Source organism: Nocardia sp. NPDC050435, assembly GCF_040655395.1.
In the GTDB taxonomy this organism is placed as follows: Bacteria; Actinomycetota; Actinomycetes; order Mycobacteriales; family Mycobacteriaceae; genus Nocardia.
Window position 1 is genome coordinate 57,672 of sequence record NZ_JBFAJW010000018.1, and the last position, 55,961, is coordinate 113,632.

Genomic DNA, 55,961 nt, shown 5'->3' on the forward strand with positions numbered 1-55,961 from the left:
AGCGATAGGTTCCCTCATCGGCGCTCCGCATCACCGCGACGGCTCGACCTCGGACCGCTCACCCCTCGATCACCTCGACGACACCGCGGTCCCCGTCCACCATGAGCAGATCGCCGGTCTTGATCAACCGTGTGGCGTGTTTGGTGTTGACCACGGCGGGAACGCGGAACTCGCGCGAGACGATCGAGCTGTGCGAGAGCATCGAGCCGATGTCGGTGACGATCGCGCCCGCGATCGCGAATAGCGGTGTCCACGAAGAATCCGTGTACTGGGTCACCAGAATGTCGCCGACCTGGAATTCGTCGGCCTGCCACGCCAAGTCCTCGACGATTCGTGCTCGGCCGACCGCGCGGCCCGGGCTGGTGCCGAGTCCGGGCAGCCTGGTCCCTTCTGGCAAGGGGCGAACCGATTTGGTGACGTCCCATTCGCCGATGATGCTCAGCGGTGGTGCTGGCAGGCGCGCGTAGTTCTGGAAGATACGACGGTCTTGCTCCAGCTTTGTGCGTGAGACGATCTCGCGCGGATCGCGATCGTCGGCGAGGTACCGCAAGACGTCGTCGAAATCGAGGTAGGCGACTTCGTCGGCAGAGCGAAGGACACCCGCCTGGATCAGCCGCTGTCCGACCTCGTAGACAGCGGTGCGGACCAACCAGATGGAGGTGATCATCGCCAGCCGCGCGGTCTCGCGCAGAGTACTGCAGGTTTCGTAGAGCGACAGCACTGTGGTCACCGCGCGTCGTTTGGCTGCCGGGAGCCGCTTGACCGCTTTCATCGCATCGGCGCCGTGGGGGTCTTCGGCGGTTCCGAGGATATGCTCGATGGAGAATCCTTCCTCGGCATAGCGGCGAACCATCTGGAACACATAGGCCGTGTCGTCGATCCAGCGCGGATGCGTCAGCTCCATTTCTTGGTGCGCGCGAGTCCCATTGTCCCGGAGAAACGGTTCCATATGCGCGGTCCAAAATGCTTGCCCAGCTTCGCATCCACGCAGTCGCACTCCCACATCGCTCGGCGCACCGGTCTGGATGATCGCCAGGGCTTGCGGGTGGCTGCGTGCGGCTTGGGCGAGCTCCCAGATCTCGCGTGCCGCTTCGACAGTCCGCAGGTTCGACATCTGGGTTTTGAAGTGGTTCTGTACTCGCGGCCCGGCGTCGCCTAGCCAGGCTGCGCACAGTTGTTCCAAGACTCCGTAGCAGCCGAAAGCGTTGAGGAAGTACGGCATGTAGCCCACGTGCATGTCGTGGAAGTAGCCGAGGCGGCGCCGCATTTCGTCGTGCAGTTCGCGGCGTCCGAGATTACTCAGATCGATCCGGCGTGCGCGATCGTATTCGTAGCGGCGTGAGTCGGTCATTCGTTGCGCGCGGCGTTTGGCGTCACGGAGCTCCTGGCCGGCGGTTTTGATCCAGAAGAGGGTGGACCGCAGCCACGGCAATCCGAGCGGGTAGGCCCCGAAGGGATTGCGGTATTCGGCCAGATCGATTTCCTCGCTGGCGAAGCGCTTGTCGAAAGGGCGTTGATCCCGCGTGGCCAGACTCTGGCTGAGGATGTGTGCGGTGTAGGAGACGTTGAGGTAGACGTAGCCTTGGAAATAGCCCATGTGCAGAGGCATCTGGCCGCGGTCGCGCAGGCCCGTACCAGCTACACAGTCCCCGTGGACGTTGTGCTGGTAGTACTTCGCGAACGACACGCCTAGCGGCGTCATGCTGCCGGTGAAGATCTCACCGATGTCCATCCGGGACCAAAACGTGGTCTGCTCGACGGTTGGAGCCTGCGGATCGGTGTACGGGTTCTTCGGTGCGGTTACCGGCGTGCCGGTGGTGATCGGTCGGGTCTGCAACAGGTAGAGCACCTGGTCGCGCACGGCCCATTCGATGTCTTGTTCGGTGCCGTAGTGGTCGCGGACCCGCTCGGCGAGGGCGGCTAGCTCGAGCAGTTGTTCCTTGCTCAAGCAGGGAAGGTTGCGGAGCGCCTCCTCCACCTTCACCAGTTCCGACTGTCCCGATCCGACGGCGGTACAGCGGGTGACCTTGTAGCGGACGTTCTGCTCGATGACCTCACGCCTGAGCGGGTCGACAAGGAAGGAGTCGGAGGTGACTCGCCCGGATACCAGGCCTTCGCCCAGGCCCCAGCAGCCGTCGATGACGAACCGGTCGCCACGACCGCTGATCGGGTCACGGGTGAACAGCACACCGGCGGCCTCGGCGTCGACCATCTGCTGGACGATAACGGCGATTGAGCCGGTGTCGGCTTGGCCACGGTAGGCCACCGCGCGGTCCGACCACAGCGAAGCCCAGCAGATTTGCACGGCTTCCAGCAGGGCTTGTTCGCCGGCGATGTCGAGGATCGTATCGTGCTGTCCGGCAAAAGAATGCGTGTCGGAGTCCTCCTTGCTGGCAGAGGACCGGACCGCGACGCGTGGGCGGCCGAGTTGGGTGTAAGCAGCGGTGATCGCTTCGGCGATTTCCGCGGGAACCTCCGCGGCGAGGATCGTCTCTCGCACTTTCGCTGGTGGGTCGTCAGTGTCGAGATCGATGTCTTGCACGAACCGTTCGAACAGCTCGGTGGTCAAGCAGAACGCTGGGGGCACCGGGAGCCCGGCGCGCATCAGCTCGTCGAGCCGAGCGGCCTTACCTCCGAGCAGCTCCGCGGGTAGCGGGCTCGCGGCGCCCAGGGCGCTGATCAAATCACCGGCGGACTTGGAGTAGGTTTTCATGCGATGTGTTCCCGCGGGCTGCTGGCAACGAAGGCGCAGAACTGCTCTCCGGGGATCAGGCGGCGCACATCCACGGTGCCGAATCCGGCGCGGCGCAATCCATCCGCGAGTTCGATCGCGTCGGGCAGGGGTCCTCCGAAATCAGCGAACTCGAACCACAGGTTCAATACCTCCATGCTCAGATTGCCGCCCCGGCACGAGGTCGTGAGTAGCAGCCGGCCTCCTGGGGCGAGCAACGAGCGCGCCTGCTCCAGGAGCTTGGTTCGTTCCTCGAGCGGGAAATAGTAGATGTTGTTGTGCATTGCGATCAGATCGAACTGGGGTTCCAGCTCCAGTTCGCGTACGTCCGCGTGCCGGACTTCGACACGGTCGCTCAGGCCCCACCGGGCGATGTTCGCGGCCGCCTCTGCGGCCACCTCCGTCTGATAGTCGACGGCGAGCGCGGTGAGTCGTGGATTCAATGTGGCGGCGTGACGGATGTATTCGCCGCTACCACAACCGATTTCCAGCAGCCGCAGAGCGGCGGCGGGGTCAATGACGCGTTCGATCGCTTCCTCCACAAACGCGCTTACCACCCGGCTGGAGCGGGCAATGACGGTGCCGTCTTGGTCTGTCATGCTCAGACGATCGCCGTGGCGAAGCATGGCGGGGCCATTGAGCAGAACCGGCAGGTGAAAGCGGACGACTTCCTCGAGAGCGGCCGCGACGCTATCGTTCTTCGGTCGGGCCAATGCCTTGGCCGTGCGACTCTTGAGGCGGTAGGTTCCGGTATCGATCGAGAGTTCGCCCAGCCGCACGCCCAGGTCGAGCCAGGCACGCAACAGGTGCCGATCCTCGGTGATCGCGAGTGCGTCCGCCAGGGTGTCGAGGTCCATGCCGGTTGCCGAGAGATGTTGCAGCACACCGCTGTTGAGGGCGCCGGTCAAGAATCCCGCACGATAGAGCGGGGTGACGAAGCTGCGTGCTAGAGACAGCAGCAGCGGGAGACTGCTGTCAGTGGCCACCTTGGCCAGGGTCGTGAGCTTCACGGCCGATTCCTTCCTGCCAGAATGCGGTAGTCGACCTTGCCGTTGCTGTTGCGTGGCAGTGCTGGCACGCGGGCAGCGCTGCGCGGCACCATGTAGCGCGGCAGATACCGCGCGCAATGGCTTTTGAGATCGAGCAGTGACGGTGGTGGCGAGTCCTCGCGTGCGGTGTAGAACAAAGCGATCCTGGCCGCGGCGCCCTCGTCGGTGACGATGACCGCCGCCTCTTCGATCAGCGGGTGCCGCAGTACGACCGACTCGATCTCCCCCAGTTCGATGCGGTAGCCGGACACCTTCACCATTCGGTCCTTACGGCCTCGGTATGTCAGCCGACCGTCCACCCAGCCGACCAGGTCGCCGGTGAAGTGGAGGTGACGGGCGTGGTGTGCCGCCGCAGCTTCGGACTCGCGTCGCCAGTAGCCGGGCGTCACACAGTCTCCCTCGATCACCAACTCCCCCTCCTCCAGTGGATCGGCCGGGGTTCGGGTGTCGGGGTCGACGATGTGCACGGTGGCCCCGGTGACCGGCAGGCCGATCGGCAAGGGGCCTTCGTCGTCGCGGTCGGCGGCTGTAAGGCGATGGTAGGTGCAGACGTTGGTCTCGGTCGGGCCGTATAGGTTGTAGACTGCGGTCTTCGGGTCGAGCAGAGCGAGCAGTTCCCTGAGCCGTGGCTTCGGGTACACCTCTCCCGCGAACAGCACATAGCGCAGACTTCGGGCGATCTCGACGGTGAGTGCCCCGCAGCTGGCCATCATCGTGAGGATCGAAGGCACCGAGTACCAGACAGTGACTTCGTATTCACGGATACCTGCTGCCAGCGCGCCGGCATCGCGGGCTTGCTCGTCTTCGACGATCCACACCGCGGCACCGACCGAGAGAGCCACGAATAGGTCGAAAGTGCTCAGATCGAAGTTGAACGACGCATGATTGGCGAACACATCGCCTGGACCCACGTCCATTTCGTCTCGCGCCCAATTGATGAAGGACGCAAGATTCCGATGCGAGACCTGCACGCCCTTGGGCGCGCCGGTCGAACCCGAGGTATATAAAATCGCGGCGAGGTCATCGGCGGTGAGTGTTGCCGGTTCCGGTGCGGGCATGTCACGCTCGGCGCGGGCCCGCAACTCTGTCCAGCTCAGCGCGCGGGCATCCTCGGCGTCGATCACCACCGCTTTCACCGAACTCGGCAGCGGGATGTCAGTGAGCTCGCCGAGATGGTTTAGGTCGGTGAATATCGCGATCGGCTCGGTGTCGTGCACGATCGAGCGCACACGCTCCGGCGGGTGGCTGCCATCGACGGGCACGTACACGCATCCTGCGTTCAACACTCCTATGATCGCCAACGCATATTCCGCACTCTTGGTCATCCAGATCACGACGCGGTCCCCCACCGTGGCGCCGAGAGTTCGGAGTCCGGCGGCCATCCTGTCGGCGGTCTGCACGATCTCGCCATAGGTGATCGTCGTGGAGCCGAGCAAGGCGGGACGGTCTGCGTGCTCGGCCGAGGAAGGACAGGCCACCCGCACAACCGTCATTGTTGGCGGCCTCCCTGGCTGGTCAGTACGCCTGTTTCGTTGCCGGCCTCAATGAAGATCTGGGCTGCGAGGTCGAGATCCTCCGGTGTGTGTTCGGAGGTCACACTGATCCGCAGGCGTGCGTCGCCGAGGGGGACCCCGGGAAAGACGACGGTCTGGCAGAACAGTCCACGCGCCCGCACCGCGCGCCCCATCTCGAGGGCTCGTCGCTCCTCACCGATCACGATGGGAATGATCGCGCTTTCGCTGTGCTCGAGATCGAAGCCTGCGCCGTCGAGGAGTTGGCGTAGGCGGTGAATATTGGCCCACAGGGACGCAATTCTCTCGGGTTCCCGTTCGATGATATCGATGGCGGCGATCAAGCCCGCGGCGACACCGGCGGGGATCGTTGCGGCGAACACATACGAGTTCGAATAGAAGCGCAGGTATTCGATGACCTCTTCGTCGCCCACTACGAAGCCACCCATGCCGGCGAGGGTCTTGCTCATCGTGCCCAGTTCCAGATCGACTTCGCCCTTGAGGCCGTAATGCTCGGAGGTTCCCGAGCCCCGAGCACCGAGGACGCCGGTCGCGTGCGCGTCGTCGACCATCACCCGTGCGCCGTGTGCACGGGCCAGCCGCACGATCTCCGGCAAGTCACAGATGTTGCCGTGCATGCTGAACACGCCGTCGGTGACGATCAGCATGCCTCGGACCTGATCGGCGCTCCGTTCCAGAACGCGTGAGAGATCCGCCATATCGTTGTGGCGGTATATCTTTCGGACCGCACCCGACAGCTTGGCCCCGTCGAGGATGCTCATATGGTTGAGCTTGTCGACGATCACCGCGTCCCGTGGGCCGCTCAGGGCGGAGATACAACCCAGGTTCGCCGCGTAGCCACCTGGATAGACGATGCAGGCCTCTCGGCCCTTGAATGCTGCCAGGCGGCGTTCGAGCTCTTTGTGTAGTTCGTTGGTGCCACCGATGATCCGGCAACCGGTGTTCGTGGCTCCGTAGGCTCGGGTGGCTGTGCAGATGGCGTCGAGGACATCTGGGTGGTTGGCCAGTCCGAGGTAGTTGTTCGAGGCGAACATCAGGTACTCGCGTGTGCCCCCGGTCAGCTCGTCACGAATCAATGCCCTGTTCGTGCACCGCGATTGCAGAGGCATTCCGTACCAGTAGAGTTGCTCGGTCTCACGGTCTCGGCGATGTGCAGCGAACTCCCGCGCATTGGCGTACAGGTCGGACTCCCGACTGTCCATGAAGTCACGCATCGAGCGGCTGTCCCAGTCCACAATCCCTCGTGGTACGGCCGAGTCGCGTTCCCCCACTGCGAGTTTCGGGTCGCTGGCGAGGCGCTCGGCCCCAGGGCCTGTTGGTATGTGACTCTCGAGCTCGCTGATGAGCTCGCGCAGGTTGGCGACCGAAACCGCGGCCGCAAGTTGCCTGGACAGGCCGAGCTCTTTCACCGCATCGTCGATAATCGAAATCAGCACCACCGAATCAATGCCCAAATCACCTTCGAATTCCGCGTCGAGGTCGAGCTGGTCACGCCGGTATTGGGTGTAACGCATCGTCGTCGCGAGAACCACCTCGGACACGGTGCGATCAATCCCTTGCGTCGCGGCGTGACGATCTGTCAATTCGGTCATCTCGGCCTCTAATTCTTCCCGCAGCGTTCGATGAGATCCGCTATCGCGCTTACTGTTTGAAAGTTCTCTGGCCGAATATCGCGCAACGGGATTACGATCCCGAATTTAGCCTGGATGGAATGAACCAAATCGAACACCTCGGCCGAGGAGATGATATTGAGCTCCAGCAACGGCGTATCGGCACTGAGTCCTTCCCCTTCGCCGCGCAGCCACACGTCCGCTATGTGTTCGAGAAGGAAATTCGTAGCCGTCACAACACGTCACCTTGCAGCATCGACCTGACGGGAGCACTGACATGTCCACTGACCCGGCCGCTGAGACCGACGGATGTTCTTCGAGGCCGACTGCTTCACCGCTGCACCTGGACAGCGCGCTCCACTTCACTCACCTGCCCGGGTACCGGCCGCTACCGAGGACCTTGAAATCGGTTCGGGCATACCACTTCCAGTTCTATTCGCGTCCTTAGCACCCGAAATTGCCGGGTGCGGCGAGTCGCGCGTGAGACCGCAGGCCGATGTACACCCGGCCCACCGACGCACGGCCGAAGCTCCTGCCCGCGTAGACGACCTGCTCACCGACACCGCTGTCGGAGTCTGCGCGGCCCGCGACCTGCTCACCGGCTACCTCGACACCGGCGGCACTCGCGCGCACGCAACCCTCGTCGCCGCGGCCTGTGCGGCCCTGGGCCCTGCGGGAAACGCAGTCAGCGTCCATATCGACGACGCCGCGGAACTCTCCGCCCGCCCGCGCCCTGCCCCTGCTGGACGATGCAAGACTGCTGCGCGGCCCACCGAACTGCAACTGCGAGCATCCCTCGACCACACCCACACCGCGAGGGCCATCGCCGCCCGCGTCGACGCCACAGCCGACTTGCCGAGACCGAACTCAGCCTGGACCAGGCCTGCGAGCTCGCCCACCGCCTCGCCTGCACCGACTGCGTCCACCCCGTGGCGCGGCGCTGTTGCTGCGCTGCGAATACGAAGCCGGCGACCTCCCGCAGCTCTACCAAGTGGCTTCATACCAGGGTTGGAAAATGGTAGGTGCGAGCGTTTCCCCATCCGCCGACCGGTCGGCACCGAACTTCCTACTGGAGTCGGTGGTTCAGGTGCCAGCGACTCCTGATCGGATACGGGACCGCCGCCGAGAAGCACTGCTCGCTTCTCGGCGGCACCCAACGCCAGCACCGGCAGCACGCCCCCCGGCGCCGTCGCAAGGAGAACGCGTGGATCGGTTGTGCAGCGAGATCGGCGTTTCCCGGCTCGTAAACGAGATCCTGGCCCGCTACGACAGCGTCGACGCCTTCTGCGCGCACCTGCGCCGGCTCCTCGACGAGCCCACTGTTGAGTTGCCGCCCGTGCCCGCGGTCTCGGTGCCGGGCCCGGGCGGGCGCCACCGCCGAGGCACCGCCTGAGGGCATGCTCGTGGCCCCCGAGGCGGTGAACACTATCAATCCTGGCTGGAGGGGTAGACCCCTGATGCCTGCCAGGGGTTGAGAAAGCAGCCCTTCCGGTCTGCCGCCCGCCACCGTCGGCCGCGACGCCGCCACGATGCGATCGGGAATCCGCAGCGGGCAGGGGATAATCGGCGGGTGCAACTATCGAGCGGCCCTCCCCCGAACCAGCATCCAGAGCTGGGGACCGACGCCGGCCCACCGCAGGCGCTGCACTCCGAAGGCGTCGGCAGTTTCCGGTTCTGGTTCGCCACCGGCCGCTGGGAATGGTCCCCGCAGGTCTACGCGATGCACGGCTACCAGCCAGGCGAAGTCGAACCCACCACCGCGCTGCTGCTCGCCCACAAACACCCCGACGACCGCGACCAAGTCGCCGAAACCATCGCCGTATCCATCCGCGAGGGACGACCACTGTCGAGCCGCCACCGATTCCTCGACACCACCGGCCGCGAGCACCAGGTACTACTGGTCTCCGACGCCATCCTCGACGAGCACGAAACCCCGATCGGCACCGCCGGCTACTACATCGACCTCAGCGACACCATCGCCACCGCCGAACGCGACGCCCTCAACACCGTGATGCCCGAAGTCATCGAAGCCCGCGCGACGATCGAGCAGGCCAAAGGCGTGCTCATGTACATGTACGCGATCAGCGCCGAGCAAGCGTTCAAGATCCTCATCTGGCGTTCCCAGGAAACCAACACCAAACTGCGCCAGCTCGCCGAGGCATTCCTGTCCGCGGTGCCCCAGCTCCCGGCACCACCCACCGCTTCGGTGACCGTGCTGGACCATCTGCTGCTGACCGTGCACGAACAGATCCCTCGAGCCGAGACCGGCACGGCGATTGCTGAGCACTGAGCTGGTGTCGCGCGTGCGGGCGTCGTGGCCCCCGGCGTCGTGGGCGTCGGAACCTGGGTCTGTGGCCTGCCCCGATCCCCCCAATATCGTGATCTTGCCCCTTTCGGAGCCAGTTGGTCAGCCCGAAAAGGCTAGAGCTGGAGGAATTTTCGATGAAACGAGCACTCACCGGCGTGGTAGTCGGCGGGGCACTGATGCTGGCCCCGATGGCCACCGCCCACGCCGCGCCGGAACCGGCCGCAACACCGATCGGCTGCTTCGATCTGAGCACCAGTCCGTGCCCGCTGGCCGACCTGTTCTCCGGCTCGGCCAGCGGCTCAGCCAAACCCAAGCCGACATCGCCGGACGACTCCCACACCGGGCAGTAGCCGAAGACGGGATCGGCGAGAAGCCGGATCGCGAACAGCGGCCCGGCATCGAAGTCCTCGCTCGCAACGTCATCGGGTGCCGAGCTGGCGGCGACGATGTCGCCGAGTCCGCGCGCTCGGCGCGGGAGGCATTAGCCACGGTCGGGGTCTGGGTCGACAAGCGTTAGCCACTGACCAGGTGCCCACCTCAGGCTGATGGGGCCAAATCCCTACCAGCGCTCAGCGATTATCCCAGCTTGTTGCCGCGCACAAGTAGCCACGTCTTAGCTGGAAGCTGGTTCCTTGCCCTTGGGTGACGCACTTGGCACCCCAAGGGCCGGCCGTCACAATCGGGCGATCCCTGAGTGAACCGGAAACGACGCCACGCCAGGCCAAGGGCTTCGCCCATGCAGGACTTCACGGCATTGGCCGACCACCGGAGGGCGTCCGCCAAGGTAGAACCAAGCTGTAGCAGTCAGCGACGAGAGTCCTCATACAGAGCAATCGCTGCATCACGAGACTGCGAAAAGGCATGCCGCAGGCACAGACCTCCATGAACTGCAGCTTGCGACACCTGCAGCGCACCTGCCACTGAGTGCCGGCGCTGGCACATGCTCCTAGGGGCCAGAGCCTTGGCCGCGCTGGCGGTCACGTTCACTACTAGGAAGCCACACGCGGCGAGTGCGCAAAGATCCCTCGTCCCAAAGCAGCGCGTATACGAAGCCACAGACGCTCGGTCCGCGAGGTCTCGATAGAGCTGGTCAGGTGGGTTCCTCCGCTCGCGCCCCCGTCCGGGTGCGCGCCAGAGGAGGCACCAGCCAGTACCGGTTCCCCGGATGGGGGGTCAGAGTCGTCATCTGCAGGGCTGCGTCGGCCGGCAGCCTTCTGCTCTTCTACCCGCGTGCGAACGGCATCCCCGATCTTGCGGTCGAACGCCTGCGGATCCCAGTGCTCGACGAGCTTGTCCACCGCTGCGCGCAGCTTCTCCGGGTGGCGTGCCAACTCGGCTGTACTGGCATGGAACTTCGCGCCAGCGACGGCCATCTCATGGACGTTACCGACCTTGGTGCCTGGCGGCACTGGGGGAACATCGGCAAAGTCACTGGGGATGTAGAGCGCTCCTGCTCGATCCCAGGGATCCGTGGACATGATTCTCCTTGCGACTAGACTTTCATCCACTCCGGTATTCGGAGCAGAACACCAGGTGGACTACCTTGACTTCGGGTGCCTTACTGTCATCGGGTAGTAGCTGTGTTTCGTATCACGAGCACGCCATTGCGAACAATAGCCTGCACCTTCAAGAGTAGTATCAAATCTTCCCGAAAGAAACTAATTCGTTAGTTAAACTACATTGTTTCGAGTGGACAAGCTCGAGTTGTAGTGGATGAGACGGATCAAGAAGGTTCCGACCGACGCCACGGCCAGCACCACGGCGACTGCCAGCGAGAAGTACCAGAACCCCGCACTGAAAGCGTGATGGTCGGTAGCCTGGATGGCGAAGACCGTCATGTTCGTCGCCGCCAAGGTCGCAATCAGGAAGGTAAGCGACATCCCCGCAGGCGAGACGAACAAGCTTCTTTCGATGGCGTCGATAAAGAAGACAGCCATCGCGGCAAGTGTGGCCGGAAGCGCGATGATCGCCACCACGACGTCGGTGTGGACGTCCTCGCTGTGCGACGCGAGGATACGCATCAACACATAGGTCACCAGAAGCAAAGAAACCGATGATATAGCGGAAAACAACTCGGTTCCTACCGGCCGCTCTCTGATCCGAAGCCGGACCGAGAACTCGATAGGCCGAGAGTCGGAGTTCTCGCCATTTTCGGCAGGCATCTTCGGAGCTTCCTTGGCCGTGGCATTGTCACGGCCAGCATCCGCACCGCTCGCGTCAGCCATCGGCGTCGCCCCTCTTGTTCTTTCTATCGACCGCATCTTTGAGATCACCCTCGGAGAACCGGCCGAGGTTCCTCCCATAGATATGCGCAGTCGACCCCGATTTGGTGGGTTTACGGAGATAAGGATTGTCGACCGCCAACAACGGTCGAGGGTTTACGGTTACCGGACCGGCGTGCTCGGGCATCAATTCCATGCCCTCTTTCCGTTCAATCTGGTAGTACGCGTTTTGAATATAGTTCCCCGACTCCTGCAGGCTAATGTCCATGTGGTAGCTCTTGGCATGTCGGGCCCCCGTGAGAGACAGCCTCAGGAAACCGTTGGGCACCCGGGCCAGCTTTCCGATCACGCGATTCATCCGCCGGGTCAGTCCGAACATGTCACCAGGGTCCGGATCGCAGTACAAACTGTCTGTCGGCTGCTGGTAGGTGTAATGGAAATTCAGGTAGTCCGCCAGATTGCACTGCACGACGATGACGTAGTGAGCGATGCCGATGCTGGCAACCCGAAGAAGTTTGTAGTACTGATCCTGATCGGCTATCTTCCGCTCTATGCCGACCTCGCTCGCGTCTTTTCTCTCCGCCAAGCTGTTACGGATTTCCGTGGTCAGCGCCGCGATAACCGTATCGCGGTCGGTGTCATTATTCCTGGCCTTCGCGCTGATCGCCGCGGCCGTCGTGGCAACTGTCTGCGCGACAGACAGAAAGGCAGCTTTCTCGCTGTCGCCCCAGTCGGCGTAGGCGTCTTTGATGTCGAACGCGGTGACGAAGAGGTGCATCAAGGCTGCGACATAGGCCGCCAGCGAACCTCCGCCGTATGAGAGTGACACGGCGTCACGATCGGTAGATGATTCGATGTTCATCCGTTCGTACATCCGCCCCTTCTCCTGCTGCACGAGGGGCACCAGGATCTTCCTTCGAGTCGATTGGGGCGACGAAGGATCTGGCCGGATCTCGCTCGTCGTTGCAGTAGCGATCTGCTCGCCTTCGGCCAGCGGGGGCATCTCCACGTCGACGAGCTCTGTCGTGTCGAGGAACATGAAAAGCTGAACAGATCTCGTGGTCACCCGCCGCCCTACTTCGACGCTCTCGGTCAGCCGATTCACATAGGTTCGAGGTTCCGCCAGAATGTCCGCGAGGAGGGCAATTGTGGCCGCGCCGTAGTTTTCCGTGATTGCTGACGCCTCCGAGACCAGGGCCTTGATCAGATCTTTGCTTTCATCGCCCTCTTGGTCATCGAAGCCGGCAACCAGCGACGTTTCGATGGGTATCTCACGGGGAGCTCCAAGGAGCATTCGCGTCCAGAACCATCCGAGCGCGATAATTCCCAGAATCACGAATGATACAATCCGCGCCCGAGGGTCTTCCCAGAGATTCAAGCGAAAGGGAAGATTCGCCATTTCTTCCAACTCACCCAGCCACCAATGGTTGCCGGAGGACAGCACCAGCAGGGCGATCAGGGACAATCCGAAGAAATTGAGAGTGTTACTGATCCCACGCGCGCGTCTCACATGCCATCGATCCATACCCGAAGGCTTCGGTTCGCGCTTTCGAACGGGCGATCCACGCTTTTTGGTCCGCGCCCGTCGGGCTCGCCTGTCTTGCACTTCGCCAAACTCCCCACTAATTCAGCGTAACCATACGGTTTATGCTCACGCTGTCCAGCCCGCCGATCATGGAAGTCTATTGTTCCCCTCCGGACGGGCGGTTGTCGCCTCAACCGGCAAAAAGACCCAAAAATTCTTGGTTTACACGATACAAGTCGGGCAATTTTTCGGCCCCACTTGGCTTGTGCAGAAAATTATCCGCACAGCATCGGTGTCGAGCTCCCAGAGGGGTTTGTCAATAGGTTTGTACTCGCTTAGCGAGAAATTCCTGTCGACCCGGCTTGACAATTCTGGCACAGGTTACAATTAATGGGTATCACAACCGATCGTCCACTGGCAACATATGGCTTTCCTCTCCCTGTCCGCCCCTTGCGTCACCTCCCGGCGAAAAGCTGCGTTTCGGTTCCTGGCCGTACCGGCTTGACGCCGCGGCCAGTCATGTGCGCTGTCGAACTCTCTGGAATGGTTTCGACGCGGAGGCTCTGGCCGGTCGGCTCGTCGAGGGCGCGATGCAACGCGGCCCAGAAAGGCATCCGGGTCGCCCTAGCGCGCTCGGACCTGGCGCAGGAGCCGCTCGGCGGCCGCGGTAGGCGGAGTGCTCACGTCATTCCCAAAAGTGGTGTCAGCGCTGCGCCCGAACAGCCGGCGCGGCGCCATCCGGGCGGCCCGTCCAGGCTTGCCGGCGGATGCCGAGCGACAGCAGCGGGGTGCGCCATCGCCACCGCGAGGCTGGATTCTCAACCTCCGATGGCGATGGCGCGCGTATCCGAGCGCTGCGCCAGTTGCTGGTCGGCTCACCTTCGAGCAACTCACGCCATCAGGTAGTTCGAAGCCGGCGCGGCTGTGGATCGCCGCCCCTTCACAACCGCCCGAGCGCGAGTCAGCTCCAATGCCAGCGATCCGGGCCACTGCGGTACCGCTGTAGCGCCAGCACGAACGCCGCGATCACCCGCCCCCGCCCCGATTCGATCCACCGGAACCCGCGCCAGCGCACCGAATCTCCCAGCCGCACCGACGCGCTCGCGAGCAGGGTGCGCCGGATCTGACGCATCTCCCACCAGTAACTGGCCGCGACCGTGACATAGGCGGCCGCGACACCCGCGACCGGCAGCACCACCGCGAACAGCACCAGGACCGTCACCGACATCGAGTCCCACACTTTCTCCAGGCTCTCCCGCCCCGCTGCGGCTCTTCCGGCGCATACCCCGCCGTCGAACAGTGGAACGCGACAACACCTGCCGGGATCGTGATCCACCTCACCGCCCGGATCCGGCGGACGCCGGGACGCGTGGTCAGTGCCGGGGCAGGCGCGCGGTCCGGAAGTAGAACTCGTCGACCTTGTCGATCGCCCGCGTGAATTGGGCGAGATCGACCGGTTTGGTGATGTAGGCGTTGGCGTGATGGCGGTAGGTGCGCAGGATGTCCTCCTCGGCCGCGGAGGTAGTCAGCACCACCACCGGGATCGTGCACAGATCGGCATCGGTCTTGATCTGCTCGAGCACGTGGTGGCCGCTGTATTTGGGCAGATTCAGATCCAGCAGAATCAAACCCGGTCGCGGTGCGCTCGCGTGCTCACCCTGACGGAACAAGAAGTCCAGGGCCTGCTGGCCGTCCCGAGCCACATGCACCCTACTGCGGATCGCGTTGTCTTCCAACGCTTCCCGGGTCATCAACTCGTCACCGGGATCGTCTTCGACCAGCAACACATCGATCGGGGCACTCGCGGTCTGCACCACACGCTCCTCACCGCTCATCGGGATCAAACCCCTCGATTATGCCGGGTGCCAAGCTCTCACCGCCTCCCCCGACCCAACGATCACGATCCGGATCGTGCCGCGCGATCACGGCGACGAGGGCCAACCGCGGGCCCACAACACCGCCGCCACCGCAGAATCGGGCGCGCGGCGATCTCCCGGCGCCCGGTGGCACATGATCGAACCGGTTTGGCGCACCGAGGTCAGGGGATCCACACCGCGATGCGCTCGGCGAGGCGCTGCGGCCATCACCGGAATCGAGGCTGTGATGGCAGTTGTGCGAATCCCGCTGACCTCGATCGAGGTCCGCTTCTCCCCGGAGCGGGCACTGTTCGTCGCGACCTGCAACCTCCACCCCAACCCCCGGCCTGGTCTGGAAGGCACCGATCCCGGATCGTCGCTGGCCGCCGTCGACGCTCTGCTCACCGCCCTCGAGCACGACGCGGCGCCGCCGCGGCCCTGCTCGCCGATGACATCGAGCGCGCAGCAGACAACCGTTGCGGCGCTGTGCGAACGCGGTGAGACCGCGCGCGGGGTGTGAGCCGCTGCCGGGCGGAGGGGACGGTCGGGGAGCGCGCAGCGACTTCGCGCTCCCCGACCGTCCTGTCCCGGATCCGGAGCAGGCCCTGCCGGCCGTGGAACCAGCAGGGCCTCACATTCTTCGATGCCGAACCGACCGTGGATGGGCTCGCGGCGGGGCCGCCACGCACCGCGCCTACTCGCCGGCACCACGTCAGCCCGGGCGTACGGGCGGCTGTCGTGGTCCTGTCCGACCAGGGAGCACGGTTACAGGGGTGTCTGCGCCAAGGCCATCGCGCGCCGCGGATACAGCGTTAGCCCGGTCTCACGCGCCGTCAACCGCAACGGCCGCGCGGCCGCGCCGGCGGCGACCACGCTGAAGGTGGTGTGTGGCCAGGCCGCGGTGTTGGCGCGCGCGAGCGCGGCCACCGCGGCCGAGCCCAGGAACGACACCGCCTCCAAATCCACCACCACCCGCACCGGATGCCCACCGAGCGCGGCTTCGAGGGCCTCGCTCAAGCGGGTGACGCTGTGGATGTCGATCTCCCCGGACACGACCAGCACGGGCCCCTCGGGGTCGCGGTCGTCGGTTTCGATGCTGAGCATGCGACTGATATCGAGCATCTGCACTCCTCGGTCGTCGGGAAACCACTGCTCGTGCAACAGCTTTCGCGCTGCGATATGGCCTCCCTCCTCACCGGCTGGTGTCAGACCCTCGCGGCCACCGGAGCCTGTGTCGGCGCGAAGTGGTTCCGAATCGAGGTCGCGATCCACGACAGCGAGCACCGCCCGGGATGGTAGGTGGACTCGATCTCCTTGGACACGATCCCGCGCACGTGCTGCTGCGCGGCGGCGGCGAGCATCGCCTCGGCCTCGACACCGCGCCAGGAAGGCGCCACGCTCACCAAAGCGTGCTCGAGGCCGAGCCCTTCGAGATGGTGCCGACGGGCCAGGTATGGCCAGGAGGTCAGATCCTGCTCCTCGGCGCTGAGCAGATCGAACGCACACAACCGCACCGCCGGCGGAAGCTCCGGGCTGTCGTGCGGCGGCGCGAACGGTTCTGCGCACGTGGCTATTTCGGTGATGACACCGTCGAGGGTCAGCACCCGCCCGTGCGCGGCCGCGGCGACAGCGGCTGCCACCTCGGGATAGGAGCCGGTGAGATCGCTGCCGTCGCCGCCCTGAAGATGACAGGTCGTGCCGTCGCAGGCCGCCAGGACCCGCGCCCCCTCCCACTGCAACTCGATCGCCCAGGCGGGGTTGTCCGGGGGCCGTCCGGTCACGGCCAGCATCGGAGTCCTCGGCACACTCACCCACGCCAGCATACGTTCAGCAAACAAGGGTGGTGGGTTCGGCGGAAACCGTTACCGCTCCGCGTCATGGCGGGGCGCCCACCGCCGCCCGGTCGACCACCACGCCGCGGAACCGGCTGCGTCGATGAGTTGCCCCGAATACCAGCAACCGGCGCGCTGCCGCTCCCACACGCCTGCGCGGCCGGCCCCCTCGGCAGAACTCCGCCCAATCCGAGAAGAATCCGGCACCGGAATTCACCGCCCCTACCAGCGCCGATACATCCATCCGAGGCATTCTGGCCACCTGATCACGGTTTCATCACCGGCCACCCGGGTTATCAACCGAACATGATCAGCCCCACCGCGCGCTACCGCTACGCCCGTTCCCGGACCGATCTGACCACCACCGCCTCCGCCGCGCTCATCTGCGCAGTGCTCTACCTCGGCCTGGCGATACTCACCGGCTCACACACCACCGCCGCCACCGCCACCGCAGGCCTCGGTGTCGCGCTGGTGCTGACCATCAAGATGATGGCGCTCCCGCACAGTCAGCGCCCGGCATACCGGTCCTGAGACCGGCACCGACAGCACACCCGGCCCGCGCCCGCCCGAATCCGTTTCCGTGAGGCTTGAAATTGCTCAACCGTGTACTGAAGGTATGGGCGGGGATCGCCCTGCTCATATTCCTGCTCGCGCTGATACCACTGGTCTTCGCCGTCGGGGGCGCCGGCCCTCAGGGCCTCGACGAAATCGTCCCGCGATGGACCGCCCGACTCCTATCGTGAAATGACCCGGCGGCCCGGCCCGCAGGTACCCCGCCGGGCCAGGGAGGTGGCACCGGTGCCCAGGACCGCATTGCTGATGATCGACATGCAGAACGCCTATCTGCGCCAAGACGTCCGCGACGCCCTCGGGTGGCCCCCGATCTGGCGGCTCGAGGAGATCATCACCGAATGCGCCGCGCTGCTCGACCAGGCGCGTGCGGCCGAGATGCCGGTGGTGTACTCCCAGACCAGACCCAGCGCCGCCGGGCTGCTGGCCGCCAATCCGCGGGCCGCCGGACATTGGCGCCGGCGCGCATCGGGGCTGCCGGAACTCACTGCCGCCGAACGTGAATGGCAGCACCAGATCATGGACGCCCTCGCACCAGGGCCGGGTGATCTCGTGCTCCCCAAGTCCCGGCACAGCTTTTTCGCCTACACCGAACTGGCGCCGATCCTGCGCAGCCTGGAAGTCTCCCGGCTGCTGATCGCGGGTGTGCAGACCAACGTGTGCATCGAAGCCACGGTGCGTGCCGCGCTCGAGCACAACTTCGATGTCGCGGTCGCCCAGGACGCGGTAAGCACCGACGGGCCCGCCCTGCACTTCGCGTCGCTGAACGCGATGCGCGTGATCTATGTCGAGGTCGACCGCTGGCGCGAACTGGTCCGGCCCGGCGCGGCGTGGGACCTGGCCTACCGCACCCCGAACTACGGCCGCGACCCCGCGTACTGGTCGGACCCGGCCTTCGTCGAGCCCTGAACACCACACCGCCCAGTCACCGAGCTCGCGGTGCACGGTCGAATTCCCTATTTTCTCCCGCTCCGCATCAGAGGTTCGGGCAGGCTGGTGACGTGGATTCCGTTGGCCAAGTGCGTGTTCGGCGAAGCGATCAGGGAGGGCACCCATGTGGGAAATCGACCAGTTGAATCAGGCCCAGCTGCGCGAGAAGTTCAACCTCGACCAGCGCTGGTTCGACACCCCCGGCTTTCCCGCCGGCGCACCGGATGCCGACGGGACGCGGCGCTGGCCTGCCGATCAAGTGTGGGCCTGGTTGGCCAGTCGGGATCCGCACGCCGCCGGCGGTGTCGCGCTGCGCTACTGGGCGCGCGGCGCGGCGATATACCAGCACGCACAACCGATCTCGGGTGGAATCGTGCAGGACTGGACCGTGCACGGGGTGGTCCTGCGGGTCCTGTGGCCCACCGTCGCAGCGTCCGCCACCGGCCGCGTCGCCGCGGCCGCCGCACAACTCACCCCGCACGCGCGGCAGCTGATCAGGGTCCGCCACGACGCCGGCCGGCACGGTCCCGGCCTGTCGGCACACGATGAGACCGGCCATCTCCTCGACGGCGACGACAATCCCCTGTGGCCCGAGCTCGCCCTCGTCCTGGGCGGGCGGGCACCCTTCTGGCCCTACGAGCTGCGCGACCCGGACGCGATGCGCCGGTGGCGGCCCGGACACCCACCGATCCAGATCACCGCCGCCGACGGCTCGGTGAACCCCGACTCGCTGCTGCGGCTGGCCTCGATCCTTCCCGCCACCGACACCGCCCACGTCATAGCACTGAATCTGGCGCAGTGGGCTCAATTCGGCGCCAGCAGCAACGCCGCGTTCTCCCTCGGTTTGAGCACCGAGGACGCCCGGCACACCGCCTGGCTGGACGTGGCGGCCACCCCGGTGCCCGTCGCCGAACCTCCCGAGCTCGATGATGTGATCGGCCGTGACGGCTGGCTCAACATCGCCGCCCGCACCGACCCCCTGTCCCACGAGGCGATCAGCCAGGCCCGCCGATCCTCCGGTCACGACCAATGGCTGCCCTACACCAGCGCCGAATACATCGACCCCCGAACCGAACTCGGCGCCGCCTGGGCCGCCCGGCAGCGGCCGTGCGCACCGTACGCCGGGTTCCAGATCGTCTACGACCACCTCGCCGAGCACGAGCAGGGCGCGATCACCGAGCACCTCACCGACCCGGTCACCGACACCCCCGCGGTCCGGCTCGCCTCCGGCAGAGTTCTCGCCGCGGTTCCCCACCGGCTGCCCGTCGAGAGCCCGCTGGCCGAACTCACCCTCGCACAACCGATCTGGATCCGGCTCGCCGACGGCACCGTGCACCTCGCGCCCCGCCGCGACGCTCCCGGCATCAACTGGGGCTACGCCGGCAGCGGCACCAGCACCCTGGCGCTGCTGATCACCCGGCTGCTCGACGACATCACCGCACCCGCCGGCGACACCATCAACGGCGGCGACCACGGCCTGCAGAAGTTCCTCCAGACCGACTGGCCCGCCGGCACCACCGTGCCCCGTGCCGACCTCGACGCGGCGCGCACCGGCCGAACCTGACGCCGATCCGAGGGGGGGTTCGAGGCGCTGAACAGCGGCGATGACATGTCCCTCGGCCGTAACTCACCCACCGGATCGACGAACTGTGGAAGTCGTGCGCGGGGACGCCGCTCTGTGGCCGAGGCGGTAGGGGTGTGGCTGACCGCCCCGGGCACACGGGACGGCCACCTGCCACATCCAGACGAGGGCTGCACCCCAACCCGCCGTCTGCTGGCTCTGTACCCCCGACCTGGATCTGTCACCCATGCCCAGGACCTCCGGATCCGACTGGCCGGCCGATTCCGCGCCAACCGGCCGAGCGCATCACAACGCTGGCCAAGATCAGTTAACAGTCGGAAAACCGACACAACCGAGGCCCGACATTCCCGACAAACCACACGGAAGTTGCGAAAAGGGTTGCCGCCGAACGATTCCTCTCTACTCTGACGCGCGAGCATTTCAGCGCCGAGCCCGGGAAGCAGATCTGAAGAGCCTTACTCCGCTACCGGAATGCGGGTTCGTCTGCGGAGTGTTCCGGGTTTGTCGCGAGTCGACGACCGGATTCCGGCACCGGGCCGGGGCCCCGGTTGTGTGCACGTGACGGTGACACCGGCAGGCCGCGTCGCTGCCTGCCGGTGTCGGCCCGAAGCCGCCCCGCCGCTCATCGTTGCTCGACGACGCCTGGAGGTCGACCTGGACGCCACCCCGCACACCGCTGCCGCTCAACGACTTCTGGCACAGGTCACCGCCCGGCACGGAAACGTGACCGCATTCGTCGACGCCTTGCGCCAGACCCTCGACCCGCCGACCGACCGACTGCCGCAGATCACCACCCAGGAGCCGCCGGCGCGAACTCAGGACCTGCACGAGGCGACCACCTCGCCGCTGACCACCCTCGGCCGCCACGCACTCCGTGAACCGGATCCTGCATGAACCTCACCACATGGAATCAGCGACTACGGCTCTGAACAGCAGAGATGACCCCACGCGGGCCGGGTTGGGCGGTCAGGAATCCATCCATCTCTCGATCGCCTCCAAGCTGCCGACCACTACCTCGGCGCCATCTTCGGCGTCGGCCAGCTCCCAATGATCCGGAATCAGCGGCGAACTCGACATCCGATACCCAGCACGCTGCGCGCGCTCGAGGAGAACACGAACCCGCGCGACCGCAGGATCAGCCGAATCACGCACAACCCGCAGGCCTCGCTCGATCGCCATCACATCGAACGCGGATCGCGCCACGATAGGCCTCGGCTGTCGAGGAGCCCGTGAGCCGCGGCCGCGTCGACGAGCTCCCGCAGCGGAGCCCACCGAACTCCGTCGGCGAGGATCGCCTCGAGCTCGGCATCATTCGGCGGGCGAAGTTCGAGCAGCCATACCAGCAACAACCTGTCGAAATGGTCCATCGTCTCCCTCGCAGTGCAGAGCCTCAGGCCGGCGCCCGCGAGCTCGGCCCGCAAACGCCTCGTACCCGATGTGTCGCCCAACCCGACCTCCGCGCTACACGCGCGACTCTTCCGCCTGCCAGGCGATCAGCGTGCACGAGCGGGGATGATCAGCCCGAACGGACGTCCCTGCGCGCTGCACGAGCCCGCACGCCTCGACGAGACGGCTACGGGGGAGGCCGAGAGTTCGGGGTCGGATGCGAACCTCGCGCCTTCGTGCGGGCCCAGTATTGGCACACTCCGTCGTTGCCGAGAGAAGTCAGCCCGTATGAGGCGAGCAGTCCGGCGAGTTCGCTGTAGGGGCGGCGGTGGTGGAACCGTTGGCGGCCGTGCTGGTGGGTATGGGTGAGGTCTTCGGTGACTACCAACCGCGCGTGCGCGAGCAGTCTCCCGAGTGACCGGCCCACGTCGGGGATGTGGTCGAGGGTGTCGATGATCCAGAGCGCGTCAGTCCCTGGCGCTGTCGGCAGCGCGATGGGCTCCACGACGGTGATAGTCCCGTTGGTGCGGTGGTGCACGAACTGCGTCGAGGGTGAGCGGTAGTCGCATCCGGTCACCGTGAACCCGTTGCGCCGCAGAGCTATAGCATCACTTCCGATTCCGCAGCCGACGTCCAGGACAGTACGGATGCCGTACTGGGTGAGGGTGGGCAGCGCGGTCGCGACGTAGGGCGGCCGGTTGCCGCTGGCCTCCCAGATCACGAGATTGATCAGGTAACTCAGGCTCGAGCGGAAGAACTCGGCGATCTCGGTGTCGGTCTGCGGGTCGGCGGCGTCCCACTCGGCAGCCAGGGCCTTGGAAGAATCCAGGTACGGCCGCAGCCGCGGACCGAGGAAGTCCGCGAGCTCGGTGTAGAGCGGGTGGTGGGCGGCCGCGTCCCAGCGGTGCCGGTTCCAGCGGTGCCAGCATCGCTCGCACCCGTCCAGATGGCGCCGCATCGCGTCCATCGCCGCAGGGTCCATGTGCCGGTGCAGGTAGGCGTGGAGCACGGCGGGTGTGGTGAATTCGCAGGCGGGGTGATCGGGGCCCGGCGCGTCGGGTGCGGTGCCGCTGTGTGGCATGGCGGCCTCTGGCACGATGTCGGGGTCCGACACCGACCGCTCATGGAGTGAATCTCGATGAAAAAAGTGCACGCGACCGCATCTACCTTCGTGTTCTGCCGCTTCGAGGGCCAGGGATGGAAGATCGGTTTGGTGCTCCAGCCGCGGTTGGGCAAGCGGATGGTGGCCGGCGGGCACGTCGAGGACGACGAGACCCCGGCCGAGGCGGCGTTGCGTGAGGTGCTCGAGGAATCCGGGCTGAAGGTCCGGCTGCTGCGCCGCGCGAGTGTCCCTCTGCCGCAAGGGTATCCGCTGGAAGTGGTGACCGAACCGTGGTGGACAACCCTGGTCGATGTGCCGCGAGACAATCACCTCGCCGAGCCGCACAAGCATCTCGATCACCAGTATGTGGCCATCGCCGATTCCCCTGATCCGGTCGCCGAAGCGGTCCACGACTTCGACTGGTACGGGCCCGCAGAGCTGGCGGGCCTGGACATGTTCGAGGACACCCGGCGCCTGGCCGAGTTTCTGTTTCCGCACGTCGATGCCCTGGACCGGAACGAAGGCGTGGTCGGCAGCGCGTCACTGCTGCCCGCCTAGCGCCTGCGGCGCCGGGCGCGGCGGCTGTACCAGCTCGCGCATCGCGGCGGCGATGGCGTCGGTGTCGTGCTGGCGTCGGTCGATCAGCAGGACCCGATCCGGGTAGGCGGCGGCCAGCTGCTCGAACAGCGCCGCCGCGCGCCGGTGCATCACCCATTGCTCGGCGGTGAAGGTCTCCCCGTTGCGGACCTCCGCGCGGCGCACCGCTGCGTCCACGTCATCGGTCAGCAGCACCGTGCGGTCCGGCAGCGGCCGGAAACCCTGCGCGTGGTCCAGGAGCCGCACGGCGAACTCGAACGCCGCGTCGTCGTCGCCGGGGTGGGTGATCAGCGATTGATAGACCGCGATCGTGTGCAGGCTGCGGCCCTCGATCACGGTCTGCCCTGCCTCGAGCAGTCCGGCGACCGATTCGTAGTCGTGGGCCTTGATCGCCAGCAGCAGCAAGGTTTCCGATCCGGGATATCCCGCGCGCAGGAACCGTTCCCCGCCCGATGCCTCTACCAGCGTGCCCAGCAGCCGCCGCCCCAGGTCGGTATCGGTGCCCCGGCGGGAGAACTCCTCGAGCACCACCGGCGGCTGTGCCCCCGCGCGGGTGAGCTGATCGACTACCAGCCCGGTCAGGTAGGTCTTTCCGACTCCATTGATCCCTTCCACACTCAACAACGTTGGCGCGCAATCGTTTCCGGCCATCGGGGCAGCAGTGGACATGATTCCTCGATTCCGCGGGCGCGGGGCCCGCAGGTCAGCCGAACAGCGTAGGTTGCTCCGGAGCCGGGGCCGGCGGGGTGTAGCCGCCGATGGCGCGCACATGATCCAGGTTCAGCCATTGCGCATCGGTCACCATCCGGATGAAGATCTGCGCGGTGACCCGGACATCGGCGAGCGCGCGGTGCCTATCCGGTGGGGAGGGAATGTGTAAGTGGCGCATGAGCGTATCGAGGCTGTGGCGGGGCAGATCCGGATACAGACCGCGCGCCAGGCGCACGGTGTCGAGCATCGGCAACCGGGCCAGGTTCGGGCACGCGTCGCGGTAGGCGGCCAGGATCTTGGCTTCGGCGGGCGCGTGGTGGGCGATGAGCAGGTACGGGCCCGCGGTGAACCGGCGATCCAGCTTCGCCAGCACCTCTGCCGCGGGCGGTGCGTCGGCGATCATCTGCGGGGTGATGCCGGTCTGGCCGGTGTCGAACACCGTCAGCGCGGCGTGCGGCGGGGGCTGCATGAGCGCCTGGAACTCCCGCCCTACCCTCAGGGCGCCGTCCTCGGCGCGCAGCGCCACCACGGCCACTTCGAACGGTTCGGCGGGTGCGCCGGCGGGGGTGGTGTATTCGAAGTCGATCACGGCCAGGGTGACCGCACTCAGGGAGTCGATCAGGTGTTGACCCATCGGTGCGCCTCCTGCTCGATGATGGCCGCGTATTGCTTGATGCGCCCGTGGTCGTCGGTGCGCGCCAGCGCCACCGCCAGTATGGAGTCCAGCAGTGCCGCGGCCGTTGTACAGCGCGGTGTGCTGCGGGCGAACATCGGGCGCGCGTCGAGCGGAATCACGCCGAACGTGCCGGTCGAGTTCGGCACGCCCGCCCCGGCCAGGTGCTCGGCGAAGGCGCGCGGGCGATCCAGCTCCAGACGAAATAGCGGCGCGTAATGGTTCCAGCGCTGGCGTCGCGGAATCAGCGGCACCAGCTGTTCCACGTCGCCCAAGAGCTTCGTCAGCGTGCGCGTTTGCTCTGTGCGCCAATGGATCTGCTCATCCAAGCGTGACAGCTCGGCGCGCCCGAGCGCGGCCAGCGGCTCGGCGAGGCGGAAATTGTGGGCGAGCTGCGACAGTGGCGCGCTGCCGGGCGGCGGGGTCAGCCAGTGCGATCGGTAGGCGCGGGCCCGCGCGGCAAGCTCGGTGTCGTCGGTGGCCAGAAAGCCCCCTTCGCCGGTGGACAGCAATTTGAGCTGGTGGGTGGAATAGCATCCCACCGAGCTGTAGCAACCCACCGTGGTATCGAGGCCGGCGTGGGTGGTTCCGGGAATGGTCACCCGAGGTCTTCCTCATGCACGGCTACCAGCCCGGCGAGGTCGAGCCCACAACCGAGTTGCTGCTATCCCACAAACATCCCGAGGATCGGACCTCGGTGGCCGAAGCGATCACTCGATCACTGAACTCCGGTGCGCCGTTCTCAAGCCGCCACCGTGTCCTCGACATCTCCGGTGGCGAACACCACGTGATGGTGGTCGCCGGTCGCACCCTCGACGACAGCGGCGTCACGGTCGGTACCACCGGCTACTACATCGACCTGAGCGAGACCATCGCCGCGACCGAACGCGAAACCCTCGACACCGTCGTGCCGGAGGTCATCGAGGCCCGCGCGGCGATCGAGCAAGCCAAAGGCGCATTGATGCTCATCTACTCCATCAGCGCCGAGCAAGCGTTCAAGGTTCTGCAATGGCGATCCCAGGAAACCAACACCAAACTGCGCGACCTCGCCCAGGCATTGGTCGCCGCGCTGCCGAGATTCGCGACATCCGGTGACGGTTCGGCCACCGCGTTCGATGATCTGCTGCTCACCATCCACCAGACCGGCGCACCTTCGCAGACCGCTACCCCGCACGAGTGACCGCAGCCGAAACTGTCAGCAGCTGTGCAAAAGTCGGCATTCCGCCGAGTGCGCGAGCGCGCCAGGCTGCCCGCGAGAGAAATCCTGGCTGAGTCAACTGCGTGGCGCCACGTACCCGTTGGCAGGCGGGACCGGCGGTACGTCGAGCACAGCACGACCCAGCGAGGTCTCCAGCCAGCGACGCGCACGCGCGGTCAACGCCCACACCGGTTCCTCGACGCTGTCGCGGGCCTCGATGAGCCCCGAACACGTCAACGCGCTCAATGCTTTGCGGAGCGGTTTGACCTCGAGTTCGGTGACCTCCACGAAACCTTGCAGGCTCAGCGGGGAACTGCGCGCGTGTAACGCCGCCAGCACCCGGCCCTCGTTGATCGTGGTGGTCATCGCCATAACCCCTCGTCAAGGTCCACCCGCTCATCATCTCCCAAACATTGAAATCAGGAACACGTTCGGGTGAGATCGATTCCGGCCGCACCGAAACGATGCCGTCGCAGCGCTAGTGCGGGCGCCCGTAGTCCCCGAAATCGGTGTCCGGGTATATGTCCCGGCTCCCGGCGACCGTGGACCGCGACCGGGAGGGGTGATAGTTCGCCGAGCGCGCCAGCTCGCGCAGCCGACCACATGCGCCGGACACCACGCAGCTCGCCCGCTCGAACACCCCCAACAGTCTCGCCATCACGGCCTTCCCGAGGATCCCACCGAATCGGGGACCCGTACAAGAGCTCAGGCTACGGCGGGCCGACGCCGCATCGCCCACCGCGTCCTCGCTCACATATAGGGTGAGTTCCTGATCGCGCGCCAGCTGAGCAGCTCACACGGCATCGGCGTGAAGCGACTCTCCTACTGGCTGCACCGATCCGGCGACAACGGCAGCGCAGGCTGGGTGCCGAGAGAATCCGAAGCGCCCTGCAACCGCAGGCTAAGCGCAGCTCGAACCGCGCGGATCTGATCCGACGCTGTGGGCGAGTGGCGTTGCGCACCATCTCGACGCGAGAGAATCGCGCTGACGATGCCGGCGACGGTACAACCCCCGAGGATCAGTATGTAGGCGGCTTGCTCCCACACAGGCAACCCAATCCCTCTGACACATGCCGCGAGCAGCGCGGCACCCACCGCCCAGCACAACGCTGAACTCTGAAAGACACCGTCTCTGCCCCGTCTGAGCAGTCGTGAAGCGGCCATCCCGAGGACACCGGGGAAGAACAGCCAGGCACCGATCACGTACAGATGGATCACGCCATCACCTCGATGTGTTGGATACTCGCAATCATTCCGCGATCTTGATACTCGGGATCGTATGTCCACGCGGTCGCCCGAAGCCAGTACGGGTAGGTTCCCATGCTCGACTGCGCCCAGCGTCGACGGGCTAGAGCTACTACGCACTCTCGGCTCAATCCCCGCGAACTATCCCGCGTTGCTGTTCCCGATGTCGCGCCTCGGTACCGGCCTGAGTGCGCAACTGCACGGTCTCGGACGGATCGGCGGTCGAAGACCAGATCTCTTTGTCCTGGCCCAGCGCGAGCAGATGAACCACATCCCGCGGTAGGCGCGCGTGCGCCCGCGCGGCCTCGCGGCGCTGCTCGGCGACCCGGGCCGCCGCCGCTTCGCGCTCGAGCCGTGCGCGCTCGAGCTCCTGACGCTGCGCCTCACCCTTATCCGGTGTCGGCGGCGACGGAGTCGGCTGCGGTGCGGGCGGCGCGAGAAACTTCTCGGCGAACTCCTTCGCGATCACCACCGCGTCCGCCAAGCCCCGATCACGCTGCTGCTGGCGGGCCGCGGCCTCGTCGCGTTCGCGCTGCTTCTGTAGCGTCGGGTCAGCTCGGTCCCGTTCGAGCTTCAGTCGCTCGAGCTGCTGAGCCAGCACCTGAGCCGCTTCGCGGGCTATCGAGCGTTCGAGCGTGCGGGAGGCTTGGAATGCCGAATTACGTTCCTCACGCGTCAACTCCACCGCCTGGAACAGGCCACCGGTGTCGCGTGCGGCGTGCGCGAGCATCCTCGCCACTTCCTTGGGGATCTTCCCGGCCGCGATCTCCCAGGTACAGCGGATCTTTTGTTCGTTGGCCAGTCGCACATCCTTGGCCAACTGCTCGCGCAACTCCCTGGTGTTCTTCAGTTTCCCCTTGGCAACCTTCGTCTCGACCGTCTCGATCACTTGGTTCGAGAGCGAATTGAATTTCGCGTTGTCAGCTACGCGGGTAGTGCCGTCGCCGACGTCGATGACGACCTCTTTGCGCCAGCCGGCCGCCTCGGTGCGACCCATCTGCAACGCGCGGCCGTCACGGAACCTGTTACCGATCTTCCGCGGCTCCGCACCTCCGCGACCACGAGCGCGGTATCTGTCGTCATCCTCGTCCACGCGAGACTCCCGCGCATCAAGAGGGACTCAGCCCTGCAAGGCGCGAGCCGCCTGCGCGAAACGCTCGTAGAACTCGCGGTAGGCCCTGCCGGTGCGCTCCTCGTCTGCGATTGCCACGGACTGGGCGGGAACGATCCCCAGCTCGGAGTAATCCGCGCGGATGATCGGATGCAACGTCCGCAGCCTCGGCACATGCGAGGACCACTGCGCCAAGTTGATCCACTCCCCGCCGAGAGTTCGGCGGTAGGTTTCGCCGATGTACCTGATGAACTGGTCGAGGACTTCTTGGTCAGGCTCTGAACCGTCGGCCGCAGGCCACAACCTCAGCTGCGCCGCTTCTGCCGCGTCGAGACCCTCAACCGTGTAAGGGTCCTCCGGCATGTCCGGAACCGTCTCGGTGAAGAACCGGTTCAACTGTTCTGTGAATCTCTGCGGGGCAACCCATTCCAGCCACTCGACGGAGTGCTGATCGGCTTCGTGCCGCTCCTGTTCAGCCTTGGTCCATTTGCGTACGCTGCCCATGACGCCATCCCATCGTCGCGGTGTGAATCGCATAAGATTGCCAAGGCTAGCCATTGCCACCGACAACCTCCACGCAATTCCCGACCCGGCCCTGGCGGAGTGCCGCATCTCTCGACGAGGCGCACCGCTGTCGGTGCGTCTGCTCATTCCCTCGACGACTCGACCGGGTCCGCGTCGAGGTCGTGCACCACGCATGGTGGGTCCTGGTTGCAGACACCGGTATAGCCGACAACCCGTTACAAGTGGTTACATCAGCGGGTGGCCGACGTTGTGGTATCTCTCGACGAACTTGCTCTACGAGTCCTTGACACTCCCGCAAACGCGTGGTCGCGCTACGTAGTTGGCATCGCGGGTCCCCCAGCAGCAGGCAAGTCGACGCTGTCAGTACACCTGCGTGACGCAATCAATGCCCGCAGGCCCAAGTCAGCGCAGATCGCGCCGATGGACGGGTTCCACCACACCAACAAAACGTTGCGCGTCCGAGGCTCGATTGATCGTAAGGGCCAGCCCGATACCTTCGACGTCGCCGCGTTTCTATCAGCACTCGAGCGACTCCACACCACACCGGTCAGGCAAGCGCTGTCCTGGCCGGCCTACGATCGCGCGCTACACGATCCGATAGACAACGCGATTGACATCACGGACTGTTCGGTGGCCATCGTCGAGGGCAACTACCTGCTTCTCAACGAGCCCGGTTGGGCGAAGGTGCGGTCCTATCTCGACGAAGCCTGGTTCTTGGATGAAGACACCGACGTGATCGAACCCCGTCTGCTGCAACGCCAACTCGACAAAGGAAACTCGCCCGACCAGGCAAAACGCCATGTCACTGACAGTGACTTGACGAACGCGCGCCTGATTGCCGATGGCGTGCACCGTGCCGACCTGATCCTGCGTGTCCACGGCGACGGCTACCTCATGACAACTCGGTGAGGTAGCCGGCCCAGCGCCGCGTACCGAAGGACCGGCACGACAACGTCGCCACTGCCGCCGCGCGCCCCAGTGCGTTGACGAAATCGCCACTGGCGGTGTAGTAGTGCGCGAACGCGCCATGTGCGATGTCCCCGGCACCGAGTGTGTCCACCGCATCTACGGCAGCGACTGCGACCTCGCCGGACTGCGTACCACTCGAATAGACGATGGAGTCGGCGGCCCGCGTGATTGCTGAATGCTGTGCCCCCAGACCGCGAAGATGCGCCAGCATCGCTGTTTCGTCGCCGCTGAACCCGGGCGGCCGGAACACCTGCGAGCAGATCACCACTTCAGACAGCGTGATCAGCTTGTCGTGCACCGGCTTCCACCGTCCGGCATCCAAGATGACGGGGACTCCTGCGTCACGAGCGCACTCGGCGACGCCGACAACGAGCTCGGGATAGTGACCGTCGATCACGACTGCTTCGGCGTCGGTGATGCGGGCTTGCAGCGCAGGGTCGAAGGGTGCGGTGATGCCGGCGGCGTCGAGGCCGATGATGGTGCGCGATTGCGTTTCCCGGGCGACGATGATTGAGGACACGGGCGGCTGCTCGACCCTCATTGGGGTGGCGTCGACGACATCGACTCCGTGCTGTTCGAGATCCCGGCGAACGATTTCTGCCAGATGGTGCTGGCCGAGTGCGGTGATGAGGGTTGGCGTGCGACCCGAGCAGATCGCGTAGGCCACCGCAGCGTTGCAGGCCGGGCCGCCTGCGCCGAGGAATTGGTCGGTCGCTTGGGTTTTGCTGTCTTCGGCCGGGTAGGTGTCGACAGCGTAGGCGATGTCGAGGGTGGACAGTCCGGCGAACAGGACGCTCATCACAGCCTTTCGGAGTCGACCATCAGGTGCACCAGTTCGGCGGTTTCGTCGGAGTAGCTCCGCACACTGCACACCGCGACGAAATCATGCTCCCCGGCCTGCTCGTGCAGGATGCGCCAGTGTTTGGCCAGATACCAGCTCGCGCCCGTGGTGCCCCGCGGGCCCAGGCCAGCGCAGAAGATCCAGAACCGGCCAGGATGCTGGCTCGGATTCGGCTTCACGCGGGCGACGATACCGATGTTGCGTCGATCATCCGACCGGTAGGCATGTCCGTCGGCCAGTTCCAAGTGTTCGAGGTAGTTACCGCCGTCGAGGCTGTCGTGGATGGTGAACATCGGGTGCGCTGCGGATTCGAAGTACATGTGGGTGCAGTCGTTGCTGGATAGCCCGAAGCTTATGAATGGCCGGTCGCAATGGGCGACCACGTCGAGGTCGGTCTCGATGCGGGTCGCGATATCGGTGTCTCGCTGCAGCAGTGTTAGTACGTAGAGCAGCCCTCGGACATCGTTCTCCGCGAGTGCGACCGGTACGTCGATGCGATGCTCGGTGGCGAAGACACTGCCCTGCTTGGTGTAGATGTGCTGGCGCGGCACACCGGCCGTTGCGAGAGCGCGAGTCGAATCCGGCGCCAAGGTGAAGGTCGGATACACCAATGTCGTTCCCTCGGTAACCATTTCATGGCCCAAGAATTTTTCGAGATCGGTCTTGGCCGCCATCGGACGCCGAGATCGCAGAGCGGGGCCGGCTGGCTCGAACAGGGCCTCAACGGTGTAGCTGGGGAACATCGCGGCCAGTACGCGGCAGTGGGCGTCCAGTGGCAGCCCTTTCATCTTCTGCCCTGATAGCCACTCGTAGTACTGAGCCTTTCCCGGGCCATGGCCGGCAGGGATCGGCGGGTCGAGTCGAGCGGCGTATCGGTCGTAGGCGGCGAGGAACGAAGAATGGGCTTTGAGGTGCTGCGCAACCAGCAACTCGTGGAGCACGGTCGGCAATCCGATCCCCTCATTTTCCGATGGCAGAGGCGGGGTATGGGCCGATCCTAACCCTCGACCGGACTTCGCCGGACTTGAACAGACCAAACCGGACCAGATCGGGTGTCGGCGGTAGCGCGATCAGACCTTCTGCAGGTGAACACTTCTCGACATTCCTTATCACCTACGGAGCCAGCGATGATCACTGAACAGGCGCAAGAGGTTCAGTTCCGGAATGCCGGACCGCTAACCACACTTCCCTGCAATCAGAGTTCGAACACCTCCCCCGGGGACCTTTGTGGTGATCGTAATGCCATGTCGCGCAATCTTTTTGAGCGAACTTACTGAGGAGTGGTCACATTGGCCGTCGAGTCGTCCCAACATCTGATCACCAGCGCCCTAACGACCCATGAAGCCCGCAACATTAGCTGTGGGCTGTGGGAGGTCTCCATACTTCCGGGCCGCAAGGTCACCCGCGAGCACGCCAGAACCTTGATAGGTGCGGCCGATCAGCTCACCGTGCTGTTGGAAGAGATCGCACCGTGCGCCGAGGAGCTCGGTCTGACCAGCCGAGAGGTGTTCGGCCTCATCGCACGGGTGAATTGCCGCACGAAGCGGGCGCTGTCCGTCGCCGAACCTCCGCGCAGGCGATGGTGGACTGCGGGATGACCGACGGCGCTGCGATCCCGCAGGGTCTGGCACTCGGCGCCTCGCGCTGCCCATCGTGGCAGCCAAGTGGCCGCGTTCACGTCGAGGCTCACCACGCGCCCGGGGTGCAGTTACGCGGCCAGGAGAGTTCGCGCGCGGTCGTTGAAGTCGATGACCAGTCGATGCTTGCCGAAGGCGTGCATTTTCTGCGCGACGTCGCGGATGGCTTCGATCGAGCGCGAGGACTTGATCGTCGCCGACAGCTTCAGGGTCTTGAGGCCGGCGGCGTGGGCACCTTCGAGATCGCGGTTCTGCAAGTGCGTCACCGCCAGCGCGGCGTGCGACAGCGCGCCACGCCGGGCTCGGTTCTGGCTGCGGGCGTGGGCGATCGAGCGGCGGGCGTGGGGTTCGGCGATATCGGGCTGGCCGAGGTCACGGAAGGAGTTGGCCCACTCGCCGCAGATGTAAGCCTCGTCGATGAACTTGGCCCATTCGGGTTCGCTCTCGGGATCGACTGCGGCGAAAGCGGTTTCGGCCTGGTTCACCGCGTGAGCGGTACCGGTCTTGTCGCCCAGGGCCGCCAATGCGCGGGCTTCGAGTGTCCACAGGTCGGCCAGGCAAGCCGCGGAATCCGCGCGCGCCAGCCCTTGACGTCCGGCTTGGGCCAGGCGCTGGCCTTCCTTCGGGTGTCCGAGCAGGGTCGCCTGGTCGGCCATGCCCGCCAGTACATGCGCGCCGAGGGCGGGGTCGCGGCTTTCCTCGGCGAAGCGCAGGGCCTGGATGAGGTAGCGCTGGGCGGTGCCGTGCTCGCCGTTGTCGTAGGCCATCCAGCCCAGCAGATAGACCTGTTCGGCCGCCGCGCCGCACAGCGCGCGCCGCACCTGCTCGGTGTGGCTGCGGCGCAGCAGCGGGAAAACGTGGGCATTCATGTAGGCGGTGAGCAGCAGTCGGCCGCTCCCGCCGCCTTGGAAGATGTCCATCTCCTGGAAATGGGTGAACATCCGGCGCACGGCTTCGACGTCTTCCAAGTGCACACGCTGGCGGTCGGCGGGCAGCTGGTCGAGGGTGTTGAGCAGCCAGTCCCGCGAGGGCCCTACCGTGGCCGCGAGCGCGAACGGGGCGCGGGTCAGGATGCATCTACGGTCCACGTCGGCTCTCCCCAGGTCGGTGACGGCCTCTATCGTTTGCGGCCACGACGGACTGTAGATCAGCGCGCGATCAGCCGCCGCGCCGTCACCGAGCCCGAGATCGTAAGTCGTCACCCTGTACCCGATCCGCGCCGAGAAAAGGTCCGCCAGGATCTGCGGGACGGGCTGGCGGGGCTGTTCGCCTACCTCGATCCAGCGCCGCACGCTCGAGGTGTCGGGGCGGACCTGCGGTTGGCCCCATTCGATGGCCGCCGCACTCACCCGGCGCGCCAATTCTGTTCGGCTCCAACCCGATCGGGCCAGCCAGTCCGACAGCTGCGAGTTTGGGGCTTTCATCACACCATCCGTCCGAATCGTTGGCCGCTGCGAATTCAACACCTTTCAACACCCCCTAAGACCGTACCCGCCGTGGGCTGCGGCTTCCAGACTGAAACCAACCCTGCGGTGGGCTTTCAATCCCCCGCACAATCCTGAAGGGCGAGCATCCATGAGCGGAAAACCGTCCGCGATCGGCTACCTCCGAACAGACATCAGCCGCGACAACCAGCGCTGGGACGAGGCCCGGATGCGCAGCGCCGCCGCGGACTGCGGCTACAACCTGCGCAAGACCATGGCGGTCTCCAGTGAGTCCGAGGCGTCGCTGCAGGCCCTGGTCGGCATGGTGGAACGCGTCGGCGCCAGCGCCGTCGTCACCCCGGCCCTGAACCACTTCGCCCGCCGAGAGTTCCCCGCGGACCTGACCGTCGGCATTCTCGCCGCCGACTCCGGCCAGATCTACGACCCGACAACCGGTAGCGTGCTCCGCCGAAGCGCAGGCGATCACCGATGACCCCGACATCGGCGCGCCGGCACCCTAACCCGCGACTGCCCCAACGCTTCCCCTGCCATCTACGTGTCGATCTCGCCGGTGGCCGACCCCGCTCACGCGGGCACCGACCCGTCGCGGGCCATCAGCTGGAGCGTCTTCTCGCCGCTCTCAGGCAGTGGTGATCGTCGTGACCCAATCAGCCTCCCCACCAACACATCCGACCGGCGGAAATCCCGGAAGTACCGACGGCAAACCGACCGACACTCGCTTCTTGAGCTTGAGGGGTCTGTGCAGGCGGGTCGGGATCGATTACTACAGCCTGTGCCAGCGCAAGTACACCAAGACGCTGTGGGTGCCCGGATCCGACATCAGGATCGGCAAACGCCAGGGCTTCTCCAAACATGTTTCCCAGCTGTGGATTCCGGGCGAGCCGCCTTTCGAACGGCCTCCCACCGTCGACTACCTCGGCGCCCAACAGATGGCGCGCCTGCGCGATATCTCGGCGGCCCGCTGGTGGGCGCTGGTCCACGCCGGCGACGTCGACAGACCCGCCGTGGGAATCGTCGACGACCTCGACGATCCCGAAGCCACCGAAATCTCCGGCTGGGAACCGCCCTCAACCCAGCCCAGCACCGGGAGCCTGCCGTGAACCACAGAACTGAGCACTACGACCTCGACCAGCAGGCCCCGCAGTGGCTGGCCTGGCGAGCACGCATCGAAAGCGAGGTAACCGATTTCGTGCGCCGGGAGCTGGCGGCCTACGCGTCGAATCCGTGGTGCCGCGAGGGCCTGCTGCGCGCGGAAGAGATCGCACTGCAACATTTCCCGACACCGCAGTCGCTGTGGCTCCCGCAGCGCCGGGAGATCACCGATCAGCTGAGTATGTACCTCGGACAGGCACTGCGCCGCAGCTTCTGTGGCGAGTGGTCCAACCGCTCCCACTGGGCGCGGTGGCACGACGACCTCGGCCCGACTATCGGGTTCCCGTTCACCACCCTGTTCTGCGACATCCGCGACGACCTCGAGGTAGCCGTCCAAGACCGAACCGGCCACCACTGGACAGCGGTGTGGGACGGATACCTCGGCTACGCCCGCGAATGGCGCAAATACGGCTCTCCTCCCCCGGAGCAATGGGAGCTGGCGGGGTGGGAGCCACCCGAGAACAAGGAATCGCGTCGCGAGAGCGACGACCAGCAGACACCCGGTGACTGAACTCCCCCAACGCCTCTACTACGTCGACGCTCCCCTGACCCCGCGCGCGCATTGATGCCCGTCGCCGGGTGCTCGCCGGACAGGCCGCCATTCGCGCGCCCCGACAGCGCTCACACCGACGATCCGCAACCCACCAGGACCGAAACATGACACACATCAGCACCTACACCAGCTGCGCGGGCGGCTTGGCGCCCTTGCAGGCCAGCCTGCTCGACCTCGAAGCCACCAGCTTGCTGCAGCGCAGCTACAGCCCGCATCTGGTGACCGGGTTGCTGCAAACCCGCGCCTACGCCACCGCGGTCTTCTCGACCTGCATCGACGTGCTCGAAGTCCCCGATGACATCGAGCAGGCCGTCGACACCCGCCTGGCACGCCAACACCTCCTGGGAAACCCCGATCACCAGTTCTGCTTTCTCCTCAGCGAAGCGGCTCTGCTGCGCACCGTCGGGAGCCCTGAGGTCATGGCCGAGCAACTCACCCATCTCACAGCCTTGATCGGGCTGGCCTTGCCCAACGTCGAGATCGGGATCGTAGGGCTGAAAGCTCCGCTCGTCGCGCCGGGCGCGAATTTCGTCGTGCGCGACCGCAGCGTGGATATCGAGACCGTCATCGGCATCACCAGCTCCATCGACGCTGTGGAAGTCGCGCTGGCGACCCGGACCTTCGACCGGCTCTCCCAACTCGCCGTCTACGGCGACGAAGCGTTCACCATCCTGCAGCGCGCCCTCCACAGCCACATCAGCAAGCCGCAGACCCCCAAGAGCTGACCCGGCAGCAGCAGACCTGAAACCGATTCCGCACCAGGAAGAACAGATACTTGCTTGCAGACACCATCGCGACACCGGCAGCGACCGGCAGTACCGGTGATCAGCGTGTGACGATCGTCGACACCGACATCTTCCACGACCCCGATGACGCGATCATGCTCATCACCGCGGCCCGCACCGTCGAGTCCCTGATCGTGGTCACCGCCGACGAAGTCCCCGCCCCCGACAGCGGCGACGGTTTACGTGCCCGCGCCGCCCGCCTCCTTCTCGACGGCCTCGGCCGCCACGATGTCCCGGTCATCACCGGTGCAAGTCTCGGTGGGCACCGGATCTCACTGGACCACGCATTGCTCGCCGAGTTGCCGCGTGCTCCGCGTTTCGACCTCGACGACTTGCGCGATCGGCTGCGCGCGCGGATCGAGCAGACGACCCAGCCGGTGCGCTGGCTCGGCTGTGGGCCGATGACCAATCTGGCCGAATTGCTTTTGGCCGCACCGGATCTGGCCGAACAGATCGAGCTGGTGCAGATGGGCGGCTGGCTCGACCCGGCCCGCTACCGCCATCCCGATCGAGCAAGCCACAATCTCCACGCCGATCCGACCTCGGCCGGGACCGTGCTGCGGATGCTGCCCAACGTGCGGCTGGTACTCAGCGAGCACACCGCTGCCGAGCAGATCCGGGTCGGCCCGCAGTGGCCGCTCTACCAGCGCCTGACCGGACCGAACGCACCGGCCTGGGCGCAGCTGCCGGGTGCGAACTTCGCGATCTGGTGCCTGACACGATCCGGCTCCTGGATGCACGACCCCTTGACCCTGAGCGCCGCACTGGATCTGGGATTCGTGAGGTTCCGGCCCGAGCGGATACGCATCGCCTGCGACGCGCGCCTGTCCCGCGACCCGGCCGGGCGAGCAGTCCAGGTCAGCGACTCGGTCGACTACGACAGCTTCCTGGCCTGGCTGGAAACGGCGACCGCGACCACACCGGCCACGGCGGGCACCGGAGGCCGGCGATGACCGACTCCCCCACCGCAGCACCCACCACGACCACTCCGGGGTCGCCCGCCGATACCGAGGAGCCGCGGATCGCGCTGTATTCCGAGGAATACGCCGCCGACCCGCGCCGCGCCCACGCTGAGATGCGCGCCCGATACGGGGCGCTGGCACCGGTCGAACTCGCCCCCGGGGTGGTGGCGACCTTGGTCCTGGACTACGAGGTGGCGCGGACGATCCTGCACGACCCGCAGCGTTTCCCGGCCGACCCGCGCCGCTGGCAGGCCACGATCGCGCCGGACTGCCCGATCCGGCCGATGCTGGAATGGCGCCCGAATGCCCTGCGCAGCGACGGATACGAGCACAGTCGCTATCGGCAGCCGACGACCGCCGCCCTGGCCGCGATCGACATGTACGCCCTGCACGCGACGGTGGAAACGCTCGCGGCCCACCAGATCGAGTGCTTCGGCTACCAGGGCCGCGCGGATCTGATCAGCGACTACGCGCACCCGTTGGCCTTCGCGGTCCTGAACTCGATGCTGGGCTGCCCGCCCCGGATCGGGCAGCACGTCGCGACCGGTGTCCGCGCGATGTTCAACTCCGGACCCGACGCCGCGGCGGGCTCGAGGCTGTTCGAAGGCGCGTTGCGCGACCTGGTCGATCTCAAGCGCGCGACCCCCGGCGGAGACGTCACCTCCCGGATGCTGGCCCACCCCCACCAGCTCGACGACACCGAGATGGTGCACCAGCTGGTGACCATCTACGCGGCCGGGATCGAACCGCTGGTGTATTTGATCGTCAACACGCTGCTGTTGATGCTCACCGACGACCGTTTCGGCGGGCACCTGCTGGCCGGCAGCCTGTCCACCCGCGAGGCCCTCGACGAGGTCCTGTCCAACAACCCACCGCTGGCCAACTACTGCATCTCCTATCCCCGCCACCCGATCATGATCGAGGGCCAATGGCTACCGGCCGACCAGCCGGTGATCATCGGCATGGCCGCCTGCAACACCGACCCCAAGGTCAACCAAGGCAGCCGCTACAACGCCTCCCACCTCGCCTTCAGCGCCGGCCCCCACTCCTGCCCCGCCGCCAGCGTGTCCCACCTGATCGCCATCGAAGCCATCGATCAGCTCCTGGACAAACTTCCCGAGATGCGCCTGACCCGCCCAGTCGGCGAGTTGGTTTGGCGCCCAGGCCCTTTCCACCGCGCGCTGACCGAACTGCCCGTCACCTTCCCCACGCTCACACCCGTTCGACAGAAATAACAGGAGTACCTGATGGACACCACGATCACGCCCTACGTACTCAACCCCGAGGGCGTCGACATCACCGGCGAAGCCGCGAAACTGCGGGCCCGGGGAGACCTCACCGTCGTCGAGCTACCCGGCGCAGTCACGGCCTGGTCGATCACCCACCCCGACCTGGCGAGACTGCTGCTGAACCACCCGATGGTCTCCAAGAACCCCCGGCACTGGCCGGCGTTCGTCAACGGGGAGATCGGGCCGGACTGGCCGCTGTGGCTGTGGGTCGCGGTGAACAACATGTTCACCGCCGACGGCGCCGAGCACCGCAGGCTGCGCAAGCTGCTCTCCCCGGCCTTCACCCGTGAACGCATCGCCGCCCTGCGCCCACGGATCGAGGCCATCACCGCAGACCTGCTGGACGACCTCGCCACCACACCCACAGGTGAGCCGGCCGATGTGCGGGAACGTTTCGCCTACCCGCTGCCGATCCGGGTCATCGCCGAGTTGATGGGCGTGCCCGAACACCTCGGCAAGGATCTGCGCGCCGCCGTCGACGGGTTGTTCGCCACCGACCTGACTGCCGAAGACGCCGCGACCAGCCACACCCTGATGTACACCGTGCTCAGCGAGCTCGTCGCCTACCGGCGCCGCCATCCCGGTGCCGAGGACCTGACCCGGCTGCTGATCGGCTACACCGACCCCGACGACCAGCAGCTCGACGAACAGCAACTCCTCGACACCCTGCTGATGGTGATCAGCGCCGGCCACGAAACCACCGTCAACCTCCTCGACCAAGCCATCCTCGCCCTGCTGCACAACCCCGAGCAATACGCGGCCGTACGCACAGGCCAAGCCGACTGGTCAGACGTTATCGAGGAAGCCCTGCGATTCCGGCCGCCGGTCGCCCACGTGCCGCTGCGTTACGCCGTCGACGACATCCACCTCGACGGAACCACCATCGAACGGGGTGACCCGATCCTGATCTCCTACGCCGCCCTCGCCCTGGACCCGGTCTACGGCGAGAACCCCGACCAATTCGATCTCACCCGAAAAAACCTGGCGCACTTGTCGTTCGGGTACGGCCCGCACCTGTGCCTCGGGGTGGGTTTGGCCCGCCTCGAGGCCGCTGTCGCCTTGCCCGCCCTGTTCCAGCGCTTCCCCACCATGCGACTAGCCGTGACACCTCAGGAGCTGGGCACCATCCCCAGCTTCATCTCCAACGGACACCGCGCACTGCCCCTCCACCTGACCTAACCAGAGACGGCCGGCGGCCCAAAACCATGGCGGTGCGACGTAGCCCGCGCGCTGTGCGGGCAACAGCTTCCCCCGATCACGAACGGAGAACGACGATGACCCCCATCCCGGCCGCCGACGCGGGCCTTGCCGAGCGCACCCCTGTGCGCGCGGCCAGACCGCTGGGCCGGCTGCCGACCATCGTGTGCACCGACGCCGGACACGACCCCGACGCCCTGCTCGCGCTGGTGGTCGCGGCCATCACCATGCCGTTGCGGCTCGTGGTCACCTGCGACGAATTCGGTGGCGGGCAACGCGCCCGCCTGGTCCGCCACGTGCTGAACCTGTGCGGGCGCACCGGCGTGATCGTGCTCGCCGGCCCGGACACGCCGGGCGCGGGCGCGCGGTGGGTGTGCGACGGGCTCGTACCCGACGCGATACCCACCGAGGCGGGGTTGTCGACGCGCTCGCTCGCCGCGGAAGTCCATGCGGTCCTGGGCGCGACCTCGCGGGCGGTGTGGATCGGGCACGGACCGATGACCAACCTCGCGCACCTGCTCGCCGTCGCACCGCCCCTGGCTGAACGGCTGGTGATCACCCAAACCGGCGGCACCATGACCGACCGCGAACCCGGCCGCTGCACCCGCCACCTGCGGCTGGACCCCCACAGCGCCACCGCGGCCCTACAGGCGGGCCTGGATGTGTCGCTGGTCGCCTCGGAAATGGTCTTAGCGCCGGAGATGGAAGTGCACGCCGACAGCGAGGTCTACCAACTACTCGCCGCGCCACACGTACCTCGATGGGCGCGCGCCGTCGCCGAGAACTACGCACGCTTTTTCACCCGCCACCACACCTCCCAGGCCGCCGGCGTGCTGGCCGTCGCTATCGCCGCGGGCCTCGATTTCGCCGAGACTGGCGACAAGCGCCTCGACGTCAGTCCTGAAGCGCGAATACGGCTGGCAGCCCGAGGGATTCGGCTCGCTGTCACGACCTCGGTCGACTATCCGGTGTTCTGGTCGTGGGTGGCCACGGTGCTGGGACATGGGCTGAGCGCGGGAGCGGGCTACGAACCGTCGCTGACGACCCGCCGGGCCGGTCTCGACCGGACGCCGGGGATCGGGGCGGGCCGGTGAGTGGCTCCTATTTCGATCGCCGAAGCCATCGGCACATGCTGGCTTCGGCTGAGTTGTGGGATTGCCACACCGATCCCGGCCCGCTGACCGCCGAACAGCGAGCGCGTGCCCGCACGCTACACCCCGATTGCGGAACCGGCTGCCGCGTGCGACCGCACTGGGACACTCCGACCGCGCCGCCATCTGAGCGCGGTGGTGCCGGGTGAACAAGCAACCCGACCAGACCGCTATCGCGGCGGCCCTGCCTGACCCGAGCCGCCCACACAGCGGACGCATCCACGACTACCTACTCGGCCGGGAGTTCACATGCCGATCACTGTTCATTCCGAAGCCGACGCCAATGCCGTCGCCTCGGCAGCCGCACGATTTCTTGCCGAGGCCATCGGCAGCCGGATCGCGGCCGCCGGCATTTGCACGATCGCGCTCGCCGGCGGGGCCAGCCCGCTGCCGCTCTATCACCGGCTGCGCGGCGAGGAGCACGGGATCGATTGGGGGCGTGTGCGTATCGTGCAAACCGACGACGTTCTGACCAAGGACATCGAGGCTCGTTCCACGTCCCGGATAGCGGCGGCGTTGAATCTGGCGGAGCTGTACGGCGAGGCGCTTGCCGACCACTGGTACCCGATCCCTCACGACGTCATCGACCCCGCCACCAGCTATCAAGACACACTAGCGAGATTGACAGCGACCGGCGGGCCCGATATCGCTGTTCTGGGCCTGGGCATTGACGGGCACACCGCCGGCGTTTTTGCCCACCATCTCACCGACCCACCCACATCCACGGTCGCCCTCACCTCCTACCACGGGCAGGCCCGCATCACCCTGACTGCCACCTACCTGCGAAGCGCCCCAGTGCGGATGCTACTGGCGCTGGGCGTGAGCAAAAACGACGCCCTCCGCGCGCTACTGCAACCGGATCCGGCGACGCCGATCCCCGCAACCGTCGTCCTCGGGGCCGACGGGCACGTGTTCGCCGACTCCGCGGCCCTCGAGAAGGGGTTTTGAGATGTCTTTGACTGCCGATCCTTTGATCGTTGCCGATCTCGGCGGAACATGGTGGCGCACAGCTATTCTGACCGATTCGGATGAGCTCGTCGAGATCAGGCGTGAACGCGCGGTGACACGCAACTCGACCCGCAGCCACCCCAGCACGCTGCGGGCGTTAATGGTGAGGTTTTTGCTGGATCGGGTACATGCACTGCGCGCTATCTGCCCGGAGGCCCGCCAGGTCGGCATCTCGATCGGCGCAGCGGTCGATGCCCGCAGCAACCTCGTCCTGGCAAGCGCCCCGTTGTGGGGCGACTACACCGAGCCCTGGAATCTGCTCGCCGAACTCAGGTCAGCAGAACCAGATCTCGAATGGACGCTGCTGCAGGACCTGACAGCCCTGGCGCTTGCCGCACGAGCTGATACCGACGCTAAGGCAGGGTGGCGCTGCGTCAGCGTCGTAACCGTCAGCAGCGGCATCGGCGCACGGACAATCGACCTCGCGACGGGTGAGTTCGATTGGGACAGCCGCGGTCTGCAAGGAGAAATCGGGCACCTGCCGGTTCCGACGCGGACGCCGCCGGCGGTCTGCGACTGCGGCACCATCGGACATCTCGCCGCCTATGCCTCCGGGCGAGCACTCGAACGAGACCTCGCCGCGAGCGCGGCCGCCCTCGGCGTGGCTCCCCGGACCACCTGGCTGTCGTCCTTGCGGGCCGCTCTCGACTCCGAGAACGAGGCCGCCACAGCCTTTCTCGATGCTCACACCGCTCCCCTGGCGGCAACGCTGCTGGCGATGGCGGTCATCGATCCGCGAGTGGACCACATCTACTTGTCCGGCGGCGTCGTGGACACCCTCGACAGCCACTATTCGGCGAGCATCTCGCGCGGACTCGACGAAGGCGGGGGCCTCTATCTGGCCTCCAACCACCCTCAGGGCCGCCTCGACTCGATGATCGATCGCCTTCCGGGCGACGACGGCACCCTCCCTCTGCGCGGCGCCGGGCTCGCCGCACGCGCGGACCGCAATGAGAGGCGCTGACATGGCAACCTCGACGTGGGATGTCACAGCGACATTGCCTGTGTCGTACCGGATCATCAGCACCAGAGACTGCCTGCATCCGGACAACCCGGATCTGAGTTCAGCGATCGGCGACGGACGCCGCAACGCGCTGGTCATCTGCGATTCGACGGTGCTGGCACGATTCGGTCCAGCGATCCGCGCCTACTTCCGCGACTGCGCGCACCATTTCGCAATGCTGGGACTCCACATGGGTGAGTCACGTAAGAGTGCGGAGACCGTCGACAGGATCATCAGCGAGATCGATCGCTTCGGGCTCTCGCGCCGCCGCGACGCCGTCGTGGCGATCGGTGGGGGCACCTTGACCGATGTCGTGGGCTACGCCTGCTCGATTTACCGTCGCGGAGTCCCCTACCTGAGGGTTCCGACCACCTTGCTGGGGATGGTCGACGCCGCCGTCGGCGTGAAGACCGGCATCAACGTCGGTGACCGCAAGAACCGCGTGGGCTCCTATCACCCCGCCGACACCCTCATCGATCCGGTCTTCCTCGACACTCTGCCGACGCGGCACGTACGCAACGGGATGGCCGAAATCATCAAAATCGGCCTGGTCAAGGACGCTGCACTCGTTGAGCGGATTAGCCGAACCTGGACGGAACCAAAGGTTTTCGTCAGCGATCCAGACATTCACGAGCCCATCATCAGCGCGGCGATCACCGCCCTTCTCGGCGAGTTGGAACCCAACCTGTGGGAGCACAACCTTCAGCGTTTGGCGGACTTCGGGCACACCTTCAGCCCCGCCTTCGAGCTCGCGGCCAACCGGCCTCGGCTGCTCCACGGGGAAGCCGTCACCATCGACATCGCGCTGTCGTGTGTCTTGGCGCGGGATCGCGGCATGCTCAACGACCGGACCTGCGCCCGAATTCTGGGCCTTCTACTCCGTGTCGGATTGCCGCTGTGGCACAGCGGAATCGACGACTCGATCCTTGCCGCGGGCCTCGACGATTCGATTCGCCATCGCGACGGCGCACAGAACATCCCTTTGCTCACCGACATCGGTGCGGCGGTGTTCGCCCAAGACATCCGTCCGAAGGAACTGGCGGTGGCTGCCGAAGAGCTCGCTCGCACATCGACACCGGAAGGGCGGTGACCACCATGGCCAGCGTCGAAATGATCTCTCTCGTTCGCGATGGTGCCGGACTGATCGCCCGACGCAGCCACTCACGATTCCATCCCGCCGACGAGCATCTGTATCGCGTGCTGCGAGTGGGCGTGTGTGGCACCGACTTACAGATCCTGCGAGGCGCGAGGCAGGACCCCGCCAGCGTTCTCGGCCACGAGGCGTTGCTGCTGAAGACCTCGAGCGAGTTCAGCACGCCCGCTCGTGCCGTCGTGGTCAATCCGGTCCACCCCGATGATCAGGACTCCATCATCGGGCACAGTGTCGAAGGGCTGTGGCGCAACTATCTACTCGCCGACCCCGCAGTCTTCGACCGGCTCACCATCGACGCGTGTGCGAGCCTGCCGGTCGACCTGGGGCCATTGGTGGAACCGCTGGGCACCGCGTTGTACGCCTGGGAGCAGCTGCGCGCTCACGTGCCGCGCTCGGGGCGAGTTGCGATCATCGGGGCCGGCACCGCGGCCACCCTGGTGGCGATGCTCGGGGAAGAGGGCGGCTACCACACCCAGCTCGTGCACCCGCGCCCTGACCGCCTGGACTATATCGACCAGCTCAACGTTCTTTCCACCACCACCCGGACGTCGTCGCCCTCCAGCGACCATTTCGACGGCGTGGTCACCTGCGTGCCCCGCGAAGCCGCCCACGCCGCTCTGACGCAGGCCCTGGTGGCGGTCACCGACGGCGGGATCATCGACCTGTTCGGCGGCCTGCCAGCCCACCGACACCATCCGGACTTGCCGACACTGGACCTGGCAGCGATCCGCCGACGCAACGCTTGCGGGCGAACCGCAACGAGCGCCGCCTCGATCAAGGTGGCGGACAAGACAGTGCATGTGACCGGACACCGTGGCACCGCCCCACATCATCTCCGCCTGGCCCAGCGCCTCCTCTGCGACCAACCTGCCAGATACCAGCGCCTGATCACCGCCGTACTCTCGCTCACTCACGCACAGACCCGAATTCCTTTAATGGCCTGCGGAATTCGCAGTAGCGGCGAACACATGAAACTGATCATCGACCCGAGTCTGGACAACACAGCGACAGCATGGCGGCCCGTCGACACCGGCCTGCTGATCGGCGATCTCCCCGGCGGCCGAGGATGATCATCCCTTCAGACACCGGTCGACACATCGAACACCACAACGGCATCGCCGCGCTGAGCCACACCCGCCTCGCACTACCTGACCTTGAAAACCAGAGCGCGGCCTTGCTGAAGCCCATCGTGGCCGGCGTGTGCCGATCGGATCTCCGTGAGATCGCGGCAACCCGCTACGGACGGACCGATTTCGGGCACGAGATCGTAGCCACGGTCGCCGCGACCACGCCGGAGCTGGCCGACCGGCGCGGCTCCACGGTCGTGTTCGACCCGCACCCGCCATTGGCAGCGCGCAGCTCGGGATTTGCGGACGTGGTCAGCCTGTGCGGCACACCGGACAACGTCCGCGCCGCCCTGGTGCCCGCACCACCCGGCGTCGCGGCCGATGTCGCGGTCTTCACCGAACCGCTGGCGTGTGCCGTGCACTGCGCTCGCCGGGCGAGCGAGCTCACCCGCGACCCCGCAGCATCGATCGCGATCTTCGGCGCGGGCATGACAGGGACATTGATCGCTGCCGCCCTGACCGCCACCGGCCGCTCATGCCGCCTGACCAACCGCTCATCCCAACGACTGCAATTCCTGCGGCACCGCAGAGCGCTGCCCGCACGCGTACTCGACCCCGACCCCATCGGCGATGCGGCCACCGTCATCCTCGCCACAGCGGCCTTGACCGCCAGCGACCTCGACACCGCCTTGTCCATGCTCGCCGAGGGCGGCACTGTCATCTTGTTCTCCGGTACCACTCCCGCGCAGGAAATAGCCGGCATCGACGTGGACGCCGTACGGCGCCACCAGCGCCACGCCCGCGTCACCGTACCCGGCTACCAGCCTGCCTTCTTCGCCGGCAGCTACGGGGCGACCCGCGCGGATTTCGAGACGGCCGGCGAGCTGCTCGCGGCCCCGCCCACCCTCGACGGCTGGTCACCGGCGCGCTGCACACGGCGACTGATCACTCAGCAGCTCGGTCTCGACGACGCCGCTGACCACCTCAACGCCGCGCTCACCCACCCCCACTTCGGCAAGACGCTGATCTGGATCAACCCCGCGGAGCACCGATGAAGATTCCTCGCTACCACTACCCCGCCCAGTTCCCCGATCTGCCCACGGTATCGACCGCGATGACCACCGCACTGCGCGAGGGTGACTACATCCTGGGCGCCACCGTCGAGCATTTCGAGAACCGCTTCGCCGCCTACATCGGCACCCGCTACGCCGTGGGTGTCAACTCCGGCACCGACGCACTCGTCTTGGCCCTGAGCGCCCTCGGCATCGGGCCTGGCGACGAGGTGATCACCGTCGCGAACACCTTCCACGCCACCGTTCTGGCTATCCACACCGTCGGTGCGACACCGGTTCTCGTCGATTGCGTCCACGGTAGCTACCTGATGGATCTCGATGCCTGCCGCAGCGCCTGCGGGCCACGTACCGCAGCCATCCTCGCAGTACACCTCTTCGGTCAAGCGCTGAACATGCAGCAACTCGGCGAGATCGCCGACCGAGCGTCCGTGCCGATCATCGAGGACTGCGCGCAATCGGTCGGCGGCACATGGGCCGGTCGCCGTCTCGGGAGTTTCGGGGTGGCCTCAGCGGTCAGCTTCCATCCGAGCAAAAACCTTGCTGCCGCCGGCGACGCGGGCGCGGTTATCACCGACAATCCCACACTCGCAGAACGGATTCGGATCCTGCGGAACCTGGGCCAAGACGGCCAGAACCACCACGTCCTACACGGCTACAACAGCAAACTCGACGCGTTACAGGCACTGATCCTGGACGCCAAACTCGACCACCTCGATACCTGGAACCACCAAAGACGCAGCGCCGCAGACGATTACCGCCGCCAGCTGGCAGACCTCGACACGGTCTTGGTTCATAGTCACCCTGAACCGCCCGGCGATCACATCTACCACCTGCTTCAGATGACCGTCCCCGAACCCGGCCGACGCGACGCCGTCCTGGACCGGCTGCGTCAAGACGGCGTGGACGCAGTAGTGCGCTACCCCACCCCTATACACCAACAACCCAGCTTCACCACTCATAGCGACGAAAGGTTTCCCGTCGCGGAATACCAAGCAGGACAGACACTTTGCCTGCCGATCCGCCCAGATCTGCGTGCAGAAGAGATCAGTTACGTCACCGAATGCGTCCGCGCCGCGACCTGCGAATAGAGGAGACAACAATGACTACCCGCATCTATCCCGCTCTCATCGGCGCCGATCCGCTGAACCTCGCTGATGCACTCCAAGCCGTGGAGGCCAGCTCCGCGCACTGGCTGCACCTCGACATCATGGACGGCAACTACACCGCCTCCATCACCTTCGGCCTGTCCACAGTACGCGCGGTTCGCAATTCCACCCCGATGCCACTGGACGTGCACCTGCAAACCCTCAACCCGGACCGGTTGATACCGGAACTCGTGGAGATCGGCGTCGACCAGGTCTCGATCCACCTCGATGCCACCAAGGACGCACACGCCGCGCTGACCGCGGTCAAGGCAGCCGGGCTGCGCGCAGCTCTGGTGCTCAATCCAGACCAGGCCACCGACGGCATCGCCGACTACTTCGACCAGCTCGACGCGATCGTCCTGATGACCTCACAGCCAGGCACCAGTGTGTTCGTGCCCGCTGTCCTGGACAAGATACGGGGCCTGCGCCAAGAACTCGACGACAGCGGCCGCCACATTTCGATCGTCGCCGACGGCGGAGTCACCGCTGTGACTGCACCACAGATCGCCACCGCCGGCGCAGACGCTCTCGTCGCCGCCTCCGCGGTGTTCAGCACACCCACCGGCGATATCGCCACGGCGATCACCGAATTGGCCAGCGCCGCGACACGCTGACGATCGCCTCCCTTCCGCTACTGCCGCTAGGCTGGCCGCCGACCTCACCGCGCCGGCCGGAGAGAAAGGATTTGCCATGACGGGCTCGCAACTACCCCGTGGCGACATCCTGATCGCGCGAGTGGAGCACGACAGTGGCGATTTCTGCCAGGCGCTGACGAAGTTGCTGCCGCAGTTGTCGAACACCGCGGCACCGCTGACGCCGACAGCGTTTGCGGCGATCGTCGCCGCGCCCGACACCTACCTCTATATCGCTCGCACCAACACCGGGGCCGTCGTCGGCATGCTGACCCTGGTGATGTATCGCATCCCCACGGGCCTGCGCGCCCGCATCGAGGATGTGATCGTCGACCAGGACTACCGCGGCCTCGGGATTGCCGAAGCCTTGACGACCACCGCGCTCCACCAAGCAGGGCACTCGGGTGCGCGCACGGTCGATCTCACCTCCAGTCCGAGCCGCGAATCTGCACGCCTCCTTTACGAACGGCTTGGATTCACAGCTAGAGACACCACCACCTATCGTCACAGCCCGAACCACTGACCAGCGACTCCGCACACACTCCTGGAGGCCACACACTTATGGGCGACACCCGCGCTTCGGTGGAAGCCGATCTCCTGCGTATCGGTCAGCGCCTGGCCGATACCGCTCAGAACGGCTTGACCTACGGCAAGGACGCTTTCGATCTCCAGCGCTACGGCGACATTCAGAAGCTCTCGGCGGAACTCCTGGCCTGCATCAGCGGCCAGTCACCTACCCACCTCACGGAGATTCTCGCCGCCGAAGCCGGCTACAGCACCCCCAAGGTCGACGTCCGTGCCGGTGTTTTCGACGCCGAGGGACGCATCCTTCTGATCCAAGACCCAGGGAGCGAGCTCTGGGCACCCCCGGGCGGATGGTGCGATGCCGGGGAAACCACAGCTCAGGCCGTGGCCAAGGAGGTTCAGGAAGAGGCCGGGCTCACGGTCAAACCACGAAAGCTGGTGGCCGCCTTGGATCGTGACACCCAGGGCCATCAACCGCCGCTGCTCTTCTCGTGCCTGAAGGTTTACTACCTGTGCGATGTGATCGCCGAAGGCGGTACGCCGGATCCACTCGAAACGTTGGCTATCGGCTGGTTCGCCATCGATGAACTTCCACCGCTGTCCACGACACGGATTCTCGAACACCAGATCCAGCTGCTTCACAAGCACTGGCTTCAGCCGGATTTGCCTGCGCTTTTCGATTGAGAGGACCTTCTCGGCGCTCACTCTGACACGATCGCCAGTAGGTCCCGATCAACTCACCAGGTGGGCGATGCGAGCGGCCACTGCCGGATCGCCCAGATACCTGGCGATGGTGTGCCGGTTACTGGTGAAATTTACGACATCCGCGCAGTTTTCGACAGTCGGGTCGGTGGGAAAGTGGGTGCTGTCCAGCGGCCGCAACGCGACGATGTCGGCAGGATCGAAGGCATTGAACCACCCTGCGAGATCGCGGGGGGTAGGCGGGCGGGGAAGGCGGTCGCTGGCGGATCGAGGGAATGCCCAGCGGAGAGCCGAGAGTGATGAAGTCGCGGCAGTGGCCGCCGCGTTCGGCCGCGCGAAGGACGTTGACGTAGGCGCGGCACGCGTCAGAGGCGAGCACAACGTGGGGTATCGCCGCGTCGGGCATATTCAGCGGTGGGCAGCGCGTTGACGGCTTCGGTGTGGTCTGCGGCGGCGTCGCTGAGCTGCCACATTTCTGCTCCCCGGCAAGCGCCGTAGTCCGTGTCCAGCGAAGTAGATGATCAACTGGTCGTAGATCTGTCGTTCCACAAGGCCGAACGGATTTGAGGATCGCGGGTCGCGTGACGGCCAGTCCGTCATGATCGGGGTGCAGGGTGACGTCGCATCCTTGCCGGATGCCCCACCGGCGATCGTTGCGGCTCCTGTACTGCCGGAGCTCAGGTAGCGGGGAGGCCCGGTCCACCCCGATGGCTACCGTTGCGCGTCTGTACCCGCTCGATGCACTGGCCAACGTCATAGTCTGGTCGAAGAAGGCGATCGTTGCCCGCCGATTACGACCACGACCTCTGGAGTGCGTCCCTCCTCCAGCGCCCGGACGAGCAACAGGTCGACGACGTATCAGCCAGATTAGACCTGAGCCCGCGCGGCCGACCGGAACCCTGGGGCAGGCCTGCGTCGATGTCGCGAATCGAGAGCGGTGTCGCCCCTCAATCTCTGCCAGGAGCCGGGGCGACAACCAATCTTTCGTCGAATAGGAAAGATGCAGCTTGCGCTGCGCCGCCAGTCTAGCAAGCCCTCCGTCCTCCAGCCACCCTCCAGCTGCACCCTTCCTGGTCGCTCGCTGAGCTTGCCAGCCTGGTCGCCAACTCCGCTCGGGTACTGATGGCGATCGCACCGATCACCCCTGAGTTGTCAGCCCGGTTACCGTACGTCGGGTCCCGCGCGATGGCATGCGCTTCGGCGATCAACGTACGTGACTACCGGGTGAAAGGATTCGGCGACCGGGTGGCGCAGGAACCGTTCGAATTGGCGAACCGATCCCGGCCAGGGGTTTGTCACCGCGCCGGACACGTGCCGGTACCAACTCCTGCGCACGGTGCCGAAAACCGTGTGCGCGAGCGCTTGCTGGATCCGCCAGTCGTATTCTTGTGCGATGTCGGTGTCGACTTCGATTGCGGTCGCGTCGGTTTCGTCGCGCCAGCGCAGGCAGGCCGTGATGTAGGCGATCTGGGCTTCCTTCATTTCCGGGTTGCTGCCCGCGGGGTTGAAAGTGTTGGGGCCGGCGATCAAGTAGAGGTTGGGAAAGCCCGGCACCGCCAAGCCAGCGAAGGCCGAGGCGCCATCTCGCCATTGCTCAGCCAGAAGGACTCCATCACGACCGCGAACAGATAGTCCAGATAAGAACTCGCTGGCGCGGAATCCGGTCGCCCACACCACGACTTCGGCGCGGTGATGTTCGCCGTCGACGGTCCGGATGCCCTCGCGGGTCATCTCCTGGATCGGTGCGGTGACGAGCGAGACGTGCGGCTTACTCAAGGCCGGGTAGAAGTCGTTGTCGAGGATGATGCGTTTCGCGCCGATCGGATAACCGGGGGTCAGGCGCGCGCGCAGCTGCGGGTCCGGCACCTGGCGGCGCAGGTGGGAGCGCGCGATCCATTCGGCGGGGCGCGCGGACCAGCCACGGTGCATGATCGGCGACAGCGCCAGATCCGCCCCGTGATGCAGGCCGGCCCGGTAGACGCGGTGGGCTCCGGGTAGTCCCAGCGCGCCGCTGGTGACGGGCCCGAATCGCAGGGCTGGCTTGGGCAGCACCCAGTGCGGGGTGCGCTGGAAGACCTCGACGTGGCGGGCAATCGCGGCCAGGTGCGGCAGGATCTGGGCGGCGCTCGAGCCGGTGCCGATGACCGCTACGGCGCGGTCGGTGAGGTCTTGGGTGTGGTCCCAGCGTGCGGTGTGGAACGCCGCGCCCTCGAAGACGTGGCGGCCACGGACCTCGGGGATGCGGGGCCGGTGCAGTTGGCCGACCGCGAACACGACGGAGTCGGCCATGATCCGGTGACCGGTGTCGGTCATTAGGGACCACCGTCCGTCCTCGTCGAGGTAGGTGGCTTCCCGGATGCCGGTGCCCAGGCGCAGGTGCGGTTCGAGTCCTTCGTCGGCGGCGACCCGGCGCAGGTATTCCAGGATCGCCTGCTGTCCTGGGTATCTGGTGTGGCGGTCGCGGTAGGGGGCGAAGGAGAAAGAATAGAGATGGGCGGGGACATCGCAATTGCAACCGGGATAGGTGTTGTCACGCCACACCCCGCCCAGGTCGCTGGCTTTCTCGAAGATCGCGAAGTTGTTCATCCCGGCGCGCCGTAACGCGACGCCCATACCGATTCCGCCGAACCCGGCGCCGATGACCGCCACCTCGAGGTCGACAGGGGTACGGTGTGGCGGTAGTCGACTGCGTAGCTTGTGACTGTATTGGGTTGTATAGGAGTCTGTTTCGGTCATATTGGGGCTCCGTTTCGTGTCTGGTGTGGTGACTGCTGGTCCGGTGATCCGGTGGTGGTCTGATGGCGGTATCTGCTGATCAGTGCCCGGTATCGGCGACGGTTGCGCGACAGTGGCGCGTCGGTGACCGCGGCCGGCAGCAGGCGAAACGAGCACCGCAGTACGAGGATCAGGACCTCAGCGCTGACCTGGTGGTAGCGGGTCCAGGTCATCGGCACGAGCGCCCGCACCTGCGGGTGCATGATCGACAGACCCAGCGTGGCCGCCAGCTGACCCACGACCGGCCGGAGCAACCGCCATGCCGGTTCGGCGGCGGCGGGCAGCAACGGTGGGCGCGGCGCCGCGCGCAGCAGGGTGTCGGTGGCGGTATCGAGTGTCGGTGTCCGCGCCAGCGACTCACCGATCATGCGCTCGTAATGGGCGGCGATTTCCTCGTAGCGGTCGGCGAGTGCGGCTCGGCCGGGCAGGTCCAGCCCCGCGGTCTTGACGCGGTAGTGCTGCCAGAGTGCTTGTTCTTCACGGGCGTCGGGGTGGTGGCCGGTCAGCGCGGTGTAGGCGGCCAGCTGCATACGGAAGGTGGAGATCAGCACCCAGTGCCACGCCTGGGGCGCGAACGCCGAGTAGCGGAAGCCGGTCGGGCCGACGCCGCGGATGTCGCGATGCAGACGCAGTAGTCGCTGTGATTCGAGCAGCCGGTCTCCGGGGTGGCCGGCGGTCATGATCTGCGCGGAGGCGGCGGTGGCGATCGCGCGCTGCCAGGGTGCGTGCGCGAGCCTGCCGGTGTCTTCCAGGGCCGCGCTGATGGCGGGCAGCATCGCCTGATCGAGCAGGGCGGGCGCGAACAGTTTGATCAGCCGCGACCCGGTCACCCGTTCGAACCGCGCCACGAGCACGGTGTACTCGGTGGGTGACATGGCCGACGAACGATGGTGCCCCAACGCTTTCTCGCGCCACACGGAGAATGGCGGCCGGTGGTATCGCTGTGCTGACATCTTCACCGCCGCCAGCGGGTTCGCGCGGACTGGAGTGCACGGCGTGTCCGGTAGTCGAGTTCGGCGCGCACGAGATGGGCGATCAACCACGCCGCGGCGCGCCACGTCGGGAGGTCGGTGACCACGCCGGGGAGGCCGATCGGGTGCCGGTGGATTCTGCCGGCACTAGTTGGTATCGCCCTGTTCGGTTGGATTCCTGGGACGCCAATTCGGCGGGTGACGCGTTCGGGGCGGTCGAACCCGTGGGGTCGAGGTGGGTGCATGTCTTCTCCTGACGTGGTGGGGCTGTTGGGGCGACGCCGAGGGCGGAGCGCGGTTATGGCGGTTCGGCGGTAAGCGTTTTGGCGCCGATCGCACGCCGGTTCTCGACGGTCGCGGCGGCGGTTTCGCCGGTGTCGGTAGCGGGCTCCCAGGCCAGGGCCGCAGATTCGCTGAGACCGGCCGAGATCGCGGCCTCGATCGCCGCGCCACCGCCGGCATCGGGGCCGGTTGTGATAGCCGCGGCGAGTGCTAGGTGTGCTTGCTCGAGCAGGTCCTCACTGGCCGGGATCAACGCGTGGTTGCGGTCGGTGTTGCCCTCGGCAGCGGCAGCGCGCAGGTTCTTGATCGACTTGCGCAGGTCAGACCCCATAGCTCGGCTGGTCAGAGGCCACCACAGCGCCTCGAGATCGGCGAGAGAGTAGGTCAGGTATTGACCGATCTCACCCTCGAGCAGAGCGTTGACTCCAGCGAAGGCGTGGAGGACTTTCGAGGCCGACACCGCAGGTGAAGCCGCGATCGCTGCGGCACGATTGCGCAAAGCATCGAGATTGCGTGTGAAGCGTTGCACAGCAGCGGGATCGGCTTCGACAGTCAGCCCAGCGTTCGCGCGCAGATGGTTGCGCACCGTGTGCACCGCAGCCATGTAGACCATCCGTTCGGCGTCGGAGGCGAGCCGATGCGGGGTCCGCCATCCAGGTGCCCGGCTTGTCGGTGGCAGGAGCTGATCTCCGGTCAGGTCCTTGCCCTCGATGCCGCGCATTCGTGCCAGTTCGATCCATTGCGGCGCGAGGCCGTGCTCGCGTGCGGTGATTTCGGTGAGCTCGCGCTGGCGGTGGATTTTGTCCAGGCGTTCGTGCAGGTGGACCCAGTCGGTGACCTGTCGTTCGGTGACCGGTATCTCTCGCCGCAGACGTGCAGATTCGGCTGCCAGGGCGTGGATCTCGTGCAGCATCCGTGCCTTTTCGGGCTCGATGTCGCCCAGCCGGACGGGCCGCGTCGCGGGTGAGGTCACCGCTCTGGTCCGATCTCGGGGGCGGCCTGGGGGACGGCGTTATCGAGTCCGTTGCCGTCGGTGCTGGGTTCCCAGTCCAGGGCTGCCGGATCCCAGAGTGCTGCCGAGATCGCTGTCTCGATCGCCGCGCCGGACCCGAATTCGGGGGTATCGACCGCGACCAGCGCGTGGCGGGCGTGATCGAGCAGAGCTTTGGCGCTGGGGACCCCGTTCGCGCCGGGGCTGTTTGCGGTGGCCGACGGTGAGGCGCGCGTGTGCTTGATCGATCTGGCGACCTCGGTCAGGATGGCGCTGTCGGTGAGCGGTAGGTAGAGCGCATCCAGAGCTGTGAGGTCGTAGGTCAGGTATTGGTCGATGTGGAAGTTGAGGTGGCGATTGGCGGCGGCGAAGGCGATGGCTGTTTCCCACCGGCCCATCCCGGTCGAGGCGGCGATGACTTCGACGCCCCGCCGGACGGCTTCGAAGTTTCGTCGGAAGCGTTGCGCGCCAGCACGCTCCGCATCGGTGCTCGCCAAGCCCGCAGCGGTGCGGAGATGTTTGCGGACAACGCCTATTGCCGCCATGTGGGCCAGGCGTTGCGCTTCGGCTGCGACCTTTCGGGTGGTCCGCAAACCTCCTGTCCTTGCCGGGGCCAGCAGCTGATTTGCTGTCCAGGTTTGGCCTTCGGCGCCGTGGGTGCGAGCGGCTTTGATCCAGGGCTCGGGGACGCCTTGGGCGCGCGCGGAGGCTTCGACCGTGCGGCGCTCGCGGTGGATCAAGTCCAGACGCTCGCCCAGCCGTTTCCACTGTGCGACCTCACGTCCAGAGCTCGGGGCCGCCAGTCGCATCCGGGTGGATTCGGCGGCGAGTTCATGGACTCTGCGCAGCAGCGCCGCGTGCTCGGGCGCGATGTCTCCGACGCGGACCTGCCGCCTCGCTGGCTCGGTCATAGGTCCACCTCGCGCGCGGCGGCGCGGAATTCCGGGGCCGCCACGGTATCCGCCTCGTAGACGAGGGCTGACTCGGGTGGGTCGACGGCGCTGAAAACTGGTTCGACGCAGGTGAGGTCTGCTTCGGCGGCCTGGACTGCGGCGCTGATGTCGGCACCGTTACGCGGGTGGAGGAACAAGGACGGTTGCCCCAGCGTGAGCACACCCAAGCGCGCGGTCAGCAGGTCGTGGTCCGGTAGCGCCACCGAGGTGAGGATTTTGATGCGTGCCTGAGCCAAGGTTGTCGCTTGCCACGCCAGCGATTCCGTGTCCACGCGCCCGGCGGTTTCCCAGCGCTGGAAAATCGATTCGGCCGGGTGGTCGGCCAGCAATTGGTGGCCGGTTTCGACCCAGTCGCCGATGGTTCCCCAGAGTTGTTCGCCGTCGCCGGGATTGAGGTCGAGCAGGTTCACCACCCCGGTGAGCCGGGACCGCAGCGCGGTGAGGTTGCGGTCGAATGCCTCGCCGGTTTTGGCCGGTACCGGCCCGAGTTGCCGGCGGGCGGTATCGAGGGCGGTCCATTCGCAGAGCTGTCGGGCCTGCGCGGTGAGGTCGCCGAAGACTCGATCCCAGTCGGGCACGGCGGGTTTCATGAACTCGACCTCGGCCCAGGCGATGCCGCGTTCACCGGCGTCGCGGGCGTGGCCGATCCATTGCGGAGGTACTGCTGCGGCGTGGGCGGCCGAGGTCAGGGCTTCGTGCAGGATGGCGTACTGGTGGTAGCGGTCGAACCATTCTCGGCCTGGAGTCGATCCTGTGGTTTCGCGTTGCTGCTGGGCTTCGCGTGTCAGCTGGCCGAGCTCGGTGGCGTAGGCGTGCAAGCCTTGCAGGACCCGGGTTTGTGCGCGGGTGGGTTTTTTCATGACCGGTCACCGCCCAGTGCCGTGCCCAGGGCGCGGAAGTCGGGTCCGAAGCCCAGCCGCTCGATCGGTGTCTTCTCCCCGGGCGGGCCGAACCAGGCCAGCGGCACCGGTGTCGCGGGCAGGCCCGTCAGGTCGACGTGCTGGCTGGTCGAGCAGCGGTGCAGTGGGCCGTTGGCGGCGTCGAGGATGGCGCGCAGGTGCGGGTCGATGTGGCGGACGAACAGTGTGCTCATCGCCGACTTGTCCTCGGCGCGGCCGGCGGCTTCGAACACCGCGTGCACCGCGGCCAAACGGACGCAGACCTCGTGATGGGTCCACCACTGCCGGCACCAGCTGTAGGTGCCTTCGCGGGCGTTCGAGGTGATCTGGACCGCGGTGACCGGGAGCAGCCATTGCTCGACCCAGTCGTACCAGCGCTCGAACACCGGCTGCGGCTTCTCCTTCTCGCCTTCCTCGGGTGCGGGGGCGGGTTTGGCCGGTGCCGGGAACCAGCCCGGCGGCACCGGGTCCGCGGTCAGCGCGGCCAGGGCGGTGTGATGGGTGCG

Annotated in this window: 62 protein-coding genes (2 of these 62 cut by a window edge); 29 read left to right on the plus strand and 33 right to left on the minus strand. The window is 66.1% G+C overall.

The genetic code is table 11. From position 1 onward, the window contains the following. From AB0I43_RS38545 to AB0I43_RS38575, 7 genes are all read right to left on the minus strand, one after another. Positions 1 to 18: the 5' portion of a polyketide synthase gene (locus AB0I43_RS38545; RefSeq protein WP_357433737.1), read on the minus strand. Its footprint begins 2,751 nt before the window's first position; only the first 18 of its 2,769 coding nucleotides appear in the window; the start codon lies at positions 16 to 18; its stop codon lies beyond the left edge, outside the window. Between the two features lie 40 nt (positions 19 to 58). Continuing rightward, the gene (locus tag AB0I43_RS38550; protein WP_357433739.1) at positions 59 to 2,713 is read right to left on the minus strand and encodes a PEP/pyruvate-binding domain-containing protein; all 2,655 of its coding nucleotides are present in this window, start codon (positions 2,711 to 2,713) and stop codon (positions 59 to 61) included. Beyond that, entirely contained in the window at positions 2,710 to 3,741 is a 1,032-nt protein-coding gene (locus AB0I43_RS38555) for a class I SAM-dependent methyltransferase (RefSeq protein ID WP_357433741.1), read from the minus strand. The genes AB0I43_RS38550 and AB0I43_RS38555 overlap by 4 nt, the downstream gene beginning before the upstream one ends. Beyond that, positions 3,738 to 5,273 (minus strand): amino acid adenylation domain-containing protein, encoded by a 1,536-nt coding sequence (locus tag AB0I43_RS38560; RefSeq protein ID WP_357433743.1) that lies wholly within the window; start codon positions 5,271 to 5,273, stop codon positions 3,738 to 3,740. Before AB0I43_RS38560 ends, AB0I43_RS38555 begins: the two co-directional genes overlap by 4 nt. Next, positions 5,270 to 6,904 (minus strand): aminotransferase class I/II-fold pyridoxal phosphate-dependent enzyme, encoded by a 1,635-nt coding sequence (locus AB0I43_RS38565; protein ID WP_357433745.1) that lies wholly within the window; start codon positions 6,902 to 6,904, stop codon positions 5,270 to 5,272. Before AB0I43_RS38565 ends, AB0I43_RS38560 begins: the two co-directional genes overlap by 4 nt. An 8-nt stretch (positions 6,905 to 6,912) precedes the next feature. Then, positions 6,913 to 7,158 (minus strand): acyl carrier protein, encoded by a 246-nt coding sequence (locus tag AB0I43_RS38570; protein WP_357433747.1) that lies wholly within the window; start codon positions 7,156 to 7,158, stop codon positions 6,913 to 6,915. Positions 7,159 to 7,366: 208 nt separating this feature from the next. Further along, positions 7,367 to 7,555: a hypothetical protein gene (locus tag AB0I43_RS38575; protein WP_357433749.1), complete on the minus strand. Its 189-nt coding sequence runs from the start codon at positions 7,553 to 7,555 to the stop codon at positions 7,367 to 7,369. A gap of 571 nt (positions 7,556 to 8,126) precedes the next feature. On the opposite strand from AB0I43_RS38575, the gene AB0I43_RS38580 reads away from it, so the two are divergent. The 3 genes from AB0I43_RS38580 (at position 8,127) to AB0I43_RS38590 (ending at position 9,580) form a co-directional block, all read left to right on the plus strand. Further along, complete coding sequence (locus AB0I43_RS38580) at positions 8,127 to 8,315, plus strand: hypothetical protein (RefSeq protein WP_357433751.1); 189 nt, start codon at positions 8,127 to 8,129, stop codon at positions 8,313 to 8,315. Between the two features lie 177 nt (positions 8,316 to 8,492). Further along, positions 8,493 to 9,212: a PAS and ANTAR domain-containing protein gene (locus AB0I43_RS38585; protein ID WP_357433753.1), complete on the plus strand. Its 720-nt coding sequence runs from the start codon at positions 8,493 to 8,495 to the stop codon at positions 9,210 to 9,212. 152 nt (positions 9,213 to 9,364) lie between these two features. After that, a complete protein-coding gene (locus AB0I43_RS38590) occupies positions 9,365 to 9,580 on the plus strand; it encodes a hypothetical protein (protein WP_357433755.1) in 216 nt (71 codons plus the stop codon). Positions 9,581 to 10,219: 639 nt separating this feature from the next. Here the strand turns inward: AB0I43_RS38590 and AB0I43_RS38595 are convergent. The 5 genes from AB0I43_RS38595 to AB0I43_RS38615 form a co-directional block, all read right to left on the minus strand. Then, complete coding sequence (locus tag AB0I43_RS38595; protein ID WP_357433756.1) at positions 10,220 to 10,708, minus strand: hypothetical protein; 489 nt, start codon at positions 10,706 to 10,708, stop codon at positions 10,220 to 10,222. 192 nt (positions 10,709 to 10,900) lie between these two features. After that, complete coding sequence (locus tag AB0I43_RS38600) at positions 10,901 to 11,455, minus strand: hypothetical protein (protein ID WP_357433758.1); 555 nt, start codon at positions 11,453 to 11,455, stop codon at positions 10,901 to 10,903. Continuing rightward, positions 11,448 to 12,917, minus strand: a complete 1,470-nt coding sequence (locus AB0I43_RS38605; protein WP_357433760.1) for a hypothetical protein — start codon at positions 12,915 to 12,917, stop codon at positions 11,448 to 11,450. Before AB0I43_RS38605 ends, AB0I43_RS38600 begins: the two co-directional genes overlap by 8 nt. A gap of 1,021 nt (positions 12,918 to 13,938) precedes the next feature. Beyond that, positions 13,939 to 14,205, minus strand: a complete 267-nt coding sequence (locus tag AB0I43_RS38610) for a hypothetical protein (RefSeq protein ID WP_357433762.1) — start codon at positions 14,203 to 14,205, stop codon at positions 13,939 to 13,941. Positions 14,206 to 14,350: 145 nt separating this feature from the next. After that, positions 14,351 to 14,791 (minus strand): response regulator, encoded by a 441-nt coding sequence (locus AB0I43_RS38615; protein ID WP_357433764.1) that lies wholly within the window; start codon positions 14,789 to 14,791, stop codon positions 14,351 to 14,353. Positions 14,792 to 15,080: 289 nt separating this feature from the next. Here AB0I43_RS38615 and AB0I43_RS38620 point away from each other — a divergent pair, with 289 nt between their 5' ends. Beyond that, a complete protein-coding gene (locus AB0I43_RS38620) occupies positions 15,081 to 15,353 on the plus strand; it encodes a hypothetical protein (RefSeq protein ID WP_357433765.1) in 273 nt (90 codons plus the stop codon). 245 nt (positions 15,354 to 15,598) lie between these two features. Here AB0I43_RS38620 and AB0I43_RS38625 read toward each other — a convergent pair whose 3' ends face one another. Together AB0I43_RS38625 and AB0I43_RS38630 are read right to left on the minus strand one after the other, a co-directional pair. Next, a complete protein-coding gene (locus AB0I43_RS38625) occupies positions 15,599 to 15,955 on the minus strand; it encodes an STAS domain-containing protein (protein WP_357433767.1) in 357 nt (118 codons plus the stop codon). Positions 15,956 to 16,038: 83 nt separating this feature from the next. After that, on the minus strand, positions 16,039 to 16,644 hold the full coding sequence (locus tag AB0I43_RS38630) for a hypothetical protein (protein ID WP_357433769.1): 606 nt from the start codon (positions 16,642 to 16,644) through the stop codon (positions 16,039 to 16,041). 327 nt (positions 16,645 to 16,971) lie between these two features. Here AB0I43_RS38630 and AB0I43_RS38635 point away from each other — a divergent pair, with 327 nt between their 5' ends. From AB0I43_RS38635 to AB0I43_RS38650, 4 genes are all read left to right on the plus strand, one after another. Next, positions 16,972 to 17,196: a hypothetical protein gene (locus tag AB0I43_RS38635; protein WP_357433770.1), complete on the plus strand. Its 225-nt coding sequence runs from the start codon at positions 16,972 to 16,974 to the stop codon at positions 17,194 to 17,196. Between the two features lie 267 nt (positions 17,197 to 17,463). After that, the gene (locus AB0I43_RS38640; protein WP_357433772.1) at positions 17,464 to 18,144 is read left to right on the plus strand and encodes a cysteine hydrolase; all 681 of its coding nucleotides are present in this window, start codon (positions 17,464 to 17,466) and stop codon (positions 18,142 to 18,144) included. 145 nt (positions 18,145 to 18,289) lie between these two features. Beyond that, entirely contained in the window at positions 18,290 to 19,729 is a 1,440-nt protein-coding gene (locus AB0I43_RS38645; RefSeq protein ID WP_357433774.1) for a hypothetical protein, read from the plus strand. Positions 19,730 to 20,305: 576 nt separating this feature from the next. After that, positions 20,306 to 20,641 carry a hypothetical protein gene (locus AB0I43_RS38650; RefSeq protein ID WP_357433776.1) on the plus strand — a complete coding sequence of 112 codons (336 nt, stop codon included), beginning with the start codon at positions 20,306 to 20,308 and terminating at the stop codon, positions 20,639 to 20,641. A 72-nt stretch (positions 20,642 to 20,713) separates the two neighbouring features. On the opposite strand, the gene AB0I43_RS38655 is transcribed toward AB0I43_RS38650, so the two are convergent. From AB0I43_RS38655 to AB0I43_RS38665, 3 genes are all read right to left on the minus strand, one after another. Beyond that, positions 20,714 to 20,950 (minus strand): hypothetical protein, encoded by a 237-nt coding sequence (locus tag AB0I43_RS38655; RefSeq protein ID WP_357433778.1) that lies wholly within the window; start codon positions 20,948 to 20,950, stop codon positions 20,714 to 20,716. Further along, the gene (locus AB0I43_RS38660) at positions 20,926 to 21,114 is read right to left on the minus strand and encodes a hypothetical protein (protein ID WP_357433779.1); all 189 of its coding nucleotides are present in this window, start codon (positions 21,112 to 21,114) and stop codon (positions 20,926 to 20,928) included. Before AB0I43_RS38660 ends, AB0I43_RS38655 begins: the two co-directional genes overlap by 25 nt. Before the next feature lie 206 nt (positions 21,115 to 21,320). After that, on the minus strand, positions 21,321 to 22,247 hold the full coding sequence (locus tag AB0I43_RS38665; protein WP_357433781.1) for a methyltransferase domain-containing protein: 927 nt from the start codon (positions 22,245 to 22,247) through the stop codon (positions 21,321 to 21,323). A 24-nt stretch (positions 22,248 to 22,271) separates the two neighbouring features. On the opposite strand from AB0I43_RS38665, the gene AB0I43_RS38670 reads away from it, so the two are divergent. After that, positions 22,272 to 22,793, plus strand: a complete 522-nt coding sequence (locus tag AB0I43_RS38670; protein WP_357433783.1) for an NUDIX domain-containing protein — start codon at positions 22,272 to 22,274, stop codon at positions 22,791 to 22,793. On the opposite strand, the gene AB0I43_RS38675 is transcribed toward AB0I43_RS38670, so the two are convergent. The 3 genes from AB0I43_RS38675 to AB0I43_RS38685 form a co-directional block, all read right to left on the minus strand. Further along, a complete protein-coding gene (locus AB0I43_RS38675) occupies positions 22,776 to 23,447 on the minus strand; it encodes a hypothetical protein (protein WP_357433785.1) in 672 nt (223 codons plus the stop codon). The genes AB0I43_RS38670 and AB0I43_RS38675 overlap by 18 nt on opposite strands. Before the next feature lie 88 nt (positions 23,448 to 23,535). Then, on the minus strand, positions 23,536 to 24,177 hold the full coding sequence (locus AB0I43_RS38680) for a 3'-5' exonuclease (protein WP_357433787.1): 642 nt from the start codon (positions 24,175 to 24,177) through the stop codon (positions 23,536 to 23,538). Then, positions 24,162 to 24,818, minus strand: a complete 657-nt coding sequence (locus AB0I43_RS38685) for a DegT/DnrJ/EryC1/StrS family aminotransferase (RefSeq protein ID WP_357433789.1) — start codon at positions 24,816 to 24,818, stop codon at positions 24,162 to 24,164. The genes AB0I43_RS38680 and AB0I43_RS38685 overlap by 16 nt, the downstream gene beginning before the upstream one ends. A gap of 14 nt (positions 24,819 to 24,832) precedes the next feature. Here AB0I43_RS38685 and AB0I43_RS38690 point away from each other — a divergent pair, with 14 nt between their 5' ends. Then, positions 24,833 to 25,396, plus strand: coding sequence for a PAS and ANTAR domain-containing protein (locus AB0I43_RS38690; protein ID WP_357433791.1), 564 nt, complete (start codon positions 24,833 to 24,835; stop codon positions 25,394 to 25,396). Between the two features lie 93 nt (positions 25,397 to 25,489). Here AB0I43_RS38690 and AB0I43_RS38695 read toward each other — a convergent pair whose 3' ends face one another. The 4 genes from AB0I43_RS38695 to AB0I43_RS38710 form a co-directional block, all read right to left on the minus strand. After that, entirely contained in the window at positions 25,490 to 25,780 is a 291-nt protein-coding gene (locus tag AB0I43_RS38695; protein WP_357433793.1) for a hypothetical protein, read from the minus strand. 112 nt (positions 25,781 to 25,892) lie between these two features. Then, positions 25,893 to 26,072, minus strand: coding sequence for a hypothetical protein (locus tag AB0I43_RS38700; protein ID WP_357433795.1), 180 nt, complete (start codon positions 26,070 to 26,072; stop codon positions 25,893 to 25,895). Positions 26,073 to 26,786: 714 nt separating this feature from the next. Continuing rightward, on the minus strand, positions 26,787 to 27,752 hold the full coding sequence (locus AB0I43_RS38705) for a hypothetical protein (protein ID WP_357433797.1): 966 nt from the start codon (positions 27,750 to 27,752) through the stop codon (positions 26,787 to 26,789). 27 nt (positions 27,753 to 27,779) lie between these two features. Beyond that, positions 27,780 to 28,274 carry a hypothetical protein gene (locus AB0I43_RS38710; protein ID WP_357433799.1) on the minus strand — a complete coding sequence of 165 codons (495 nt, stop codon included), beginning with the start codon at positions 28,272 to 28,274 and terminating at the stop codon, positions 27,780 to 27,782. Positions 28,275 to 28,532: 258 nt separating this feature from the next. Here AB0I43_RS38710 and AB0I43_RS38715 point away from each other — a divergent pair, with 258 nt between their 5' ends. Continuing rightward, positions 28,533 to 29,204, plus strand: a complete 672-nt coding sequence (locus AB0I43_RS38715) for a nucleoside triphosphate hydrolase (RefSeq protein WP_357433801.1) — start codon at positions 28,533 to 28,535, stop codon at positions 29,202 to 29,204. Here the strand turns inward: AB0I43_RS38715 and AB0I43_RS38720 are convergent. Both AB0I43_RS38720 and AB0I43_RS38725 read right to left on the minus strand, forming a co-directional pair. Continuing rightward, entirely contained in the window at positions 29,188 to 30,063 is an 876-nt protein-coding gene (locus AB0I43_RS38720; RefSeq protein WP_357433803.1) for a PfkB family carbohydrate kinase, read from the minus strand. The two genes, AB0I43_RS38715 and AB0I43_RS38720, sit on opposite strands and share 17 nt — an antisense overlap. After that, on the minus strand, positions 30,063 to 31,055 hold the full coding sequence (locus AB0I43_RS38725; protein ID WP_357433805.1) for a hypothetical protein: 993 nt from the start codon (positions 31,053 to 31,055) through the stop codon (positions 30,063 to 30,065). The genes AB0I43_RS38720 and AB0I43_RS38725 overlap by 1 nt, the downstream gene beginning before the upstream one ends. A 339-nt stretch (positions 31,056 to 31,394) precedes the next feature. Here AB0I43_RS38725 and AB0I43_RS38730 point away from each other — a divergent pair, with 339 nt between their 5' ends. Continuing rightward, a complete protein-coding gene (locus tag AB0I43_RS38730) occupies positions 31,395 to 31,703 on the plus strand; it encodes a hypothetical protein (RefSeq protein WP_357433807.1) in 309 nt (102 codons plus the stop codon). 110 nt (positions 31,704 to 31,813) lie between these two features. On the opposite strand, the gene AB0I43_RS38735 is transcribed toward AB0I43_RS38730, so the two are convergent. Further along, complete coding sequence (locus AB0I43_RS38735) at positions 31,814 to 33,091, minus strand: hypothetical protein (RefSeq protein ID WP_357433809.1); 1,278 nt, start codon at positions 33,089 to 33,091, stop codon at positions 31,814 to 31,816. 226 nt (positions 33,092 to 33,317) lie between these two features. Here AB0I43_RS38735 and AB0I43_RS38740 point away from each other — a divergent pair, with 226 nt between their 5' ends. The 17 genes from AB0I43_RS38740 (at position 33,318) to AB0I43_RS38820 (ending at position 48,566) form a co-directional block, all read left to right on the plus strand. Next, complete coding sequence (locus AB0I43_RS38740) at positions 33,318 to 33,659, plus strand: hypothetical protein (protein WP_357433811.1); 342 nt, start codon at positions 33,318 to 33,320, stop codon at positions 33,657 to 33,659. 250 nt (positions 33,660 to 33,909) lie between these two features. After that, a complete protein-coding gene (locus AB0I43_RS38745) occupies positions 33,910 to 34,287 on the plus strand; it encodes a hypothetical protein (protein ID WP_357433813.1) in 378 nt (125 codons plus the stop codon). Next, the gene (locus tag AB0I43_RS38750; RefSeq protein ID WP_357433815.1) at positions 34,284 to 34,850 is read left to right on the plus strand and encodes a hypothetical protein; all 567 of its coding nucleotides are present in this window, start codon (positions 34,284 to 34,286) and stop codon (positions 34,848 to 34,850) included. Before AB0I43_RS38745 ends, AB0I43_RS38750 begins: the two co-directional genes overlap by 4 nt. A gap of 146 nt (positions 34,851 to 34,996) precedes the next feature. Next, complete coding sequence (locus AB0I43_RS38755) at positions 34,997 to 35,617, plus strand: DUF5753 domain-containing protein (protein ID WP_357433817.1); 621 nt, start codon at positions 34,997 to 34,999, stop codon at positions 35,615 to 35,617. A gap of 107 nt (positions 35,618 to 35,724) precedes the next feature. Further along, positions 35,725 to 36,630, plus strand: coding sequence for a nucleoside hydrolase (locus tag AB0I43_RS38760; protein ID WP_357433819.1), 906 nt, complete (start codon positions 35,725 to 35,727; stop codon positions 36,628 to 36,630). After that, the gene (locus AB0I43_RS38765) at positions 36,627 to 37,874 is read left to right on the plus strand and encodes a cytochrome P450 (protein WP_357433821.1); all 1,248 of its coding nucleotides are present in this window, start codon (positions 36,627 to 36,629) and stop codon (positions 37,872 to 37,874) included. The genes AB0I43_RS38760 and AB0I43_RS38765 overlap by 4 nt, the downstream gene beginning before the upstream one ends. Positions 37,875 to 37,886: 12 nt before the next feature. Beyond that, positions 37,887 to 39,107, plus strand: coding sequence for a cytochrome P450 (locus tag AB0I43_RS38770; RefSeq protein WP_357433823.1), 1,221 nt, complete (start codon positions 37,887 to 37,889; stop codon positions 39,105 to 39,107). A gap of 95 nt (positions 39,108 to 39,202) precedes the next feature. After that, entirely contained in the window at positions 39,203 to 40,219 is a 1,017-nt protein-coding gene (locus AB0I43_RS38775) for a nucleoside hydrolase (protein WP_357433825.1), read from the plus strand. A gap of 306 nt (positions 40,220 to 40,525) precedes the next feature. Next, positions 40,526 to 41,224, plus strand: a complete 699-nt coding sequence (locus AB0I43_RS38780; protein WP_357433827.1) for a 6-phosphogluconolactonase — start codon at positions 40,526 to 40,528, stop codon at positions 41,222 to 41,224. Between the two features lies 1 nt (position 41,225). After that, on the plus strand, positions 41,226 to 42,248 hold the full coding sequence (locus tag AB0I43_RS38785; RefSeq protein ID WP_357433829.1) for an ROK family protein: 1,023 nt from the start codon (positions 41,226 to 41,228) through the stop codon (positions 42,246 to 42,248). A gap of 1 nt (position 42,249) precedes the next feature. After that, positions 42,250 to 43,377, plus strand: coding sequence for a sedoheptulose 7-phosphate cyclase (locus AB0I43_RS38790; protein WP_357433831.1), 1,128 nt, complete (start codon positions 42,250 to 42,252; stop codon positions 43,375 to 43,377). Next, positions 43,374 to 44,510 (plus strand): hypothetical protein, encoded by a 1,137-nt coding sequence (locus tag AB0I43_RS38795; RefSeq protein ID WP_357433833.1) that lies wholly within the window; start codon positions 43,374 to 43,376, stop codon positions 44,508 to 44,510. The genes AB0I43_RS38790 and AB0I43_RS38795 overlap by 4 nt, the downstream gene beginning before the upstream one ends. Then, the gene (locus AB0I43_RS38800) at positions 44,507 to 45,562 is read left to right on the plus strand and encodes a medium chain dehydrogenase/reductase family protein (RefSeq protein ID WP_357433835.1); all 1,056 of its coding nucleotides are present in this window, start codon (positions 44,507 to 44,509) and stop codon (positions 45,560 to 45,562) included. The genes AB0I43_RS38795 and AB0I43_RS38800 overlap by 4 nt, the downstream gene beginning before the upstream one ends. Then, positions 45,559 to 46,668, plus strand: a complete 1,110-nt coding sequence (locus tag AB0I43_RS38805; protein WP_357433837.1) for a DegT/DnrJ/EryC1/StrS family aminotransferase — start codon at positions 45,559 to 45,561, stop codon at positions 46,666 to 46,668. The genes AB0I43_RS38800 and AB0I43_RS38805 overlap by 4 nt, the downstream gene beginning before the upstream one ends. A gap of 11 nt (positions 46,669 to 46,679) precedes the next feature. Then, positions 46,680 to 47,339, plus strand: coding sequence for a ribulose-phosphate 3-epimerase (locus tag AB0I43_RS38810; RefSeq protein ID WP_357433839.1), 660 nt, complete (start codon positions 46,680 to 46,682; stop codon positions 47,337 to 47,339). Between the two features lie 76 nt (positions 47,340 to 47,415). Continuing rightward, entirely contained in the window at positions 47,416 to 47,880 is a 465-nt protein-coding gene (locus tag AB0I43_RS38815) for a GNAT family N-acetyltransferase (protein ID WP_357433841.1), read from the plus strand. Between the two features lie 38 nt (positions 47,881 to 47,918). Further along, positions 47,919 to 48,566, plus strand: a complete 648-nt coding sequence (locus AB0I43_RS38820; RefSeq protein ID WP_357433843.1) for an NUDIX hydrolase N-terminal domain-containing protein — start codon at positions 47,919 to 47,921, stop codon at positions 48,564 to 48,566. Positions 48,567 to 49,745: 1,179 nt separating this feature from the next. Here the strand turns inward: AB0I43_RS38820 and AB0I43_RS38825 are convergent. From AB0I43_RS38825 to AB0I43_RS38850, 6 genes are all read right to left on the minus strand, one after another. Then, positions 49,746 to 51,233, minus strand: coding sequence for an NAD(P)/FAD-dependent oxidoreductase (locus AB0I43_RS38825; protein WP_357433885.1), 1,488 nt, complete (start codon positions 51,231 to 51,233; stop codon positions 49,746 to 49,748). Between the two features lie 83 nt (positions 51,234 to 51,316). Beyond that, complete coding sequence (locus tag AB0I43_RS38830) at positions 51,317 to 52,234, minus strand: oxygenase MpaB family protein (protein ID WP_357433845.1); 918 nt, start codon at positions 52,232 to 52,234, stop codon at positions 51,317 to 51,319. Between the two features lie 394 nt (positions 52,235 to 52,628). Beyond that, positions 52,629 to 53,585: a hypothetical protein gene (locus tag AB0I43_RS38835; RefSeq protein WP_357433847.1), complete on the minus strand. Its 957-nt coding sequence runs from the start codon at positions 53,583 to 53,585 to the stop codon at positions 52,629 to 52,631. Continuing rightward, complete coding sequence (locus tag AB0I43_RS38840; RefSeq protein ID WP_357433849.1) at positions 53,582 to 54,514, minus strand: hypothetical protein; 933 nt, start codon at positions 54,512 to 54,514, stop codon at positions 53,582 to 53,584. Before AB0I43_RS38840 ends, AB0I43_RS38835 begins: the two co-directional genes overlap by 4 nt. Further along, positions 54,511 to 55,416 carry a hypothetical protein gene (locus AB0I43_RS38845; RefSeq protein WP_357433851.1) on the minus strand — a complete coding sequence of 302 codons (906 nt, stop codon included), beginning with the start codon at positions 55,414 to 55,416 and terminating at the stop codon, positions 54,511 to 54,513. The genes AB0I43_RS38840 and AB0I43_RS38845 overlap by 4 nt, the downstream gene beginning before the upstream one ends. Continuing rightward, a protein-coding gene (locus AB0I43_RS38850; RefSeq protein ID WP_357433853.1) for a DUF4913 domain-containing protein crosses the window boundary here: on the minus strand, positions 55,413 to 55,961 show its 3' portion. It continues 342 nt past the right edge of the window; 549 of the gene's 891 nt are visible here — the last part of the coding sequence; its start codon lies off the right edge, out of view — the gene reads right to left on this strand; its stop codon occupies positions 55,413 to 55,415. Before AB0I43_RS38850 ends, AB0I43_RS38845 begins: the two co-directional genes overlap by 4 nt.

Excerpts from the sequence above, each read along its gene's own strand:
- AB0I43_RS38755 (WP_357433817.1), top strand. The coding sequence starts at position 34,997 with ATGACACACATCAGCACCTACACCAGCTGCGCGGGCGGCTTGGCGCCC.
- AB0I43_RS38610 (WP_357433762.1), bottom strand. The coding sequence starts at position 14,205 with ATGTCGGTGACGGTCCTGGTGCTGTTCGCGGTGGTGCTGCCGGTCGCG.
- AB0I43_RS38815 (WP_357433841.1), top strand. The coding sequence starts at position 47,416 with ATGACGGGCTCGCAACTACCCCGTGGCGACATCCTGATCGCGCGAGTG.
- AB0I43_RS38765 (WP_357433821.1), top strand. The coding sequence starts at position 36,627 with ATGACCGACTCCCCCACCGCAGCACCCACCACGACCACTCCGGGGTCG.
- AB0I43_RS38830 (WP_357433845.1), bottom strand. The coding sequence starts at position 52,234 with ATGTCACCCACCGAGTACACCGTGCTCGTGGCGCGGTTCGAACGGGTG.
- AB0I43_RS38810 (WP_357433839.1), top strand. The coding sequence starts at position 46,680 with ATGACTACCCGCATCTATCCCGCTCTCATCGGCGCCGATCCGCTGAAC.
- AB0I43_RS38785 (WP_357433829.1), top strand. The coding sequence starts at position 41,226 with ATGTCTTTGACTGCCGATCCTTTGATCGTTGCCGATCTCGGCGGAACA.
- AB0I43_RS38595 (WP_357433756.1), bottom strand. The coding sequence starts at position 10,708 with ATGTCCACGGATCCCTGGGATCGAGCAGGAGCGCTCTACATCCCCAGT.
- AB0I43_RS38770 (WP_357433823.1), top strand. The coding sequence starts at position 37,887 with ATGGACACCACGATCACGCCCTACGTACTCAACCCCGAGGGCGTCGAC.
- AB0I43_RS38625 (WP_357433767.1), bottom strand. The coding sequence starts at position 15,955 with ATGCTCGATATCAGTCGCATGCTCAGCATCGAAACCGACGACCGCGAC.
- AB0I43_RS38740 (WP_357433811.1), top strand. The coding sequence starts at position 33,318 with ATGAGCGGAAAACCGTCCGCGATCGGCTACCTCCGAACAGACATCAGC.
- AB0I43_RS38820 (WP_357433843.1), top strand. The coding sequence starts at position 47,919 with ATGGGCGACACCCGCGCTTCGGTGGAAGCCGATCTCCTGCGTATCGGT.
- AB0I43_RS38620 (WP_357433765.1), top strand. The coding sequence starts at position 15,081 with ATGGCAGTTGTGCGAATCCCGCTGACCTCGATCGAGGTCCGCTTCTCC.
- AB0I43_RS38670 (WP_357433783.1), top strand. The coding sequence starts at position 22,272 with ATGAAAAAAGTGCACGCGACCGCATCTACCTTCGTGTTCTGCCGCTTC.
- AB0I43_RS38775 (WP_357433825.1), top strand. The coding sequence starts at position 39,203 with ATGACCCCCATCCCGGCCGCCGACGCGGGCCTTGCCGAGCGCACCCCT.
- AB0I43_RS38805 (WP_357433837.1), top strand. The coding sequence starts at position 45,559 with ATGAAGATTCCTCGCTACCACTACCCCGCCCAGTTCCCCGATCTGCCC.
- AB0I43_RS38680 (WP_357433787.1), bottom strand. The coding sequence starts at position 24,177 with ATGGGTCAACACCTGATCGACTCCCTGAGTGCGGTCACCCTGGCCGTG.
- AB0I43_RS38550 (WP_357433739.1), bottom strand. The coding sequence starts at position 2,713 with ATGAAAACCTACTCCAAGTCCGCCGGTGATTTGATCAGCGCCCTGGGC.
- AB0I43_RS38590 (WP_357433755.1), top strand. The coding sequence starts at position 9,365 with ATGAAACGAGCACTCACCGGCGTGGTAGTCGGCGGGGCACTGATGCTG.
- AB0I43_RS38720 (WP_357433803.1), bottom strand. The coding sequence starts at position 30,063 with ATGAGCGTCCTGTTCGCCGGACTGTCCACCCTCGACATCGCCTACGCT.
- AB0I43_RS38780 (WP_357433827.1), top strand. The coding sequence starts at position 40,526 with ATGCCGATCACTGTTCATTCCGAAGCCGACGCCAATGCCGTCGCCTCG.
- AB0I43_RS38790 (WP_357433831.1), top strand. The coding sequence starts at position 42,250 with ATGGCAACCTCGACGTGGGATGTCACAGCGACATTGCCTGTGTCGTAC.
- AB0I43_RS38845 (WP_357433851.1), bottom strand. The coding sequence starts at position 55,416 with ATGAAAAAACCCACCCGCGCACAAACCCGGGTCCTGCAAGGCTTGCAC.
- AB0I43_RS38695 (WP_357433793.1), bottom strand. The coding sequence starts at position 25,780 with ATGACCACCACGATCAACGAGGGCCGGGTGCTGGCGGCGTTACACGCG.
- AB0I43_RS38600 (WP_357433758.1), bottom strand. The coding sequence starts at position 11,455 with ATGGCTGACGCGAGCGGTGCGGATGCTGGCCGTGACAATGCCACGGCC.
- AB0I43_RS38710 (WP_357433799.1), bottom strand. The coding sequence starts at position 28,274 with ATGGGCAGCGTACGCAAATGGACCAAGGCTGAACAGGAGCGGCACGAA.
- AB0I43_RS38635 (WP_357433770.1), top strand. The coding sequence starts at position 16,972 with ATGATCAGCCCCACCGCGCGCTACCGCTACGCCCGTTCCCGGACCGAT.
- AB0I43_RS38690 (WP_357433791.1), top strand. The coding sequence starts at position 24,833 with ATGCACGGCTACCAGCCCGGCGAGGTCGAGCCCACAACCGAGTTGCTG.
- AB0I43_RS38660 (WP_357433779.1), bottom strand. The coding sequence starts at position 21,114 with ATGGACCATTTCGACAGGTTGTTGCTGGTATGGCTGCTCGAACTTCGC.
- AB0I43_RS38565 (WP_357433745.1), bottom strand. The coding sequence starts at position 6,904 with ATGACCGAATTGACAGATCGTCACGCCGCGACGCAAGGGATTGATCGC.
- AB0I43_RS38800 (WP_357433835.1), top strand. The coding sequence starts at position 44,507 with ATGATCATCCCTTCAGACACCGGTCGACACATCGAACACCACAACGGC.
- AB0I43_RS38700 (WP_357433795.1), bottom strand. The coding sequence starts at position 26,072 with ATGGCGAGACTGTTGGGGGTGTTCGAGCGGGCGAGCTGCGTGGTGTCC.
- AB0I43_RS38840 (WP_357433849.1), bottom strand. The coding sequence starts at position 54,514 with ATGACCGAGCCAGCGAGGCGGCAGGTCCGCGTCGGAGACATCGCGCCC.
- AB0I43_RS38645 (WP_357433774.1), top strand. The coding sequence starts at position 18,290 with ATGTGGGAAATCGACCAGTTGAATCAGGCCCAGCTGCGCGAGAAGTTC.
- AB0I43_RS38560 (WP_357433743.1), bottom strand. The coding sequence starts at position 5,273 with ATGACGGTTGTGCGGGTGGCCTGTCCTTCCTCGGCCGAGCACGCAGAC.